General features: G+C 51.1%; 51 protein-coding genes (1 of these 51 running past the window's edge). 44 read left to right on the forward strand and 7 right to left on the reverse strand.

What is annotated here, in order from left to right:
* Positions 1–157 precede the first annotated feature (157 nt).
* Positions 158–1,438 carry a carboxylesterase family protein gene (locus HF984_RS01160; RefSeq protein ID WP_168613856.1) on the forward strand — a complete coding sequence of 427 codons (1,281 nt, stop codon included), beginning with the start codon at positions 158–160 and terminating at the stop codon, positions 1,436–1,438.
* Positions 1,439–1,466: 28 nt separating this feature from the next.
* On the opposite strand, the gene HF984_RS01165 is transcribed toward HF984_RS01160, so the two are convergent.
* Together HF984_RS01165 and HF984_RS01170 are read right to left on the reverse strand one after the other, a co-directional pair.
* A complete protein-coding gene (locus tag HF984_RS01165) occupies positions 1,467–2,492 on the reverse strand; it encodes a nitronate monooxygenase (protein ID WP_168613857.1) in 1,026 nt (341 codons plus the stop codon).
* Positions 2,480–3,001: an FBP domain-containing protein gene (locus tag HF984_RS01170; RefSeq protein WP_168613858.1), complete on the reverse strand. Its 522-nt coding sequence runs from the start codon at positions 2,999–3,001 to the stop codon at positions 2,480–2,482. Before HF984_RS01170 ends, HF984_RS01165 begins: the two co-directional genes overlap by 13 nt.
* Positions 3,002–3,144: 143 nt before the next feature.
* Between HF984_RS01170 and HF984_RS01175 the strand changes: the two genes are divergently transcribed.
* The 3 genes from HF984_RS01175 (at position 3,145) to HF984_RS01185 (ending at position 5,429) form a co-directional block, all read left to right on the forward strand.
* On the forward strand, positions 3,145–4,230 hold the full coding sequence (locus HF984_RS01175; RefSeq protein WP_168613859.1) for an NADH:flavin oxidoreductase/NADH oxidase: 1,086 nt from the start codon (positions 3,145–3,147) through the stop codon (positions 4,228–4,230).
* A gap of 140 nt (positions 4,231–4,370) precedes the next feature.
* Positions 4,371–4,826, forward strand: coding sequence for a 23S rRNA (pseudouridine(1915)-N(3))-methyltransferase RlmH (locus tag HF984_RS01180; protein WP_343947481.1), 456 nt, complete (start codon positions 4,371–4,373; stop codon positions 4,824–4,826).
* A gap of 48 nt (positions 4,827–4,874) precedes the next feature.
* On the forward strand, positions 4,875–5,429 hold the full coding sequence (locus HF984_RS01185) for an HIT family protein (protein ID WP_168613860.1): 555 nt from the start codon (positions 4,875–4,877) through the stop codon (positions 5,427–5,429).
* Between the two features lie 143 nt (positions 5,430–5,572).
* Here the strand turns inward: HF984_RS01185 and HF984_RS01190 are convergent, their stop codons facing one another.
* Positions 5,573–6,580 carry a hypothetical protein gene (locus tag HF984_RS01190; protein WP_168613861.1) on the reverse strand — a complete coding sequence of 336 codons (1,008 nt, stop codon included), beginning with the start codon at positions 6,578–6,580 and terminating at the stop codon, positions 5,573–5,575.
* 130 nt (positions 6,581–6,710) lie between these two features.
* Between HF984_RS01190 and HF984_RS01195 the strand changes: the two genes are divergently transcribed.
* The 9 genes from HF984_RS01195 to HF984_RS01235 all read left to right on the forward strand — a co-directional run bounded on the left by HF984_RS01195 (position 6,711) and on the right by HF984_RS01235 (position 17,550).
* Complete coding sequence (locus tag HF984_RS01195; RefSeq protein ID WP_168613862.1) at positions 6,711–7,988, forward strand: Mur ligase family protein; 1,278 nt, start codon at positions 6,711–6,713, stop codon at positions 7,986–7,988.
* Complete coding sequence (locus HF984_RS01200) at positions 7,988–8,719, forward strand: type 1 glutamine amidotransferase (protein WP_168613863.1); 732 nt, start codon at positions 7,988–7,990, stop codon at positions 8,717–8,719. Before HF984_RS01195 ends, HF984_RS01200 begins: the two co-directional genes overlap by 1 nt.
* 111 nt (positions 8,720–8,830) lie before the next feature.
* Complete coding sequence (locus HF984_RS01205) at positions 8,831–9,592, forward strand: YebC/PmpR family DNA-binding transcriptional regulator (RefSeq protein WP_168613864.1); 762 nt, start codon at positions 8,831–8,833, stop codon at positions 9,590–9,592.
* 28 nt (positions 9,593–9,620) lie between these two features.
* Positions 9,621–10,301: a crossover junction endodeoxyribonuclease RuvC gene (gene ruvC, locus HF984_RS01210; protein ID WP_168613865.1), complete on the forward strand. Its 681-nt coding sequence runs from the start codon at positions 9,621–9,623 to the stop codon at positions 10,299–10,301.
* Between the two features lie 57 nt (positions 10,302–10,358).
* The gene (gene ruvA, locus HF984_RS01215) at positions 10,359–10,985 is read left to right on the forward strand and encodes a Holliday junction branch migration protein RuvA (RefSeq protein WP_168613866.1); all 627 of its coding nucleotides are present in this window, start codon (positions 10,359–10,361) and stop codon (positions 10,983–10,985) included.
* Positions 10,986–11,029: 44 nt separating this feature from the next.
* Positions 11,030–12,061, forward strand: a complete 1,032-nt coding sequence (gene ruvB / locus HF984_RS01220; protein WP_168613867.1) for a Holliday junction branch migration DNA helicase RuvB — start codon at positions 11,030–11,032, stop codon at positions 12,059–12,061.
* A gap of 203 nt (positions 12,062–12,264) precedes the next feature.
* Positions 12,265–13,950, forward strand: coding sequence for a protein translocase subunit SecD (gene secD, locus HF984_RS01225; protein WP_168613868.1), 1,686 nt, complete (start codon positions 12,265–12,267; stop codon positions 13,948–13,950).
* A complete protein-coding gene (secF, locus tag HF984_RS01230) occupies positions 13,943–15,004 on the forward strand; it encodes a protein translocase subunit SecF (protein WP_168613869.1) in 1,062 nt (353 codons plus the stop codon). Before secD ends, secF begins: the two co-directional genes overlap by 8 nt.
* A gap of 173 nt (positions 15,005–15,177) precedes the next feature.
* Entirely contained in the window at positions 15,178–17,550 is a 2,373-nt protein-coding gene (locus HF984_RS01235) for a RelA/SpoT family protein (protein WP_168613870.1), read from the forward strand.
* Positions 17,551–17,616: 66 nt separating this feature from the next.
* Here the strand turns inward: HF984_RS01235 and HF984_RS01240 are convergent, their stop codons facing one another.
* Positions 17,617–18,180: a hypothetical protein gene (locus HF984_RS01240; RefSeq protein ID WP_168613871.1), complete on the reverse strand. Its 564-nt coding sequence runs from the start codon at positions 18,178–18,180 to the stop codon at positions 17,617–17,619.
* Between the two features lie 279 nt (positions 18,181–18,459).
* The gene (locus HF984_RS01245; RefSeq protein WP_343947482.1) at positions 18,460–19,749 is read right to left on the reverse strand and encodes a DUF349 domain-containing protein; all 1,290 of its coding nucleotides are present in this window, start codon (positions 19,747–19,749) and stop codon (positions 18,460–18,462) included.
* 339 nt (positions 19,750–20,088) lie between these two features.
* Here HF984_RS01245 and hisS point away from each other — a divergent pair, with 339 nt between their 5' ends.
* The 30 genes from hisS (at position 20,089) to HF984_RS01395 (ending at position 53,430) form a co-directional block, all read left to right on the forward strand.
* Entirely contained in the window at positions 20,089–21,432 is a 1,344-nt protein-coding gene (gene hisS / locus HF984_RS01250; RefSeq protein WP_168613873.1) for a histidine--tRNA ligase, read from the forward strand.
* Between the two features lie 105 nt (positions 21,433–21,537).
* Positions 21,538–23,316 carry an aspartate--tRNA ligase gene (gene aspS, locus HF984_RS01255; RefSeq protein ID WP_168613874.1) on the forward strand — a complete coding sequence of 593 codons (1,779 nt, stop codon included), beginning with the start codon at positions 21,538–21,540 and terminating at the stop codon, positions 23,314–23,316.
* Between the two features lie 213 nt (positions 23,317–23,529).
* Positions 23,530–23,967, forward strand: a complete 438-nt coding sequence (gene dtd / locus HF984_RS01260; protein ID WP_168613875.1) for a D-aminoacyl-tRNA deacylase — start codon at positions 23,530–23,532, stop codon at positions 23,965–23,967.
* The gene (locus tag HF984_RS01265; protein WP_168613876.1) at positions 23,967–25,337 is read left to right on the forward strand and encodes a replication-associated recombination protein A; all 1,371 of its coding nucleotides are present in this window, start codon (positions 23,967–23,969) and stop codon (positions 25,335–25,337) included. Before dtd ends, HF984_RS01265 begins: the two co-directional genes overlap by 1 nt.
* Positions 25,338–25,642: 305 nt before the next feature.
* Positions 25,643–26,431 (forward strand): hypothetical protein, encoded by a 789-nt coding sequence (locus HF984_RS01270; RefSeq protein ID WP_168613877.1) that lies wholly within the window; start codon positions 25,643–25,645, stop codon positions 26,429–26,431.
* A gap of 411 nt (positions 26,432–26,842) precedes the next feature.
* Positions 26,843–27,475 (forward strand): 30S ribosomal protein S4, encoded by a 633-nt coding sequence (gene rpsD, locus HF984_RS01275; protein ID WP_168613878.1) that lies wholly within the window; start codon positions 26,843–26,845, stop codon positions 27,473–27,475.
* Positions 27,476–27,651: 176 nt separating this feature from the next.
* The gene (locus tag HF984_RS01280) at positions 27,652–28,047 is read left to right on the forward strand and encodes a DUF948 domain-containing protein (protein ID WP_168613879.1); all 396 of its coding nucleotides are present in this window, start codon (positions 27,652–27,654) and stop codon (positions 28,045–28,047) included.
* 152 nt (positions 28,048–28,199) lie between these two features.
* Positions 28,200–28,532: a hypothetical protein gene (locus tag HF984_RS01285; RefSeq protein WP_168613880.1), complete on the forward strand. Its 333-nt coding sequence runs from the start codon at positions 28,200–28,202 to the stop codon at positions 28,530–28,532.
* Positions 28,533–28,582: 50 nt separating this feature from the next.
* Complete coding sequence (alaS, locus tag HF984_RS01290) at positions 28,583–31,261, forward strand: alanine--tRNA ligase (protein ID WP_168613881.1); 2,679 nt, start codon at positions 28,583–28,585, stop codon at positions 31,259–31,261.
* 27 nt (positions 31,262–31,288) lie between these two features.
* Entirely contained in the window at positions 31,289–31,810 is a 522-nt protein-coding gene (gene ruvX / locus HF984_RS01295) for a Holliday junction resolvase RuvX (protein WP_168614057.1), read from the forward strand.
* Positions 31,803–33,008, forward strand: coding sequence for an endolytic transglycosylase MltG (mltG, locus tag HF984_RS01300; RefSeq protein ID WP_343947483.1), 1,206 nt, complete (start codon positions 31,803–31,805; stop codon positions 33,006–33,008). The genes ruvX and mltG overlap by 8 nt, the downstream gene beginning before the upstream one ends.
* 9 nt (positions 33,009–33,017) lie before the next feature.
* Positions 33,018–33,938, forward strand: coding sequence for a shikimate dehydrogenase family protein (locus HF984_RS01305; RefSeq protein WP_168613882.1), 921 nt, complete (start codon positions 33,018–33,020; stop codon positions 33,936–33,938).
* 118 nt (positions 33,939–34,056) lie between these two features.
* Positions 34,057–35,271: a chorismate synthase gene (gene aroC, locus HF984_RS01310; protein ID WP_168613883.1), complete on the forward strand. Its 1,215-nt coding sequence runs from the start codon at positions 34,057–34,059 to the stop codon at positions 35,269–35,271.
* Positions 35,272–35,274: 3 nt separating this feature from the next.
* Positions 35,275–35,910 (forward strand): shikimate kinase, encoded by a 636-nt coding sequence (locus HF984_RS01315; protein WP_168613884.1) that lies wholly within the window; start codon positions 35,275–35,277, stop codon positions 35,908–35,910.
* Entirely contained in the window at positions 35,910–37,007 is a 1,098-nt protein-coding gene (gene aroB / locus HF984_RS01320) for a 3-dehydroquinate synthase (RefSeq protein WP_168613885.1), read from the forward strand. Before HF984_RS01315 ends, aroB begins: the two co-directional genes overlap by 1 nt.
* A 156-nt stretch (positions 37,008–37,163) precedes the next feature.
* A complete protein-coding gene (gene efp, locus HF984_RS01325) occupies positions 37,164–37,727 on the forward strand; it encodes an elongation factor P (RefSeq protein ID WP_168613886.1) in 564 nt (187 codons plus the stop codon).
* Between the two features lie 8 nt (positions 37,728–37,735).
* Positions 37,736–38,146, forward strand: a complete 411-nt coding sequence (gene nusB / locus HF984_RS01330; RefSeq protein ID WP_168613887.1) for a transcription antitermination factor NusB — start codon at positions 37,736–37,738, stop codon at positions 38,144–38,146.
* Between the two features lie 186 nt (positions 38,147–38,332).
* On the forward strand, positions 38,333–38,908 hold the full coding sequence (pyrR, locus tag HF984_RS01335) for a bifunctional pyr operon transcriptional regulator/uracil phosphoribosyltransferase PyrR (RefSeq protein WP_168613888.1): 576 nt from the start codon (positions 38,333–38,335) through the stop codon (positions 38,906–38,908).
* A 5-nt stretch (positions 38,909–38,913) separates the two neighbouring features.
* Positions 38,914–39,894, forward strand: coding sequence for an aspartate carbamoyltransferase catalytic subunit (locus HF984_RS01340; protein ID WP_168613889.1), 981 nt, complete (start codon positions 38,914–38,916; stop codon positions 39,892–39,894).
* A 35-nt stretch (positions 39,895–39,929) separates the two neighbouring features.
* Positions 39,930–41,240: a dihydroorotase gene (locus tag HF984_RS01345; protein ID WP_168613890.1), complete on the forward strand. Its 1,311-nt coding sequence runs from the start codon at positions 39,930–39,932 to the stop codon at positions 41,238–41,240.
* A 13-nt stretch (positions 41,241–41,253) separates the two neighbouring features.
* Positions 41,254–41,778 (forward strand): PH-like domain-containing protein, encoded by a 525-nt coding sequence (locus tag HF984_RS01350; protein ID WP_168613891.1) that lies wholly within the window; start codon positions 41,254–41,256, stop codon positions 41,776–41,778.
* A 39-nt stretch (positions 41,779–41,817) separates the two neighbouring features.
* The gene (carA, locus tag HF984_RS01355) at positions 41,818–42,975 is read left to right on the forward strand and encodes a glutamine-hydrolyzing carbamoyl-phosphate synthase small subunit (protein ID WP_168613892.1); all 1,158 of its coding nucleotides are present in this window, start codon (positions 41,818–41,820) and stop codon (positions 42,973–42,975) included.
* A 17-nt stretch (positions 42,976–42,992) separates the two neighbouring features.
* Positions 42,993–46,298 carry a carbamoyl-phosphate synthase large subunit gene (gene carB, locus HF984_RS01360; RefSeq protein ID WP_168613893.1) on the forward strand — a complete coding sequence of 1,102 codons (3,306 nt, stop codon included), beginning with the start codon at positions 42,993–42,995 and terminating at the stop codon, positions 46,296–46,298.
* The gene (gene pyrF / locus HF984_RS01365) at positions 46,295–47,134 is read left to right on the forward strand and encodes an orotidine-5'-phosphate decarboxylase (RefSeq protein ID WP_168613894.1); all 840 of its coding nucleotides are present in this window, start codon (positions 46,295–46,297) and stop codon (positions 47,132–47,134) included. The genes carB and pyrF overlap by 4 nt, the downstream gene beginning before the upstream one ends.
* A 186-nt stretch (positions 47,135–47,320) precedes the next feature.
* Positions 47,321–47,635 carry an integration host factor, actinobacterial type gene (gene mihF / locus HF984_RS01370; RefSeq protein ID WP_168613895.1) on the forward strand — a complete coding sequence of 105 codons (315 nt, stop codon included), beginning with the start codon at positions 47,321–47,323 and terminating at the stop codon, positions 47,633–47,635.
* Between the two features lie 17 nt (positions 47,636–47,652).
* Positions 47,653–48,222 (forward strand): guanylate kinase, encoded by a 570-nt coding sequence (gene gmk, locus HF984_RS01375; protein ID WP_168613896.1) that lies wholly within the window; start codon positions 47,653–47,655, stop codon positions 48,220–48,222.
* A 172-nt stretch (positions 48,223–48,394) separates the two neighbouring features.
* Positions 48,395–48,784 (forward strand): DNA-directed RNA polymerase subunit omega, encoded by a 390-nt coding sequence (gene rpoZ / locus HF984_RS01380; RefSeq protein ID WP_168613897.1) that lies wholly within the window; start codon positions 48,395–48,397, stop codon positions 48,782–48,784.
* A 17-nt stretch (positions 48,785–48,801) separates the two neighbouring features.
* Complete coding sequence (gene coaBC, locus HF984_RS01385; protein ID WP_168613898.1) at positions 48,802–50,052, forward strand: bifunctional phosphopantothenoylcysteine decarboxylase/phosphopantothenate--cysteine ligase CoaBC; 1,251 nt, start codon at positions 48,802–48,804, stop codon at positions 50,050–50,052.
* Positions 50,053–50,092: 40 nt separating this feature from the next.
* Entirely contained in the window at positions 50,093–51,298 is a 1,206-nt protein-coding gene (metK, locus tag HF984_RS01390; protein WP_168613899.1) for a methionine adenosyltransferase, read from the forward strand.
* An 8-nt stretch (positions 51,299–51,306) separates the two neighbouring features.
* Positions 51,307–53,430 carry a primosomal protein N' gene (locus tag HF984_RS01395; protein WP_168613900.1) on the forward strand — a complete coding sequence of 708 codons (2,124 nt, stop codon included), beginning with the start codon at positions 51,307–51,309 and terminating at the stop codon, positions 53,428–53,430.
* 9 nt (positions 53,431–53,439) lie between these two features.
* On the opposite strand, the gene HF984_RS01400 is transcribed toward HF984_RS01395, so the two are convergent.
* On the reverse strand, positions 53,440–54,537 hold the full coding sequence (locus HF984_RS01400; protein ID WP_168613901.1) for a glycosyltransferase family 4 protein: 1,098 nt from the start codon (positions 54,535–54,537) through the stop codon (positions 53,440–53,442).
* Between the two features lie 4 nt (positions 54,538–54,541).
* Positions 54,542–55,426, reverse strand: coding sequence for an alpha/beta fold hydrolase (locus HF984_RS01405; protein WP_228008020.1), 885 nt, complete (start codon positions 55,424–55,426; stop codon positions 54,542–54,544).
* A gap of 158 nt (positions 55,427–55,584) precedes the next feature.
* Between HF984_RS01405 and leuS the strand changes: the two genes are divergently transcribed.
* Positions 55,585–57,671: the 5' portion of a leucine--tRNA ligase gene (leuS, locus tag HF984_RS01410; RefSeq protein WP_168613902.1), read on the forward strand. It continues 469 nt past the right edge of the window; only the first 2,087 of its 2,556 coding nucleotides appear in the window; it begins with the start codon at positions 55,585–55,587; its stop codon lies beyond the right edge, outside the window.

The raw sequence follows: 57,671 nt of genomic DNA on the forward strand, positions 1-57,671 counted from the left end.
CAGTGGTGGAGCGGGTCATCGCTCACATTAAGACCTGGCGGGTTCTGCACATGGGTTTCAGACGGCCGTTGAGCTCGTATCAGCGGGTGTTCTCGGTAGTTCGCGGGTTGGTGTTTTTGGCGGCTGGTGGGACTTTTGAATAAGCCTCAATATCCCTATGCGCAGTGCCAATATTCTGCTCCACCAGTGCGGCAGCGTCCTCGAAGTCCTCGGTATTCCCTACGCTACTTCTGACCGCTTTGCCTACCCTGAGTCGTTTGCTCTGGAAGATTTGCCCGCTGACTTTGACCCGTCACAACCCGCGCCAGCTGCCCCGCAGTTTATTCGCGGAGGAGGACAGCCCGACATCCGCCAATCCGTGCTCATGAGTGAGGACTGTCAGAACCTGTCGGTCATTATGCCCGCTGATATTCAAGAGGATGAGAAACTGCCAGTCATGGTCTACTTCCACGGCGGGTCCTACGTTGTGGGTAGCGGCGACGGCGCCCGTTACAACCCGGACAACCTGCTGGCTGAGCACCGCGTCATCATAGTGCGCGTCACCTATCGCCTGGGTATTCTCGGCTTTCTCGGCGGAACTGAAGGACGGCCTGCCAACCTCGGTCTGCTCGATGCACGAGAAGCTCTGCGCTGGGTGAAAAAGTACATCCCCCGCTTCGGGGGAGACCCCAACAGCATCACTGCCTTTGGTCAGTCAGCCGGTGGTGACCTCATCTCACGTCTCATGATTTCTGAAGGTGTTATTGAGGAAGAGCTCATCCACAAAGCCATTATTCAAAGCGCCCCGCTGGATCTCATCCACGGCAAAGAAAAAATGGCTGAGTTCATGCTCAACGAGGTCATCGAAAAACTACCCGTGGACGCGCCTTACGAGCAATACGGCGAGCTCGCCTACAAAATGCAGATGCAGAACCCAATCAAATTCGGTTTCGAACGTTCCACCATGGCGTTTGGAACCCAGCTCGGGCACTATCCGCTACCAGTTGCCAAAGACGTAGACGCTTCTTATGCAAAAGTAGCTCAGCACATCAAGGTTCTCATCGGCTCAAATAAACGCGAAACAGCGTACTTTATCTCGCACAAGCTGCCTTACCGCGTCATGAGAACGATTGAGCCAATCACCCGCTATTTCTCGCAAAAAATGTATGCAAAAACAGCCGATCATTTTGCAGAACGCCATCGTAAAGCTGGGGGAGAAGCCACGCGTTACTTGTTGCAAACCGGTTTTCCCACTCATCGTATGGCATCCGCGCACTGCACAGAGCTCGGACTACTTTTCGATAATCCATCGTGGAAAGGCTCAGACCTTTTCGGCGGTCTCTACGCCCATGAACGAGAAGAACAATCCCAAGCAGTCCGCGATATTTGGGCGACCTTTGCAAAAACAGGAGAAATTCGTCGAGAGCTAGCCAACAAAGCACGTATCGAATTCAGCTAAATTGGGCTAGCGGAAGCGGAGATTAGCCCTAATAACTTGGGAACAATTCCGCAATAACCTCAGCTGCCGGTTTGCTCTGCGCATTCTCAAAGCCGGTACCCGCCCATGCGTTCACGTGCTGCCAAGTACCAGCATCCTTGGCTTTAGCGCGTAAAGGTGCCGTCAAATAATGCATGTGAGGATAAACTGCGGGTGCTTTTGCGTCGAGTTCAGCCACAAATTCATTGACAACTGCACGGGCAGGACGTCCGGTAAAGGCTCGTGTAATGCGTGTTTCGCGAATGCCCGAACGTAATGCATTGCGGTGCGGCTGGCTGGTGCCTGCCTCGTCAGTGAGCAACAACAGAGAGCCAATCTGAACTGTATGAACACCAAGGCCCAGTAAGGCGTCAACATCTTGAGCTGATCCCACACCACCACCGGCACTCAACGGTAGGCCTACCGCATTCTGAATATCACGTACAAGCTGGGGAAGAGCTATCGTATTTGCATCCTCAAACACCCCGAATGTCGACTGGTGACCACCGGCATCCGGCCCCTGAACGCAGAGGAAATCAGCCCCGAACTCGTGAGCTGAAAGAGCGTCAGCAACACTTGTCACCGTAATACCGACAGCTGTACCAACTGCCTGAAGGCGTTTGATGACGCCAACGGACGGTAAGCCGAAAGTAAAGGTCACAACCGGCAGGGGATTGAATTCGAGCCAGCCGATAAGAGCATCAAAATGCTCTGGAATGGTGATTTCAACCGACTGCATATCTAAACCGTACTGATCACCAAAGTGTTGCAATTCAGTTCGATAAGTATCCAAAGAGGCGAGCACGGAATCTTGCATCGGCTCCTGAGGAACAAAGAGGTTGACGCCGAAGGGTGCCTTTGTTAAAGTACGCGTTTGCGCCACCGCGTCCGCCAGTTGCTTCTCATCAAAATAACCGGCAGCTAGCATTCCTAAACCGCCTGCGTTAGAAACTGCAGCAACGAGTTCAGGTGTCGTTGGACCGCCAGCCATCGGCGCCCCAATCAGCGGGACTTCCAAATCTTTCAGCTCGAACACGATGTACCCCTTAGTTTTTGAGACTCGTCCTTGAGTCGTGCGATAAAGCCCAGCGCATTGCTCTTGGTGCGCTCAATCTTTTCTTCGAGAGTCAGTGTTTCTTCCATTTGTCGAATGCCCACTGGCTTTTTCTTGCCCAGCACGTAATCGGTGCAGGCTAGGTTAGCGCAAAGGTAGGTGCCGATGGTATTACCGCGTCGACCTGACTCGCCCGGGCGAGCAGCCGTGTACATCGAGATACCCGAGCCGGGGTGCAGGGTCATGCAGAACTGACACATCTGCGCTGCCTTGCTCTGTGCCTTAGCTTTCTGCAACAAAACTGCCTGAACCTCACCCTCATGTTCAACCACTAGGCAACCCTTGAGCGGGCTTTTGTGGTCAAGCCATGAAAGGAAAATCTGATCCTCCCATTTCACCTCGCGCAATGTAGGCAAGTTGAGACGCTTAGCCTCGCCCTTGGAACAGTTGACAAAGCTCTTGCGGATGGTCGTTTCTGAAAGTTCATGCATGACTGCAAGTTTACTTTTCACGACCCCCATTCGCACGTCTGATTTTTACTTATCTCACTGAGCGAATTGACTCAGACAGGAATTTTCATTCGTTCCATGTGGTTAAAGCTCGTGCACACTGAATCCATACCGAAAGGGAAAACATGGCCTCCCCGCTTTTTGACACATTCACTGTTCGCTCTATGACTACCCGCAACCGAATCTGGATTCCGCCTATGTGCCAGTATTCGGTTGAAAAGCGGGATGGTGTTCCGACCAGTTACCACGAGCACCACTACAATGCGCTGGCACGCGGTGGCGCGGGCGCCGTCATCGTTGAGATGACCAACGTCCTACCCGAGGGACGCATTAGCCCTCTTTGCCTAGGAATCTGGAGCGACGAGCACACTCAGGCGCACCGTCGCGTCGTCCAGGCAATCCACGATGGCGGAGCTAAGGCAGGCGTCCAGATTGCTCATGCAGGACGAAAGGCATCTAGCGTGTCAGAACGTGAAAAGCGGGACGGCGGTTCGCTGTCCATTGAAGAAGGTGGTTGGGAGACTTTCGCACCTTCAGCTATTGCCTACCCGGGGCTGAAAGAGACGACTGAACTGACCGAAGACCGCATTGACGAGATCGTTGAGGCATTTGGTGTAGCCGCAGCCCGTGCGGTTGAAGCAGGTTATGATTTCCTCGAAATTCACGGTGCGCACGGTTACTTGCTGACTCAGTTCCTTTCACCGCTTTCTAATAAACGCGAAGATTCCTACGGCGGTTCGCTGGAAAACCGTGCTCGCATGATTCGTCGTGTTGCCCGTGCAATGCGTGCCAACATGCCTGAGGATATGCCTCTGCTCGTCCGTTTGTCAGCAACTGAATTCGTAGACGGCGGCATCACTGTTGAAGAAACAGCCCAGGTTGCGGCGTGGCTCAAGGAAGATGGTGTTGATATGGCAGATATTTCAACCAGCGGTAACTACCCGGCACCTATCAAGGTCTACGCGGGGTACCAGACCCCTATGGCAGCGCAGGTTAAGCGCGAGGCAGCTATTCCGGTAGCTGCGGTTGGCATGATTAACTCACCTCGATTGGCTGAGTACATTGTGGGGTCAGAACAGGCTGACGTAGTGTTGGTAGGACGCGAGGCCCTGCGCAACGCGTCCTTTGCCTTGAACTGGGCTAAGGAACTCAATGCTGACATTGATTATGTTCCCTCTCAGTACCTGCGTGCATGGAACACACGTCGCTAACGAGCTAACTCTTTCACCAACCCCTAGCGTTCCGCTCATCTGCTTAGACTTTAACACCTGCGTTTGAGCGCAACGCTAGGGGTTTAGCATTGGGTACGATTGAACCTAGCCTCGCAAAACGCAAAGACTAGGGGAGTACCGTGACCATTAAAATTATCGCCATCGGTAAAAAGCACGAGAAGTGGGTTAAAGACGGTATTGACCGTTACGAAACCCGCCTGCGCAAGCCATGGGACGTCACTTGGAACTACCTTGCACATTCATCTCTTGCCGAGGAACAGGCACGTACTGAAGAATCCAAGCGCATCCTCAGCAAAGTAAGCGCTGACGATTACCTTATTCTCCTGGACGAGCGTGGCAAGAACCTCAGCTCACCCGAACTTTCACAGCTCCTCAATCAGAATCTGGGGCACAAACCCGTCACTATTGTCATTGGCGGTGCCTACGGAGTGGACGATTCGGTGCGTCAGCGCGCCAACACGGTGTGGTCTCTATCCAAGCTGGTCTTCCCGCATCAGCTGGTGCGCCTGATTCTTACCGAACAGATCTATCGCGCCGGAGAGATCGCCAATAACCGTCCCTACCATCACGTCTAAAAATCCACTCAACACGCCCTGACTTGCATCAACGGTTAGACTGAAAACATGCACGAAGACACCACTTACGAAACAGATGACTTTCAACTTCCCGGCGTTCCCGACGCTTTTCAGCGGTTGTGGACGCCGCATCGTCGTGCGTACGTCAAGACAGGGCAACAGGACTACACCAAAAATACGTGCCCGTTCTGTGCGGCACCGGAACGCGATGATGAAGAATCGCTCATTGTGCACCGCGGTGAAAACGCTTATGTGGTGCTCAATCTCTATCCGTATAATCCCGGTCATCTGCTGGTGTGCCCGTATCGTCATATTCCTAACTATGATGACGCCACGCTTGAAGAAGCTACTGAGATTGCTCAGTTAACCCAAAAGGCTATGCGGGTAATGCGCGTGGTGAGCAAAGCAGATGGTTTCAACATCGGTATGAATCAGGGCAAGGTCGGCGGAGCAGGGGTAGCTGCGCACCTGCATCAGCATATTCTGCCGCGTTGGTCGGGCGACACCAATTTTTTGCCGATTATTGCCGGCACTAAAACCATGACGCAAACACTGGACGATATTCGTACTTTGCTGTCTGAAGGGTGGAAAAACGTCGAGTGAATCAGCTCGCGGGTCTTCATTATAAGTGGTGGATGCTCGCGGCAAACTTAGCGTGTCTGTACCTAGAGTCTTTGACCGCGCACTTCTCTTACTTGATGTCCCGTATCAATCGATAGGGAGACGAAAACAACGTGTGTGTGTGTTTAAAACAGAGAACCCTGTGTGGTTGGTTCTTCTGTCACCGTATCGGTGACAATGAACGCCCGGTTTGCTACTTCGGCAAGATTGACCAGAAAGACGGCCTCTGAGTTGCCAAAGTGCGCCACCAGAAATTTTCCGGTTGCGCCGTTGATATAGAACCCGCGAGGGCTATTGAGTAGCGGTTCAAAGGTGTGCAAAGATCCATCATTACCTTCAGCAATTGAAGAATACGCACTCTTCATGGCTGGAGATGGTTGCCACTTTTCAGCAATGATTTGGTCTTCTTCGATGTAGTCCTCGAAAAGCGCTGCTTCTTGTAAGGACCAGGTTGCAAGCGCGACGGCCTTCTCATGGGCTTCCTTAATCTCTGATGCAGGCAGCGGTGACGTCCATGCTTTGTATTTTGCTCGTACTTGTTTTGCCTGGACTAGACCCGCTTCGCGAGTTACTAAATCTTCCCAGATGCGTACCTGCCGGCCGTCATTGGCGTGAGCTACGTAGGTTGCGCAGGCGACGGCTTGCTCATCGAGGCGGCGCGGCTTTGAATGGGCGGACGCGGTGCCCACCTTGGATGTGCCGTCGGGGAAGGTCGCGATGTAGAGCCAGTGCTCGAGCTCGGCGTAGTCTTCAGCCGCTGAGGTTAAGCGAGCGCCGCGGTGAATCCCGTGCATCGCTGAAAATTCGTCCAGTGCCAAGCATTGGGGGCACTGTTTGCCTTGAGTTATGGTTGCGGAATGGGGGCAGGCCACTGTGTAGAAACCAGTGTGCTCTTCGCTGGCTTTGGCATAACCGGCGCAAAACCGTTGGTCGGAAATCCCACGGCTCGCCAGGGCGGCCGAAGAAAAATCGACCCCAATAAACGCATTCGGGGTGATAGAGATCCGTTCTAATTCACCGCTTGAAGTGCCGTCTATAAGCGGTTCAACAACCATGGTAGGTGAACGGTCAATCCATTTAAGATCGCGGAAAATGAGAGTATCTGACTGAGCTTGTGAGAGAAGATTTTGCACGCCGAACAGTTTAGGCGCACTGACCGGCATCATCAAGACTCACGAAAACCACCTGCAATCTCTTTCACACTGCCTGAGATCCTCGTCGCGCACCGGGCATAAAAAACCTAAGCACGCTAAACTTGTGGGTATGTCTAGACCAGTAACTCGCCTCATTGGGCAGGGTGTTCGCTACGCAACCAAGCTTCGCGGTGGCGGCTCAGCATTTCCCGGCCTTGTGATGGAAAAACTTCACCCCGATTTTGTTTCTGAAGAGCTCGCTAAGCTTCCTCGCGGAGTCGTTGTTGTCTCAGGTACCAACGGCAAGACTACCACTACCAAGATGGTGGTGCAGTTGCTGGAATCTCAGGGTCTGAAAGTTTTCACCAACCGCACCGGCTCCAACTTTGTGCGCGGCGTTGCCGCTGCGCTATTGGGTGAGATGAATCTGCGCGGCAAGCTCGATGCCGATATTGCTGTGCTTGAGCTCGATGAGGCTCACGCGGTTCATTTTGTAAAGCGCGTGAAACCCAATTACGCCTTGTTGCTCAACGTATTGCGCGACCAGCTAGATCGCTTTGGTGAAATCGACACCACGCGTCGTATGCTCTCAACCGTTGCTGCCGCAACCACCGGCACCGTCATCCTCAACCGCGAGGACCCCCGCATCCGTCGGATTGCCAATGATGTAGCTGCTGACACCACCATCGAGTATTTCGGTCTGAGCGAGAAGTTGCGCGCCATGTTCCCCTCAGACGATGAAATGCGTTCAGGTGTAACTGCCTCAACCGAGCAGCTGCCCGATGCAAAAGTCGCACTGACAGGATTCACTGGCACTCGTTCAACCTTCCTCATCGACGGCGAAGAAGTTACCGGAGACGTCAACCTCTACGGCGTATATAACATTTTCAACGCGGCTGCAGCAATGGCCCTGACCCTAGAGGTTATGGGTCAGGACGCCGATCGTCCGGCATTGATCGCAGAGCTCGCTAAGATTGCCCCGGCTTTTGGTCGCGGTGAAACCCTGAATGTCGACGGCCAGACCCTGCAGCTTTTGTTGGTGAAGAACCCCTCTGGTTTCCGACTGTCGCTATCATCGGCATCCGCTGAAGACTACGCAACCATGATTGCTATCAACGACCAATACGCCGACGGACGCGATGTCTCATGGCTGTGGGATGTTGACTTCCACTCCCTTGAGGATGGCGGAGTTGACATGGTCTCAGGTGTTCGTGCGTACGATATGGCGTTGCGCCTTGAACACGATGACGTAGCCGTTGCTCATGTTGAAGAGGATCTTGAAACTGCACTCAAGCGCTTCATCAAGCACTCCGAAGGCAAGTCGATGCGTATTTTCTGCACCTACACCGCGATGTTGGCGTTGCGTAAAGAGCTGGCAAAGATTACCGATGTTGAGGAGATCTCATAATGACTGCACAGGATAAAAAGTCCCTCACCATTGTTCAGCTGTACCCCAAAGATATGAATATCTATGGCGACTGGGGCAATACGCTGTCGCTCTCGCGTCGTGCACAGGCACACGGGTTCGACACCGAGATTATTGACTACAACCCCGGTGACGAATTTCTTGAGCATGCAGATATTATCGTAGGTGGTGGCGGCCAAGATTCCGGTCAGACCATCATTCAGGACGACTTACTCGCTATTGGTGACCGTCTCAAAGCGATGGCTAAAGGCGGCACACCCATGCTGGTGATCTGTGGTCTGTATCAGCTCTTTGGTAAAGAGTTCCGCACTATTGGCGGCGAGAATCTGACCGGCATTGGCATCTTTGACCTCATTACTGAAGGCGGCGAAGAACGCCTCATCGGTAACATCGTCGAAGAATCCGATGAATTTGGCACCATCGTGGGCTACGAAAACCACTCTGGTCTTACCCACCTCGGAGACGGCGTCACGGCGCTTGCCACCGTCACCAAGGGCGAAGGCAACAACCGCGACGACAAGAAGGAGGGGGCCCGCGTCCACAACGTCATCGGCTCATACCTACACGGCCCACTTCTGCCAAAGAACCCCAAGATTTCAGATTTTTTGATTTCAAAAGCAGCAGAAAAGAAGTACGGCGAGTTCACTCCAGCAACCATCGATGACTCGCTCGTAGAAAAGGCTCGCGCAGCCGCTATCGAGCGTCCTCGCTAAAAATTCATATACCGGTACAATAGAACCCGGTTTACTACGCAATAAAGCTTGATTTTTACCGCACTTTTGGCGCTAAAACACCAAGCAGACACTACGTACAAGGAGAATTCCATGTCGGGTCACTCCAAATGGGCGACTACCAAGCACAAGAAAGCTGCAATCGACGCTAAGCGCGCAAAGGCTTTCGCGAAGTACATTAAGGCAATTGAAGTTGCAGCACGTATGGGCGGCGCTGACACCTCAGCTAACCCCGCTCTTGACCTCGCTGTGTCAAAGGCGAAGAAGAACTCTGTTCCCAACGACAACATTGATCGCGCAGTTAAGCGTGGCGCTGGTCTGACCGGTGAAACCATTGACTACACCGAAATCATGTACGAGGTACGCGGCCCTCAGGGAACTGCGCTCTACGTTGAATGTTTGACCGATAACCGCAACCGTGCAGCTGCTGAAGTTCGCACTGCTGTTACCCGAAATGGCGGTACCTTGGCTGACTCAGGTTCAGTTGCGTTCATGTTCGAGCGCAAGGGCGTTGCAGAAGTTACCAAGACTGATGGTCTGACTGAGGACGATGTTTTGATGGCTGTTTTGGATGCAGGCGCTGAAGAGGTTATTGACGAGGGCGAGGTTTTCACCGTTGTTTCCGGTGCTTCAGACCTTCCAGAGCTGCGTAAGGCTCTCGAAGAAGCTGAGCTCGACTACAACAACGATGAGCCTGCTTTCCGCCCCACCATGCAGGTAGCTCTCGATAAGGACGGCGCAAAGAAGTTCCTCAAACTGGCTGACGCTCTTGAAGAACTTGACGACGTTCAGAACGTGTACTCAAACGCTGATATCTCAGAAGATGTTATGGCTGAGCTTGAGGCAGACGACTAAGTCTTGAGGAGAAAGGTGAGGGCAGGGTTTGCCTACTTCACTGAACTTTAGGCGCCCGGAAGGCGAGCGTGAAGCTCGTGTTCCGGGCGCTGCCCGTATTTTGGGTGTTGACCCGGGCTTGACGCGTTGCGGTTTTGGCATGGTTGATATGACTGCTAACCGTAAGGCGCATTTTGTTGATGTTGGTGTTGCTGGAACTCCAGCGACCCAGTCTTTGGATCATCGCGTGCACACAATTTTCGAGGCTGCGGGACAGTGGCTTGATGCGTATCAGCCCGACACTCTGGCGATTGAGCGTATCTTTGCCCAGGAGCAGGTGAACACTGTTATCGGTACCGCTCATGCCTCGGGTGTGGTGATTGCAGCTGCCGCTTCTCGCGGTGTTCCTGTTTTCTTTCACACCCCATCTGAGGTGAAAGCCGCTGTGACGGGTTCTGGTCGAGCTGATAAAGCGTCGGTGCAGCGAATGGTTGCACGTATCTTGGGTCTTGATGCTCTTCCTAAGCCTGCGGACGCGGCGGATGCGTTGGCTTTGGCCATCTGCCACGGTTGGCGCGGTGGAGGTATTGGCTCCGGTATTAACATGTCCGAGCGCACCCAGACTCACCAGGGCTCAAGGTCTACCCATGCTCGCGTGCGTCGTAAGCAAAACCTCACCCCGGCTCAACGTGCTTGGATGGATGCTGAGGCGAAAGCTAGAAGGTCGTAACTAGCCGCACGCCCATAGGGTAGATATTCGAACATATTTTCTAATAGAATTGTTTTTATGATTAGTTCTTTGACCGGCCGCGTACAGCACGTAGGTCTTGATTCCGCAGTGATTGATGTCAATGGTTTTGGCATGTTGGTGAACGCGCCAGCGCGTGTTTTGGCATCCTTGCATGTGGGGGAGACAGCCACCGTACTCACCACCATGATTGTGCGCGAAGATTCCATGACTCTTTACGGTTTTGCAGAGCCGGCAGAACGCGCTGTTTTCGATCTTCTCCTGTCCGTTTCGGGCGTTGGTCCGCGCATTGCATTGGCTGCCTTGGGCATTCATACCGCCTCTGATATTGAACGGGCCGTGGCGACCGGTGATGATAAAGCCTTTACCAAGGTGCCGGGTATTGGCCCTAAGGGGGCGCGTCGCATCGTCTTGGAGCTTGCCGGAAAGCTCATTCTTTCGGGTGAAGAAAATTCAGCTGATCAGTTGCCTTTGAATACCGGGATTGCATGGAAGCCTCAGGTAGTTGATGCTCTGATGGGGCTGGGGTGGAGCGAAAAGGACGCTACCGCATCAGTGGATGCGTTCATTCAGCACGACGCCAAGGCGGAAACACTGTCGGTTGCTCAGGCGCTCAAGTCGGTACTGGCAACGCTGGGGTCTCAGCATTCTTTGGGCCGCCATTAAGCACCGTCAACCGCGCACTAAGTTTGAAGTAGAGGTTTAGGTCTATGAGTATCGCAGGCGGAGTTGACATTCCCGGTCAGCGCCTAGTTGCAACAGAGGAAGAACCCGAAGAAAAGATGATTGAGGCGGCACTTCGCCCCAAGAGTCTCGACGATTTTGTAGGGCAGAAGCGCGTCCGCAAGCAGCTCTCTTTGGTTCTTGAAGCATCCAAGATGCGCGGTCGTAGCGCCGATCACGTCTTGCTGTCTGGTCCTCCCGGCTTGGGCAAAACCACGCTGGCCATGATTATTGCTGCAGAGATGGAAGCACCCTTGCGCATCACCTCCGGCCCCGCAATTCAGCATTCCGGTGATTTGGCGGCTATTCTTTCATCGTTGACTCCGGGTGAGGTTCTCTTCCTCGATGAAATCCACCGCATGTCACGTCCTGCAGAAGAAATGCTCTACATGGCGATGGAAGATTTCCGCGTTGACATTGTGGTCGGTAAGGGAGCAGGCGCAACCTCAATCCCGCTGGATCTGCCGCCATTTACTTTGGTGGGTGCAACCACACGAGCCGGTTTACTTCCTGGCCCATTGCGAGACCGTTTTGGTTTTACCGGACATCTTGAGTTCTATTCTGTTGAAGAACTTGAACTGGTGCTTCGCCGTAGCGCTGGTTTGATGGATATGCGAATTTCAACCGAAGGTTTTGGCGAGATTGCTGGTCGTTCACGCGGCACTCCGCGTATTGCTAACCGCTTGCTTCGTCGCGTCCGCGACTGGGCTCTGGTGAATGGGGTAGACGATATCAACGCCCACGACGCGGCATCAGCCCTTGATATGTATGAGGTTGACTCGCGTGGTCTTGACCGTCTCGACAGAGATGTTCTCGAAACTCTGATTCATAAATTTGGCGGCGGACCAGTTGGTCTCTCAACTCTTGCCATTGCGGTCGGCGAAGAAACTGAGACAGTTGAAAGTGTGGCTGAGCCCTATCTGGTGCGTGAAGGTATGGTGGGTAGAACCCCTCGGGGACGCGTTGCCTTACCCGCTGCGTGGGAACACTTAGGGCTAGAACCACCGGAAATGGCGTAACCAATTTTTGTGGTTAAACCAACGCAAGACGGTTTACGTGGCACTTAATTTTCTAACTGTGTCTCAAAATCGGATAAGAATACAGCGTTCCACCAGCTACAGCGTTCATAATTAAATATCAAAAGCACAATGCACGTAAGCGAATATTTTTGATGCTTACGTGCATTTGCGTTGTGAATTTAACTCAATATAAGGGGCAGTATATGGCTAGTAGCCGTAAGCTCGCTAAAGCTAGGAACGCCATCATTGGTATGTTCGTGGTGATAGCCGCTGTGATAGGCGGTATTTTTGCATTCGCATCGACCGGTGGAACCTGGTCACCTAAGCTCGCTTTGGACCTATCCGGTGGTACACAGTTGATTCTTGCGCCAAAGGTTTCTGGTGATAACTCTGGAGAGGTGAACGAGGAACAGCTGGCTCAGGCTGTCGATATCATTCGTCAGCGCGTTGATGGTTCTGGTGTTGCCGAGGCAGAGGTGACAACTCAGTCCGGTAAGAATGTGGTTGTTTCTGTTCCGGGTACACTTGATAGTCAGACTCGTGATTTGATTCAGGCTTCCGCTGAAATGTCTTTCCGTTCAGTGTTGGTCGCTGGTAATGGTGCTCCTGTCGCAGAAGATCAGCGAACTGCTGAGGATAAGCTTCCTCAGCCAACGGGGGAGCCTCAAGACGGTTCCGATATGAACTGGGTGACCGCTGACATCTTCCGGGAATATGAAGCGAAGGATTGTGCGGCTGTCGCAAATGAAGATACCGAAGCGCAGGATCCTAGCAAACCGGTTGTAGCGTGTTCTACTGATGGTGCAGAGAAGTACATTCTCGGCCCGGTTGAAATGAACGGTACTGACATTAAGGATGCTAGTTACTCGCAGGTTCAATCGTCTCAGGGTGTTTCAACAGGCCAGTGGGGCGTGAATCTGGAACTGACCGATACCGCACGCCAGAAGTTCCAGGATGTGACTTCTCGTCTTGTGGGTATTGGTGCGCAGAATCCTCAGGATGCACGTTCACGTTTTGCGATTATGCTGGACGGTAAAGTGCTATCGGCACCTACATCTCAGGCTGTGATTACCGATGGTAAGTCTCAGATTACCGGTAATTTCACCGAGGAAACCGCTAAATCTTTGAGTGAACAGCTCAAGTACGGTGCGCTTCCGATTAGCTTCGACATTCAGTCTGAGCAGCAGATTTCTGCAACTTTGGGTCAGGATCAGCTCAAGTGGGGTCTGATTGCTGGTGCGATCGGTTTGACTTTGGTCTTCATTTACTCGCTGTTCCAGTATCGCTTAGTGGGTCTGATTAACATCATCTCGATTATGGTTGCTGCATCGTTCTCACTGACGCTCATTATTCTGCTGGGCAATATGATGAACTACCGCCTGTCGCTGGCGGGTGTCGCTGGTCTAATCGTGTCTATCGGTTTGATGGCTGACTCCTTCATCGTCTACTTCGAACGTATCCGTGATGAGATTCGTAACGGCCGTACCATCGCAGCTGCAATTGATCATGGTTGGGATCGCGCGCAGCGCACAATCTTGGCCTCGAAGGCAGTGAATCTTCTCGCTGCTGTGGTTCTGTACTTAGCATCTGTTGGTAACGTACGCGGCTTCGCATTCACACTTGGTTTGACTGCGATTTCTGACCTGATTGTTACGTACCTGTTGATTCACCCCATGATGGTTCTGTTCGGCCACACCAAATACTTTGCAAATGGTGGTCGATTCTCGGGCATGGACCCTGAGGCTCTGGGGGCTGCACCGTTGTACAGAGGAGCAGGACGCGTCCGCACACCTGAAGAGAATGATGGTATGGGAGCGGCGGAACGTCGTCGTGCGTTGCGCCTAGCCCAAGAGGAAGAAGAAAAGGCAGCGGAGGTCAATAATGGCTAATAAACTTGCCCAGTTTGGTAACGACCTGCATTCGGGCAAAAAGTCTTTTGGCTTTGTTGCTCACCGTAAGCGTTGGGTTGCCTTGGCATTTGCAATTGTTGTGATTGCAGCTTTGATTCCCGTACTTAAGGGCGGTTTCAACCTTGGTATTGATTTCCGCGGCGGTTCAGAATTCACGGTGTCATCTGTTTCTAACACCGATATTACAGTGGGGCAGGACGCGGTCTCTCAGGCTGCACCGGAGGCAACCGATGTACGCGTGACGAATATTGCTCCCGGTACGGTTCGCGCGCAGATGAGCGAACTCAGCGATGAGCAGACGTTAGCTGTAGCCTCATCTCTCAAGGACGCTTATGGCGTACAGGACTCAGATGTCACCTCATCATTCGTTGGTCCTACTTGGGGTGCTGATGTCACTCGACAGGCGATGTGGGGTTTGGTCTGGTTTGTTCTGCTGGTGATGCTGGGTATGGCGCTTTACTTCCGTACGTGGAAGATGGCGGTTTCTGCTATCGCCGGTTTGATTTTTACCGTCAGCACTACGGTCGGGCTTTATGCTCTCATTGGCCTAGAGATCACTCCGAGCGCGATCATCGGCTTCTTGACCATTTTGAGTTACTCTCTGTATGACACGGTGGTTGTCTTCGATAAGATTCGTGAAAACACAGCTGATGTTTTTGAACGCAAGGATCGTACTTTTGGCGAGCAGATTAACTTGGCCGTCAACCAGACGCTGGTGCGTTCGATTAATACCTCGATTGTGGGTCTCTTGCCGGTCGGTTCGATTTTGTTTATTGGCGCGATGTTGCTTGGTGCCGGTACCTTGAAAGATCTATCGTTGGCTTTGTTCATCGGCATTATTGTGGGTACGTTGGGAACCTTGTTCGTTGCAGCTCCGCTGTATGCGTTGCTGCGTTTAGGCGAGAAACGTGTGAGCGAACATGGTGAGCTCGTTGCAAAGTATCGCTCTGGCGAATTGAAAGATGAACCGGTTGCGGCGCGCGTTGCCACAGCACCTGCTCAGAACATCGAAATCAATAGCGTTTCGTTCTAAGTATGGGTTCATCACCCCTCTATAGCGAAGGCGGTCACCTGCACAGGTGGCCGCCTTTGTTGTGCCTATGTTAGCCGGGGTATCGGTGAAGCAAGGTTACGCACGTCAACGTGCAGAAATATGTGCTTGGGCATACAATAAACCTACACACGGAATGGAACAGGGGGAGCGTCATGGCAGATGTTCACAATGCTGGTTCGGCTCAGGGCGGCAAAAACCCTAAACCCACGCGAGGTTCTCACCGCGTCATGTCTGCTGGCGAACGCGTCCCCACCCGTCTAGTTTTTCCTCGTTATGCACCTGATGTCTCACCGTCTGGTCATTTTTCTCCGGTGCTGGCACCCGTCATTAGAACCGTCAAGAAGTATCATCCTGATGAGGATCTCGATGTTCTACAGCGTGCTTTTGAGGTAGCTGATAAGTACCACCGCGGGCAGAAACGTAAAAGCGGTGATCCTTACATCACGCATCCGGTTGCTGTTACCACTATTTTGGCTGAAATCGGGGCTACAGGTCCTGTACTGGTTGCTGGTCTTCTTCATGACACCGTCGAAGACACCGAATATACCTATGATCAGCTCACTGCTGATTTTGGTGAAGAGGTTGCCTATCTCGTTGATGGCGTGACTAAGCTCGATAAGGTTAAATACGGCGAGCACGCACCCATTGAAACAATTCGCAAGCTCGTGCTTTCCATGAGTAAAGATATTCGCGTACTGCTCATTAAACTTGCAGACCGTCTTCATAATGCTCGAACCTGGCGTTTTGTCTCAGCAGGATCAGCCGCAAAGAAGGCAGAAGAGACGCTTAAAATTTATGCTCCGCTAGCTCATCGACTCGGTCTGAACACCATCAAATGGGAACTCGAAGACCTTTCGTTTGCGGCCATGTCTCCAGATATTTACGCTGAAATTGTGCGTATGGTTGGGGAGCGAACCCCCAAAATGGAAAAGTACCTTGCAGAAGGACGAACCACCATTTTGGAGCATCTTAACGCGGTGGGTATTGATGCGCAGATTACGGGCCGTCCCAAGCATTTTTATTCCATTCACCAAAAGATGAAGTCTAAGAATAAAAGCTTTGACGACATCAATGACATTCTCGCCGTGCGTATTTTGGTGGATGACGAGGCCACTTGCTATACCGTGTTGGGTCATGTGATGGGGCTGTGGCCTATCGTTCCCGGTCGTTTTAAGGACTACATTAAAGCTCCTAAGAATAACCACTACCAATCCTTGCACATTACCTTGGTTGGCCCTGGTGGCTTTCCCTTCGAAGTCCAAATTCGTACCTACAAGATGCACGAAGAAGCTGAGTATGGTGTAGCAGCACACTGGCGTTACAAAGCGGCTTCGCGCGGTGAGAAAGACGCCGCATCCACAAACGGTAAAAGCCACGAGCATCAGCCTCATTCTCAAAATCTCAACATTGGTGTTTTGCAGAGCATCGCTGAAATCTCGAGTTCAAACCCTGAGTCCGAGAAATTCTACGAGATGCTGGCTGAAAATCTCGATACTGATGAGATTGTAGTGCTAACCCCGCAGGGTAAACCTATTCCGCTACCCAGTAACTCGACCCCTGTCGATTTTGCATACGCAATTCACACTGAAGTTGGAGAGAAAACTGTCGGGGCTCGTGTTGATGGCAAGCTGGTTCCGCTTCACACTGTCTTAGATTCAGGTAATACCGTTGAAATCTTGACCAGCAACGCTCAAAATGCTGAGCCGAGTGAAGACTGGTTGAAATTTGTCGCGTCCTCACGTGCTCGCACTAAAATCCGCCAGCACTTTGCTAAAGGACGCCGTCTAGAGGCTATTGATAAAGGCCGCGACAATCTCACCAAGTCTATGCGTCATCACGAGCTGCCTTTGCAGAAAATGATGACGCCCGCCTTAATGACTCAGGCTGCGCAGATTCTCCACAAGAACGATGTAGCTTCGCTCTACCATGCTGTGGGCGATGGTCAGATTAGCGCACAGGATGTCATTGACACTCTGGTAACGCTTTACAATGGCGATCAGACCGGGCCTGAGCCCGAAGTTAATGACTTTGACGAGCTAATGTTCACCGAACGTCGTCAGCCGGTGAGCGATAACGGCATTGTGGTTCCCGGCGCTGAAGGTGTGATGACAAGAATAGCTCGATGCTGCAATCCTGTACCCCCGGATGACATTGTTGGTATTGTTACCAAGCTGCAGGGTATTTCGGTGCATCGAAAAGACTGCCCTAATATGCGTCGTGCTGAAGAAGAACCTCGACTTACCGAGGTTGAATGGGCTCCGACCGGTACGGCTGTATTCCGCACGCAGATTCAGGTGGAAGGTATAGACCGCAAGGCCCTACTATCTGACGTAGTTCGTACCATCTCTGAGCAACACGTCAACATTGTGGACGCGAGGGTTCATACGAGCGAAGACCGTTTTGCGGTATCTCGTTACACCTTGGAACTCGGGGATAGGTTTATGTTGGAACATCTCATCAATGTTATTCAGAACGTTGATGGCGTCTACCGCGCCTACCGCCTGACGGGATCACGTTCTTCCTAAAACGCTATTCAGTATAAAGTGCGCTGTGAACCAAAAGTCACGGCGCACTTTTTTACATTGAGATAACTATCGGATTCTGCTGAGTGCCTCTACAACTTTAACGATATCTACGGCCCTATCTTTATTGCGAACGTAGGGGGTTTCTTGAATATAACTGATGATGCTCTCAGGCGTGCATCCGTATGGCGCATCAGACAGCGTGGTGGGCAGATAATCTAGAGCCAGGTTTTCATGATGAACAATCAAGTCAACAACGGTTTTCAGGGGTGTAGTGCACGTCGTCTCGTGATATTGGGCGCCTTCAAGTGGATGCAAATGTACCTGGTGCACAGTTAGTCCGTGTCTTTTGAGAATCTCTTGATTGGGCCTTTTGAGCCTGTCGAAATCCATGTGCAGTTCTTCCGGTAATGGATTGAAGCCCCATGCCCAACCTGCAGTGGTGCGCGAGAACCGCCCAGCTTGTCTGGCAACTTCAGGAACCGATGCACCAAGCGCTATGAATCGATGGCGTGGTGTAACGCTCACAGTATTTTGAACAAAAAATGTCCCCACCAGATGCTTCAAGTTCAGGTCTGCAACTAGGGCTGAAGTCTCTTCGGGTTGTAAATCAAGAGAGCCGATATCAATCATTTCTTCCAGACACTGGTGATTGAGAGACCTGTTGACCTCATTTTCTCGGATATACGGTTCAGGTTTTCGGACGGGTACAATTCTACGGCTCAACTGCGCTATCTGTTCAGCCTCAGATTGCTCGGAAGCATTAAGCAACGGGTATGGAAGCATCGTGAGAATTGAATGTGTGTCATGGCTCATGAGATTTAGGGTACATGAAAGCGAGCGATAAAAAATCGCGGATTCCGGAGGCTGTGGATAACTCCGAAATCCGCGAAATTTTACGTCATAAACTATTTAGTTATTGAGCTCAGAAGATGAAGCCTTCAAGGTCTCAAGCCACTGACGACGCGCATCCAGTGCCTCTTGCGCTTTCTTAATCTTGTTCGAGTTTCCACCAGCTTGCGCCTTCTCAAGGTCAGCTTCAAGTCCCGCAATGGAATCTTCAAGCTGAGTCAGCATTGAGTTGGCGCGTGCCTTCTTTTCAGGATCGCTCTTTGACCACTTAGCGCTCTCAGCGTTGTGGATTTCATCCTGGATTTTCTTGAGTTCGCCTTCGATGCGACGCACAGCTTTGCGGGGAACTCGACCGGCAGCATCCCATCGGTCAAGAATGGGTTCAAGTGCGGCCTTAGCTGCCTTTATATCCTTGACGGGCAGGATTGCGCGAGCTTCTTGGAGTAGCTGTTCCTTGACTGCAAGGTTGGCTTCATATTCTTTATCCAGCTCAGCGTTTGCTGCAGTGCGAGCGTCAAAGAACTTATCCTGCGCGGCGCGGAACTTAGCCCAGAGGGCGTCATCTTCACGGCGTGATGCGCGGGGAGCTGCCTTCCAACGATCCATCAGAGCTCGGTATTTAGCGGTGGTTTCAGCCCAATCGGTTGAGGATGAAAGAGCTTCTGCCTCTTCAATCAGACCCTGCTTAACTTTCTTAGCCTTAGCGTTTGCTGCATCGAGCTGCGAGAAATGAGCGCGGCGTGCTTTATCGAATGAGGTGCGTGCTGCGCGGAAACGCTTCCAGAGCTCGTCTTCAATTGCCTTGGGCAAGAAGAGCTCACGCTGAACTTTCTTCCATTCTTCGAAAAGCTCATTCATGCGGTTGGATGAGTTCTTCCAGTGAATCTTGTCTTTATCCTGAGCCGCAATTTTTTCAGCTTCAGAAACAATTGCTTCACGAGCCTCAAGTGCCTGAGCACGCTTAGCTTCAGATTCCTTGGTTTCTTCTTCTGCGCGTTCAGCAATTTTGCTAGTGAGAGCGGCCAATCGCTCAGTAAGTTTGGTGTAGTCACCCACCATGTCACGCTTAGCAAGCTGGCTAGCAAGCTGTTCTACAGCCTTCTGTGTATCAGCGGCTGGCGCCTTGTTTTCAACTCGTGATTCAAGCAGGGCAACCTGTGATTCTACGTTCTGGAATTTGCGAGCGAAATAAGCGAGAGCTTCGTCAGCGGTCTTTGCCTCAGGCACCTGACCAACTACAAAATCTTCGCCTTCTACGATGACAAAAACGTGATTGTCTTCTGATACTCGGCCAAATTTGCGGGCCTCTTCGAGGTTGACGGTGGTGTTGTCGTCGGATTTGTTAGTCACCGCTAAAACTTCTCTTTCGTTTGGTGCATTAAAGCACATATGTACAACGTGACGTCGTGAGTATACCTAACTCAGTGGGCATGGGCGCACGACGTCCTCCTAGTCTACTGTCGTCTGGTCTTGTTGCGCATCATTCACAGTGAATTTTGTAGGGGAAATGCAGGTCGTTTCCCGAGATACTGGTGTGACCAATCGTAACAGCTCATCAGCTTGTGAATCCGTGCGTTAGTTGGGGGAGTAGTGGTTTTTCAAGTAATCTTTAAAGTAACTGTGTTTTCCCGTTATCTGACGGGGATTACAGATTGGTAGTATCATCGTCCGTTTTCAGGAGTTTGAATAATGGCCCGTAAGGCTTCACTTTCTGGTTTCCCAGAGCACTTGCCTCAAGAGCGTCTGGTTGAGAATTTTGTACTGGATACTTTGCGTGAAACCTTTGAGCTCCACGGCTTTTCTCCTATCGAAACTCGTAGCGTTGAAACTATCGATCAGTTGCTGCGCAAGGGTGATATCGATAAAGAGGTTTACGCAATTTCTCGCCTACAAGAAGACGATTCTCGCGGTAAGAAAGAAAAGCTGGCTCTGCACTTTGACCTCACTGTGCCGTTTGCGCGTTATGTCGTTGAAAATGCGGGATATCTAAACTTCCCCTTTATGCGTTACCAGATTCAAAAGGTTTGGCGTGGTGAACGCCCCCAAGAGGGACGCGCACGTGAGTTTACACAGGCGGACGTTGATGTTGTGGGGGATGGCGAGTTGCCCTTCCGCTACGATGTGGAGCTCGCTCTAGTCATGGTGGATGCTCTCTCCAAGCTTCCGATTCCTGCTTTTAAGTTGCGCATCAACAACCGTAAACTTTCCGAAGGTTTCTATAAGGGCATTGGTCTCGAAGACACTGCCGGCGTGTTGCGTTCTATCGATAAAATTGACAAGATTGGCCCGGACGCTGTGACTCAGCTTCTCAAGGACGAACTCGGTGCTAACGATGAGCAGGCAGAAGCCGCAATTAAACTGGCTCAAATCAAAACCGATGACACTTCCTTTGTAGAACAGGTTCGAGCTCTTGGTGTTGAGCATGAGCTGCTTGAAGAGGGCATTGCAGAACTTGAAGAAGTCATTGCAGAAACTTCAAAGCGAGCACCCGGTCGCGTCCTTGCTGATCTTTCTATTGCACGCGGCCTTGACTACTACACCGGCACCGTTTACGAAACTGTGCTGGTAGGCCACGAACAGCTGGGTTCCATTTGCTCTGGCGGACGCTACGAGTCTCTCGCATCCAACGGTAAGAAGACTTACCCCGGTGTTGGTCTGTCGATTGGTGTCACCCGTGTGGTCGCACGCATCCTGTCACAGAACTTTGCTCGAGCCTCACGCTCAGTTCCCTCAGCAGTATTTATTGCATTGACCAATGATGAGATGTGGTCATCAGCTCAGGACGTTGCAGATAATCTTCGCTCACGCGGCATTGCGTGTGAAGTTTCTGCCAATGCGGCTAAGTTCGGTAAGCAGATTAAATACGCTGAAAAACGTGGGATTCCCTTTGTCTGGTTCTTGAACGAAAAGGACGGTGTTATCGACCACCAGGTCAAGGACATCCGATGTGGAGAACAGGTCGAGGCAGACCCGACCTCCTGGAACCCTCCGGCTGAGGATCTGAAGGTTTCAGTGACAGCGGTTGGCGAATAAGCTTCACTGAACCGATAAACTTTTATTAATTCACCGTGCCTACTCAACGGCACGCCCAGAACATAGTGAGCCAGTTAGAAGCTGGCGCCTACGAAAGGATTATGAGTGCTACGCACACATACCCTCGGCGAATTGACCGCCGAAAACATTGGTGAAACCGTTACTCTTGCAGGTTGGGTTGGACGCCGTCGCGATCACGGTGGCGTCGCATTCGTTGACTTGCGTGACCGTGAAGGTGTAACCCAGGTCGTCTTCCACAACGAAGCTGATTTTGAGCACCTGCGTAACGAGTACGTCCTGAAGGTCACCGGTGAGGTCTCCAAGCGTCCTGAGGGCAACGAAAACCCTAACCTAGTGACCGGTGAAATTGAGGTCATGGTTAAGGAGGTTGAGGTTCTCAATACTGCAGCGCCTCTGCCTTTCCAGATTGATGAGCATGTTGAGGTGGGCGAAGAGGCTCGCCTGAAGTACCGCTACCTTGATTTGCGCCGTCCCGAACCTGCTCGTTTGATGCGTCTGCGTTCAGAAGCAAACCGTGCAGCCCGTGAAGTTTTGGCTTCGGATAACTTCACCGAGGTTGAGACCCCGACCTTGACCCGTTCAACTCCTGAGGGCGCACGTGACTTCTTGGTGCCTGCTCGCTTGGCGCCCGGATCATGGTACGCGTTGCCTCAGTCACCGCAGCTGTTCAAGCAGCTTCTGCAGGTTGGTGGCATTGAAAAGTACTACCAGATTGCTCGTTGCTACCGTGACGAAGACTTCCGTGCGGATCGCCAGCCTGAATTTACTCAGCTCGATATTGAAGCATCATTCGTTGATCAGGAAGACATTATTGATCTCGGTGAGCGCATTGTGGAAGCAGTCTGGAACCTTATCGATGTGAAGGTTCCTCGTCCTATTGAGCGCATCACGTACAAAGATGCAATGGAGAAGTACGGTTCAGATAAGCCCGACCTTCGTTTTGGTCTTGAACTTACTGAACTTACTGATTACTTCAAGGACACGACTTTCCGCGTCTTTAAGGCACCCTACGTTGGCGCGGTAGTTATGCCAGGCGGCGCTTCGCAGGCACGCCGTACCCTGGATGCTTGGCAGGAATGGGCTAAGCAGCGCGGCGCAAAGGGTCTTGCGTACGTTCTCATTCAGGAAGACGGCGAACTCACCGGTCCCGTAGCCAAGAACATCACTGATGCAGAACGTGAAGGTCTGGCTGCTGCAACCGGTGCTAAGCCCGGCGACTGCATCTTCTTCGCTGCGGGTGACGCTAAGGCATCACGTGCACTGCTCGGTTCAGCACGTGTTGAAATCGGTCACCGCACCGGCCTCATCAAGGATGGCGACTGGTCATTCGTATGGGTTGTAGATGCTCCCATGTTTGAACCCGCTGCAGATGCAACCGCATCCGGCGATGTGGCTCTTGGTAACTCAGCTTGGACAGCAGTGCACCACGCATTCACTTCGCCTAAGCCCGAGTTCCTCGATTCTTTCGACCAGAACCCCGGTGATGCCCTGGCTTACGCCTACGACATCGTATGTAACGGTAACGAAATTGGCGGCGGTTCAATTCGTATTCACCGTAAAGACGTTCAGGAACGCGTCTTCAACGTTATGGGCATTGGCGAAGAAGAAGCTCGCGAGAAGTTCGGCTTCTTGCTGGACGCGTTCTCCTTCGGCGCTCCTCCCATGGGTGGCATCGCATTCGGTTGGGATCGCGTTCTACAGCTGATTGGCGGTACCGACTCAATTCGCGACGTCATCGCTTTCCCGAAGACCGGTGGCGGTTACGATCCTTTGACTGCCGCACCTGCGCCCATCACCGCTCAGCAGCGTAAGGAAGCTGGCGTGGATTTCAAGCATAAGAAGGATGAGAAAAAGGACGCGTAAGACGCCTGTTTCACTGGTTATTACCAGTGATATATTCCTTTAGCTGATGGGGCTACTTCGGTTGAATCCAGACCCACTTTTAAGTTGGGTCTGTGAGCTTCGGGGTAGCCCCTTTTTTGTCTTCGCCGTCTGTGAAAGACAAAGAGGGCCAACGACACTATTGGCTGTAAAGGGTAGATTTAAGACATTCAGTGTACGAAGAAAGGTTTGACGGTGCGAGTAGTAGTACAACGCGTAAAAAATGCAACGGTGAAAGTCGATGGCAACGTGGTAGGTGCAGTTGACGGGCCTGCTCTAGTCGCACTGGTTGGTATCACTCACGAAGATGGTAATGCCGAAGTCAACAAACTTGCTGAGAAAACAGTGAACCAGCGAATTTTTGATGGCGAAAAATCTGCTACTGATATTGGCGCACCTGTACTTGCTATCAGCCAATTCACTCTTTACGCCGACATGAAAAAAGGCCGTCGTCCTTCGTGGTCAAAGGCGGCACCGGGTGAAATTTCTGAACCTCTGTATGAGCAGTATGTTGCCAAGTTACGCGAACTAGGTGTGTCGGTAGAGACGGGTGTATTTGGTGCTGATATGCAGGTATCGCTTACTAACGATGGTCCCGTGACGCTTATTCTTGACTCGAAAGATCTTCTGTAATGGCAGATTTATTTGACACTATGAGTTCTGAAGATGATGCGGCAGAGCCAGAGATACGTCGCGCCAAGGCGCCGTTGGCGGTGCGGATGCGTCCACGCGTCCTCGATGAGATTGTAGGTCAAAAGCATCTTCTGCGACCGGGCTCGCCACTGCGTGTTTTAGCGGGGGAGTCTGGCTCAACGACTGCGCCGCAGTCCGTGATTTTGTGGGGGCCACCCGGGACAGGAAAAACCACTCTTGCGAATGTCATTGCTCGAGCGGGTGGTCGCAAATTCGTTGAACTCTCAGCTATCACTGCGGGCGTAAAAGATGTGCGTGCCGTCATGGATCAGGCCTTGCAAGACAGAGACTTTCACGGGATTTCAACGGTCCTGTTTTTAGATGAGATTCATCGTTTTACAAAAGCTCAGCAGGACGCTTTACTTCCTGGCGTTGAGAACGGTTGGGTCGTTCTGATCGCGGCGACTACTGAGAACCCCTCATTTTCAGTGATTTCTCCCTTGTTGTCGCGATCAGTTTTACTGACTTTGACTTCGCTTGAGGACACCGATATTGAGGGGCTCATCAATCGTGCTGTTTCAGATTCCCGCGGTTTGGCAGGCGCTGTTGTTCTGAGCGATGAAGCCATGGAACATATAGTACGGGTTTCATCGGGGGATGCACGGAAAGCGCTAACCTCTCTTGAGGCGGCAGCTTCTGTGACTTTAGGTGAAGCTGATGCATCAGATAAACAACCAGGAATCAGTATTGAGCACGCTTTGCAGGCACTAAACCAAGCGGCAGTTCGATACGACCGTAATGGTGACCAGCACTATGATGTGGTGAGCGCGTTTATCAAATCTATCCGTGGTTCTGATGTAGATGCGGCACTTCATTATCTTGCCCGTATGTTTGAGGCAGGGGAGGACGCGAGATTCATCGCGCGTCGTTTGGTAGTTCATGCCAGTGAAGACATCGGAATGGCTGACCCCACAGCATTGACAGCTGCGATCAACGCAGCCCAAGCAGTGCAGTTCATTGGGATGCCGGAGGCTCGACTAAATTTGGCCCAAGCGACCATTCACTTGGCAACTGCTCCTAAGTCGAACGCTGTATGTGCGGCTATTGATGCGGCGCAGGCCGATGTCAAGGCCGGCGGTTCTGGTGCAGTTCCCATGCATCTTCGTGACGGACACTATCAGGGGGCATCAGCTTTAGGGCACGGTAAGGGATATATCTATCCGCATAATGTTCCACATGCGATAGCTGCTCAACAGTATCTACCCGAGAACCTCACCGGGACTGAATACTACAAACCAACGCAATATGGTGCTGAGCGGACCTTGTTTGATCGCCTATCAAAGATTAAGAATTTGCTCAGAAATAAATAAGCTTGTTGATTATAAATAGTTTGCAATCGGCTGGGGAGTAATTGCTAGGCGCTGATTGGTTACCAGGTAGTTAAGGAATAAGTTCAGCTGGTTTAAAGCTGCAACTACCGGGTAGGTCAATCACTCTTGACGAGCGTGCGACTTCGCCGAATTTGTGGGGTGTTAAGAGGTTTAGACGCACTGTCACTTTTGGTTAATATTTATTTTAAAATAAAAAGTGTAATCATATATTGGGAAATATTATTCCTATCAATGACTCATGCTTACTATGAAGTATAAGTATCGACAGCGACGGTAAGGGAAGCATGTCTTCAAAATTTTCACGACGTTCCTTGGCTCAAGGCGCTATGTGGGCAGTGCCTACAATCGCTGCCACTTCGGCAATTCCGGCGTATGCGGCATCAATCTGTTCACCTACGAGTAAGCAAAAAATTGATGAAGCATTCAACAAAGCGCGTGCCCTTCATCAATGCAACGGGCAACCAGCCCAGCTGGAACTCAATATCTATCAGGCTCTTGCGGCCTCTGATGGATTCGTTTCGAACGTAGCAGTCAATGTCAAGAATCTATCTAGTTGCACCCTTAACTTTACTGCCGCAAATCCGCTCCATCTGACTGTGGCTATCCGAAATAACGTTTCACTCAATGACAGCGGCCGAAGTCTCTCTAACCCTTCTACATCACAGGGATCAATTTCCTACCAGAATTATCCTATTCAGAACCAACCTGTCGGAACTGCCCAGAGAATAGTCAATTGGACCTTCGTGGGCAGTATTTCTCCCAACCAAGAAAAGGATCTGGCTCTAGGATTCTTGGACGGTAACTCTCCTGCCGGGCGTTGGAAGAATTACATCACTATTACACCTGAACTTGCTTCTGGTGCTCCGACCTACGAGTCCATTGGGCTAAGTAGCAACGAATGTCGTGACTATTACAATCAGCAGTTGGCATTGTGGAAGCTTACGGTTAATTGGGTTACACGCGGACCAAAAAATGGAACGCAGGCGCTACCCAGCGGATCCGCTGCTGATTCAAGAGTAATTGGAAATTACTCATCTGTAACTGGTTCAGCAAGCACAAACGGTATCTGGTAGTCCCGATACTTGGGCTTGGACTGCTTGATTGGCAGGATAAATCAGCGCGAGTAGAACCGTTTGCAGCGCCCGCTTGTGCCTATGAAGGGTACTTAGACTCTACTAAATACTCTTTATATAAAGAATGAGCACTCAGGTATGAGTAACCAAAACCACGCACCACGGTTTCTGAAAAATAGCTGACATTGATTAGCTAAAGCCGTAGTATGGGTGATTGGCTGGCAAGCCCGTTAAAACGCAATGAAAGGGTTTACCTGATTTGATCACCAACGGGTTGTAGTGAACAGTGCGGCTGCTGTGAACTCTCCACCGCACGAATACGTGTGCGGATATTACCGGAGGCCAGACCACTACAGAATAAATGATGTTGCATGCACCGTTTGTGCAATATCAACCGCTTGAAAGGCAAATATGGCTAAGCAGAATCGCACTCGCCGTACCGTACGTCACTCACGTGCACTCGGCATTGCTCTGACCCCTAAGGCAGAAAAGTACTTCGAACGTCGCCCTTACGGCCCCGGCCAGCACGGTCGTGCACGCAAGAAGGCTGACTCAAACTACGCAGTACAGCTGAAGGAAAAGCAGCGCCTGCGCGCTCAGTACAACATCCGCGAAGCACAGATGCGTCGCGCATACGCTGAAGCAAAGCGCATCGAAGGTCAGACCGGTAAGAACCTGGTTGAGATCCTCGAAAGCCGTCTCGACGCACTTGTTTTACGTTCAGGCTTTGCACGCACCATTGCACAGGCTCGTCAGCTCGTTGTTCACCGTCATATCATGGTTGACGGCGTTCGTGTTGACCGCCCGTCATTCCGCGTAAAGCCCGGTCAGCTGATCCACGTTCACCCCAAGTCAGAGAAGATGGCTCCGTTCCAGGTTGCAGCAACCGGTGCACACCAGGACGTTCTGCCTGACACTCCTGCTTACTTGAACGTTGAAATCGAGAAGCTGCACGCTAAGCTCGAGCGTTCACCCAAGCGTGAAGAAATCCCCGTAATCTGCGAAGAGCAGCTCGTGGTTGAATACTACTCACGCCTTGCATAATAGCTTGTTGGGTTAGGCGGTTTGCATTCCACACCGGAATGCAAACCGCTTTTCTTTTACTCAAAATGTGTTTTTCGCCCGTTCTCGTAGCGGCGTTTGCTTAACCGCTGAAATCATGCCCTGTGTACAGTAGACTGTTATCTGTTCGTTATCTTAAATCGTAGAAAGTAGGAGCCGTGAGCGGAGCCGATATTGCCGGATTAATTTCAGCAGGTGTATTTGCCGTTTTGGTTGCTCTGTTGGCTATGCCAATCATCAAACTCGGCAAAGTGTTTGATGAGCTGACTCTTACTATTAGATCGTTGAACGATAACACCACCCCCTTGATTGATGAAGTAACTCGTACTGTTGCCTCAACCAACTCCCAGTTGGAGAAGGTAGATGGCATTACCAGTAACGTTTCTGATGCGTCAGCGAATGTCTCTGCTTTATCTTCTCTTGTTGCTTCGACGGTTGGACAGCCTCTGATTAAGGTGGCGTCTTTCTCTTACGGTTTGAAAAAAGCTGTGAAGGGGGAGCGCGAAACTCCCGGTGCATCTGCAGCGTCAGAACGAGCTGAGGGTGGAATCTAGTGGGTATGTTTCGCGCTCTTGCGCTGATCGCAGGTGGGGCAGTCGCCGGCTATATAACATCTCAAGCTCAGAAAACTCGTCCGCAGAGTTCGACAGATCTTGTCTCGCGAGCAACCTCTGGACGTGAGGTCATGTCAACTATGGAGGGTACTATGGCCAAGTTTTTCGACTCTACGGTTGGCAAAAAATTGCAGCCTTACGCGCTGAAAACTGTTGAATTTGCTGCAAACGTGAAAAAAGGCATGAATGAGCGCGAAGCTGAGCTAAAGCAACGGTTTGAGACTCAAAAGAAAGATCTTCGTCCCGGTTCTTTAGATACCTGGGATCGTCCACTTGATAATAAGTTGCACTCAACAGAATTTTCACCGGCGCAACAATCCTCAGCGCCGACTGTTGATGCCCACGTCATTGAGTCCGTTGAGATTTCGGGAACTCAAACCCGTATTGAACGAGATGCCAAATTAGGCGACAAATTTTTTGAGTAATAGTCTTATACATATAGTTTTGATGAATCGACGTTAAGGAAAATCCCTTCATGCTTTCACAGGAAATTTCAAAGCGGTGGATTGAGTTCTTCGAGGCTCGCGGTCACACCGTTGTTCCTTCAGCTTCACTGGTTTCAAACGAGCCCGGCGCAATGTTCACCATTGCTGGTATGGTTCCGTTCATCCCCTATTTCTTGGGACGCGAAACCCCTCCCTACTCACGCGCAACTTCGGTTCAGAAGTGCATTCGTACCTTGGACATCGAAGAAGTTGGTAAGACTGCTCGTCACGGCACCTTCTTCCAGATGGCAGGTAACTTCTCATTTGGCGATTACTTCAAGAAAGAAGTTATCCCGTGGGCTTATGAACTGCTGACTAGCTCTGTTGATAAGGGCGGTTTTGGTCTTGATGCTGATCGTTTGTGGGTCACTGTTTATGAGGGTGATGATGAAGCTTACGATATTTGGACCCGCATTGTTGGTTTCCCTGCTGAGCGCATTCAGCGTATGAACATGAAGGAAAACTACTGGTCAACTGGTCAGCCTGGTCCTGCCGGCCCTGACTCAGAGATTTTCTATGACCGTGGCCCCGAATACGGTAAAGAGGGCGGCCCCGCGGTTGACGATGATCGTTACATCGAAATCTGGAACCTCGTCTTCATGCAGTACCAGCGCGGTGAAGGCATCGGCAAGGATGACTTCGAGATTTTGGGTGAATTGCCCAAGAAGAACATCGATACCGGCCTCGGTGTTGAGCGTCTAGCTATGCTTTTGCAGGGTGTTGAGAACTTCTACGAGACCGATCAGGTTCGTCCCGTGCTGGACGTTGCATCCAAGCTCTCCGGTAAGAAGTACCAGGGCTCCGAGTCAGCTGAAGACGCTGGCTACGAAGATGACGTACGCATGCGCGTTGTTGCGGATCATATCCGTTCGTCATTAATGCTGATTGCAGACGGCGTCTCACCTTCGAATGAGGGACGCGGTTACATTCTGCGTCGCCTGATGCGTCGTGCAATTCGCGCAATGCGTCTTCTCGGTGTTTCTGAACCCTGCCTGCCTGTTCTGTTCCCTGCATCTCGCGATGCTATGGCTGGTGCCTTCCCTTACGTGGCTGACGACTTCGAACGCATCTCGCGTATTGCGTACACTGAGGAGCAGGCGTTCTTGCGCACTATCGAGTCGGGCACTGAGCGCCTTGAGCAGGCTGTTAAGCACGCGAAGACCGGTAATGCTGTCGTTTCTGGTGAAGAAGCATTTGCTCTGCACGATACTTACGGCTTCCCGATTGACTTGACCCTTGAGATGGCTGAAGAAGCTGGCGTTAAGGTTGATGAGAAGCAGTTCCGCGCTTTGATGGCAGAGCAACGTGAACGTGCGCAGGCTGACGCAAAGGCTAAGAAGGGTGCACACGCTGACCTTTCAGCTCTTCGCCAGTTGGCTGATGAGCGCACTTCGGTATTCACCGGTTACGATGAACTGCGCACCGAGACCACTTTGCGTGCGATCTTGGTAGATGGCGCTAACGTACCTGCAGCCAAGGCTGGTGACAAGGTAGAAATCGTTCTAGACGAGACCCCGTTCTACGCTGAAGCAGGTGGTCAGGCAGCTGATACCGGTACCATCCGCGGTAATGGTTTCAGCATTGAAGTCCACGATGTACAGCAGCCGGTTAAGGGCCTGAGCGTCCACCGCGCTACCGTCATCGAAGGCGAAGTAGTTGCAGGTACCCCGGTTATTGCACATGTTGATGAGCAGCGTCGTCGTGACGGCGAAAAGGCTCACTCAGCTACTCACATTATCCACGCTGCTCTGCACCAGGTGCTGGGCAATGAAGCTACTCAACGCGGCTCCTTTAACAAGGAAGGCTACCTGCGCTTTGACTTCGCGTGGAATGAAGGTCTTTCAGCAGCTGCTCAGCAGGAAGTTGAAGAAGTAGCAAATATTGCTATTCGCGATAACCTGCAGACTGTCACCCGTGAAATGCCTTTGGCTGAGGCAAAGGCAATGGGAGCGATGAGCCTCTTTGGTGAGAAGTACGGCGATACTGTGCGTATGGTTGAAATCGGTGGCGATTTCTCTCGCGAACTTTGCGGTGGTACTCACGTTTCAACGTCATCACAGATTGGCTCTTTGAGCCTGCTTACCGAGCAGTCCGTAGGTTCAGGTAACCGTCGTGTTGAGGCTCTAGTCGGTTTGGATTCCTTCAACCACTTAGCAGCTGAGCGTACTCTGGTCAATCAGCTCACGGGCATGCTGAAGGTTCAGTCCTCAACAGACCTTCCTGAAAAGATTACTCAGACCCTCAACAAGCTCAAGGCCGCTGAAAAGGAACTGGAAAAACTCCGCAAGGAGAAACTCCAGGCTGAGGCTGGCAAGCTCGTTGAATCAGCAGAAATGGTAGGCAAGGTCCGCGTCCTTCTGCATAACGCTGGAGAACTATCCGCTAACGATGTTCGTGGTCTTGCCCTCGATCTTCGCTCACGACTTGGCGAGGATGCAGCGACAGTAGCTGTCACCGGCGTCAACAACGGCCGTCCAGTAATTCTGGTAGCAACTAACGAAGCTGCTCGATCAGAAGGCGTCAAGGCTGGCGCGCTGGTTCGCGTAGCAGCCGGCGTACTCGGCGGCGGCGGTGGCGGTAAGGACGACGTCGCACAGGGTGGCGGTCAGGACGCTACCAAGATTGACGAAGCATTCGTCGCTATTAGAAATGCGATTGCAGGAGCATAACGCGTGAACTTTACACGTGGTGTACGTATGGGCGTCGATGTGGGCAATGCCCGCGTCGGCGTCGCAACGTGCGACCCTGACGGCATTTTGGCAACCCCTCTAAAAACTCTTCGACGAGATATGAAGAAGAATTCTGATCGAAGAGTCCTTCGGAAACTCATCGAGGTTCACGAAGTAACAGAGGTGTTTGTAGGGCTACCCAAAACCATGTCTGGCGGAAGTAGTGCTTCGACAGAGATGGCTGAAATTTACGCTCAAGCACTAGCCAATGAACTCAGCACAGATGGGCATCAGATTCCAGTTCATCTCGTTGATGAACGTCTCACAACTGTGAGCGCTCATCGTTCATTGCATGAGGCTGGAGTCTCTTCCCGCGACTTTAGAGCAGTGGTAGACCAAGTAGCTGCCGTCAATATCCTGCAGTTCAGCATTGACACTGTTAAAGCCGGCAAGAATCTGCCTGGCTACACTCTAACTCCCCAGACTGTGTCAGCTGAGGAATCGGTTGACACATTACCTGCAAACGAAACGGAGAACCCGAGTGACTAAGAATCCGAGTTCTAACGGTGCTCACGAAGATCGTGAAAGCCTCTCACATCTATTAGCACCCACCGATGAAGAAGCACGTGCAGGTATTGTCAGCCCACTTATTGAGCAGGCTGAATACAGCGATGAAGAACAACGTCGCAGTCGTGCTCGCAGTCGTAATTTCATGATTACTGCAACCCTCGTTTTTAGTGTTGCAATCATTATGGTTATCTCGTCATTGGCTCCAAAATATGATTGGTTCAAACGCAAAGACTATAATGGCGACGGTAACGGCACTTCAGTCTCTTTTGTAGTGAGCGAAGGCGATACCAACGGTCAGATTGCTGCGAATCTCGAAGAAGCTGGTGTCATTGCAGATGCAGGGCGTTTCTTGGAAACTTACCAGAAGGATGCTGCAGATAAGTTCATTCAGCCTGGCGATTATGACCTGCAAGAACATATGAGTTCTTCAGCAGCGATTTCTCAGCTGGTAGGCGATCAGGACGCTAATTCGATTTATCTTGCGATTCCGCAGAACATGCGTAAGGACGAGGCGTACCAGGCTATTGCAGATGCATTGGGCGTAAATATCACCGAGGTTTCTAAGTACGATAAAGAACTGGATACTTTCGGGATTCCGAAGAAGTTCCCCAACCTTGAGGGCTGGTTGCATCCCGGCGAATACCGTTTTGAACAGGGTACTTCGGCTGAGGACGTCATTCGTACTTTGGTAGATCACACCAAATCAGAGCTCAAAGCAGCAAACATCACCTCCGAGGATGATCAGTTCCATGTATTGACTGTGGCTTCAATCTTGGAGTTTGAGGCTACTGCGCGCGACTACAAGCCTGTTGCTGGTGCGATTGAGAACCGTCTTGATAATCCTGATGGCGAAACCGGTGGTTTCTTGCAGTCCGATGCAACTGTTGCTTACGGTCTTGGCAAGAAGACCTACCACATTTCGAATGAGGAAAAGCAGGACGCGTCTAACAAGTACAACACGTTCTACTACCAGGGTTTGCCTGCAGGTCCGATTGGTTCACCAGCCACCGAAGCTATTAATGCTGCGGCTAACCCCGATAAGAACGATTATTACTTCTGGGTTACCGTAAACCTCGATACTGGCGAAACCAAGTTTGCTAAGACTTTCGAGGAGCATGAGAAGAACGTAGAAGAATACAATCAGTGGTGTTCAGATAACGAAGGCAAATGCGTCTAAACTAAAAATATGAATATTCACTTAGGCCCCAAGGCATTTGTCTTGGGGCATCCTATTACCCATTCAAAGTCGCCGGCGTTGCATTCAGCGGCTAGTGTTGTACTCGGTTCATCGATTGAATATGGTCGCTGGGATGTTACGGAGCGGGATTTGCCGCGTGAGTGGCAGTACCTTACTGAGAATTACGATGTTCGAGGTTTTTCAGTCACGATGCCGCTTAAATCAGCGATTATTGATTACCTGGATGAACTTACACCTTTTGCTCGTGCTGTTGGGGTTGTAAATACAGTGTTTTGGCGCAACGGGAAGGCTGTCGGTCATAATACAGACGTCTCTGGAATTGTGAACGCTTTGACGGATGCTGGAGCCAATCCGAGCGCGGACAGCGAATACGCTATCTGGGGTGGGGGAGGAACCGCCACCGCGGCGTGCGCGGCACTTGCATATATGGGAGCCGAAACTGTCCATGTCTACGCACGGGAGCAGAGCCGAACCCAACGCGTCCAGAATGTGGCAGAAGCTGTTGGCGTGGAATTTGTATTTCACGATATATCAGACGCTGGCGCGGATGCCCATCGATATGCTGTTACTGTGTCTACGCTGCCTGCTGGAGTTGCTGATCTGATTCTAGAACCGTCCTCAGCAGTTGCCCCGAATTCTGTCCTGCTGGATGTTTCGTACGCGGTGTGGCCCTCGCCGGTGGCTAAGGCTTATGAGGCGTTGGGTGGAAAGAGCGTTTCAGGTCTTGAAATGCTGATGCATCAGGCGCTCGACCAAATTAAGTTGTTCAACGGTTATAAGCTTGAAGACCGGCTTCCTCAAGAATTAGAAATCCTAGCTGCAATGTGCCAGTCAGTAGGTCTACCAGCCCGCACTAAACTACCGGTGCAGGTATTTGACCAGATGAAACTCATCAAAACCTCAAATTAATCTGGTTTTTCATATCATGACGCCAGTTTGAAGTACGTCCGGTTTTTTGGAAGTCTTTAACCAAAGTATTGAAATGGCAGGGGCGGTGGCCCTCGGAAACTGAAAAGGGAACACAGCAATGTTGCGTTGGCTGACAGCCGGTGAATCTCACGGCGAAGCTCTTGTAGGAGTAATTGAAGGCGTCCCGGCTGGCGTGGAGCTAACCTCGGAGATGGTTCGTGACGCTTTGGCCCGACGTCGACTGGGCTACGGTCGTGGTGCTCGCATGAAATTTGAACAGGATCAGGTTCGCATTTTGGGCGGTGTCCGACATGGTAAGACCATGGGTGGCCCTGTTGCTATTGAAATTGCTAATACAGAGTGGCCCAAGTGGGAAAAAGTTATGAGCTCAGATCCCGTTGATCCTAGCGAAATTGAAGGCAAAGCCCGGAATGTTGCTCTGACTCGTCCGCGTCCCGGTCACGCTGACTTTACCGGTATGCAAAAGTACGGGTACGACGATGCGCGTCCTGCCTTGGAGAGAGCATCGGCGCGTGAGACTGCTACCCGCGTGGCTTTAAGTGTGGTTGCTGCGCAAATTCTAAAAGCTTTGGGCGTAGGGTTGGTTAGCCACACAACCGCAGTTGGGGGAGTAGAAACACCCTACGATTCCTCCCGTCCTGTTCCTGCTGATGTTCATACGCTAGATGCTGATCCCTTACGTTGCTTTGATGCTGCTACCAGCGAAAAGATGGTGGCTCGTGTAGATGAGGCTCATAAGTCAGGCGAAACTTTGGGCGGTATTGTTGAGGTGCTTGCTTACGGCGTAGCGCCGGGTCTTGGGTCATTTGTTCATTGGGACCGTCGTCTAGATGCTCGCTTGGCTGCCGCCCTGATGGGAATTCAAGCGATCAAGGGCGTTGAGGTCGGTGATGGTTTCCTGACCGCGGCGCGTCCCGGTACCGAAGCTCACGATGAAATTGAAGTAACCGACGCTGGTGTCAAGCGCTTGACCAACCGTGCCGGTGGCATCGAAGGTGGTATGAGCATTGGCGACGTCTTGCGTGTACGCGCTGCTATGAAGCCCATTGCCACGGTTCCTAAGGCTTTGGCGACTATTGATACCTCAACTGGTGAACCTGCACGTGCGCATCACCAGCGTTCCGATGTATGCGCTGTTCCCGCCGCTGGTGTAGTAGCTGAAGCCATGGTAGCTCTTGTACTGGCTGATGCTGCTATGGAAAAGTTCGGTGGGGATTCCATCGCCGAAACCCGTCGCAATCTTGATTCATACCTTGAAAACATTCCCGATTCACTCAACTGGGAATCTAACGTGTCTGGCTGGGATCTGTAATTCATGACATCCCATCACACGGATCTGTCTAAAGCTAGCTCTGCCGGCAATAAACCGGCGGAGCTAGTTGATCCACAACAATTGCGTGAAATTCAAGAAGGTTACTTGGATCGGCAAAGACCCATCGTCATTATTGGACCTATGGCGGCTGGAAAATCATATGTAGGAACGCATTTAGCACGTTTCTACGGGTATGAATTTATCGATTCTGACTACTTGATTGTTGAGCGATACGGTCCGGTTACAGATATTTTTGAAGTTCATGGCGAAGAGTATTTTCGCAAACTTGAAGCAGAGGTAATTTCCGAGGTTCTGAACTCACCTCACCATAGAAACACCGTTTTGTCTCTGGGCGGCGGTGCGCCTATGACGGCAGAGGTGGCAGAAATGCTCAAGAATGAAACCGTAGTCTACATCAAGGTAGATGTTGATACGGTCAAACCCAGAATTGTTGGTAATAGCAAGAGACCACTGCTACAACCTAACCCCATTGAAAAATGGTCACAAATATTTGAATCGCGTAGAGAGCGGTACGAGCAACTTGCAAAATATACGTTGGACGCTCGGGGACACCGCAATATCACTGAGATGACTTCTCAAATTCAGCAATTTGTTGTGGATAGCAGAAAGGCTAACTGATGAGTGAAAACGAAGTTACTAAGATTTCGGTAACGGGCTCTCGCGTGGAGGAAAACTATGATGTTTTGGTTGGTCATAACCTTCTTGGGCAGATTCCCGATATCTTAGGGCAGCGTACTCGTCGCATCCTGGTGATTCACCCTCGTGCTTTGCGTTCCACCGGGGAACTCGTGATGGAAGATTTGCGTAAAGTGGGGTTCGAAACCTTCAGCGCTGAGATTCCGGATGCTGAAGAAGGTAAGCATATACAGGTTGCCGCATTTTGCTGGCAGGTCTTGGGGCAAAATGATTTTACTCGAAGTGACGCTATTATCTCTGTCGGTGGTGGAGCCGTAACAGATGTTGCTGGTTTTGTAGCTGCCACCTGGTTGCGCGGCATCCGCATCATTCATATTCCCACTACTTTGCTAGCAATGGTGGACGCGGCAGTAGGCGGTAAAACCGGCATTAATACCGCTGAGGGTAAGAACCTTGTCGGTAGCTTTCATGCTCCAGCTGCTGTTTTGTGTGAAATTGGGACCTTACGCACCCTGCCGGAATACGAGTTGTTGACAGGCATGGCTGAGGTCATTAAATGCGGATTCATCTCGGACACTAAGATTCTTGATCTTGTCGAAGAGAACCCGGAGAAACTTCGAGACTCGCAGTCTAACGTAATTAGAGAGCTTATTGAACGGGCTATCAAGGTAAAAGCTGACATTGTTTCTGAAGATTTCAAAGAAGCGGGTCGACGCGAATTTTTGAACTACGGTCATACCTTTGGCCATGCCATTGAGTACAACGAACGTTATCAGTGGCGGCATGGTGCAGCGGTTTCTGTGGGTATGGTCTTTGCGGCAGAACTCGCTGCCGCGGCGGGCAATCTTGATGAGTCCGTTGTAGCTCGTACTCGAGCACTATGCGATCTGGTTGGCCTGCCCACTTCATACCGGGGGGACCAGTGGAGTAAGTTGCTCGAAGCAATGCGACGCGACAAAAAATCACGAGGAGCCCTTTTGCGTTTCGTAGTTCTTGACGACATTGCGAAGCCTAGAATTATGGAAGTCCCTGACGACTCAATTCTTTTCGCGACCTATCTTGAAATAGCTGCAAACTAAAGAAGATGCGGTGACCTTACCGATGAAAGTACGGTCACCGCATTCACTATTTGGTAGAAAACACGCCCTGTCACCTACCATTGACATTCAAAACCACGTTAGAATTGCTATCGTTCATTCGTTCATTGAAAAATCCCATATCCTAAGGAGAGTCGGTTGGCTACTACCAGCGACATCAAAAACGGCGTTATCCTCAAGATTGACGGCAACCTCTGGTCCGTCATCGAATTCCAGCACGTAAAGCCCGGTAAGGGTGGCGCATTCGTCCGCACCAAGCTTCGCAACGTGACCTCCGGCAAGGTTGTTGACCGCACCTTCAACGCAGGTGCAAAGGTTGATATTGCAACCGTAGATCGCTCCGATTACCAGTACCTGTACCAGGACGGCGACGACTACGTATTCATGGATTTGAAGACTTACGACCAGATTTACGTCCCCAGCGTAGTAGTTGGCGACGCCGCGAACTACATGCTTGAAGAGCAGAATGCAACTATCGCAATGTACGACGGGTCACCCCTCTACATTGAGTTGCCTGCTTCAGTAGTTCTGGAAATCACCTACACCGAACCCGGCTTGCAGGGTGACCGTTCATCAGCAGGTACCAAGCCTGCGACTGTTGAAACCGGTGCCGAGATTCAGGTTCCGCTCTTCTTGGAGCAGGGCACCAAGGTTAAGGTTGATACCCGCACCGGTGACTACCTCGGTCGCGTCAACAACTAATAGGCGTCATGAATTCACGAACTAAAGCACGTCTCCGAGCACTTGAGGTGCTTTTTGAGGCTGAGCAGCGCAATGATGATGTACTCGATACACTCGTGCGACGCCGTGCACATACTTCTGCACAGATTTCGACATACTCTGAGCAAATTGTGCGTGGGGTTTTCGAACACGACGAAGAAATTCGTGAGTACATCGAAACTTATTCACAAGGTTGGACGCTGGATCGCATGCCCGCTGTAGACCGCACGATTCTGCGACTTGGCGCTTGGGAACTCTTGTTCAATGATGAGGTTCCCGATGCTGTAGCTATCTCTGAGGCTGCAGGTCTTGCGAGAACTCTTTCAACTGATGATTCACCTAAGTTCGTCAACGGTCTGCTGGATCGTTTGCGTCAGGTGAAGCCCACCTTGTTGGCATAATTTACTGAAATTAAAACGGGGTTTCTGACTAGTACATCTAGTCATAAACCCCGTTTTTGTTTCTATAATGAAATTGTTACGACACAGTGAGCGCTCGTAATGACGCGTCCGCGCACTGCGTGATACATTATTGCTTGCAAGCAACCTTTAAGTCCGTCCTGCGAGGCGGGGAAGGAGGCCGGCACTATGACTGAGCACGAAGCAACCTCTTCTAGCGAGGCTCGCGTCATCCTCTCAGATGCCGACATCGATCGAGCTTTGACTCGTATTTCATTTGAGATTCTCGAAGCCAATAAGGGCGTTGAGAACCTTGTTATTTTGGGCATTCCGCGTCGTGGTTTTCCTATTGCGCAACGTCTAGCTGAAAAAATCGCTAAGACAGATTCTGATTTCAGTATCGAGCGTTCGCTGGGTCAGTTGGATATCACCATGTACCGCGATGATTTACGCTCACACCCCTCAAAGACACTTGAACCCACTCGTATTCCTAGCGGCGGTATTCACGGCAAAAACGTCATTCTAGTTGACGATGTGCTGTATTCAGGTCGCACTATTCGTGCAGCACTGGATGCGATTAATGAGTTCGGCCGTCCTTCCCTTGTCCGCTTAGCGGTTCTGGTTGACCGTGGTCACCGACAGCTACCCATCCGCGCTGATCATGTGGGCAAGAATTTGCCGACTGCGTCCGATGAAACCGTTCGAGTACTAATTTCTGAAATCGACGGTGTCAGTGACCGCGTCGAAATTCTGCAGGGGGAGTAAATCCAATGCGTCATCTTCTTGATACTAAAGAGCTCACTTACGAGCAAGCAATCAATATCCTTGATACTGCCGATTACATGGCAGAAGTTGGAACGCGAGAGGTCAAGAAGCTTCCGGCGCTTCGCGGCCGCACTGTGGTCAACCTTTTCTTCGAGGATTCCACCAGAACTCGTCTTTCATTTGAGGCAGCAGAAAAGCGCCTGTCAGCAGACGTTATTAATTTCGCTGCTAAGGGTTCATCAGTGTCAAAGGGAGAGTCACTAAAAGACACTGCACAGACTTTGGCGGCTATCAATGCCGATGCCGTTGTTGTTCGCCACTCAGCATCTGGCGCACCTCAGCGACTAGCTGAAGCTGGCTGGATTGATGTTCCTGTTTTGAACGCTGGCGATGGTACTCACGCGCACCCAACTCAGGCTCTACTGGATGCGATGTCGCTTCGCCAGTTCAAGTCTCAAATCACCGGTAAGCCTACTCGAGGCACCGATTTGAAGGGAATGCGAGTAGCAATTGTAGGCGATGTACTTCATTCCCGTGTTGCTCGATCTAACCTGTGGTTGCTCAATACTTTGGGTGCGGAGGTTATCTTCGTAGCTCCTCCCACTCTTCTTCCTGTGGGTATTGAGGACTGGCCCTGCGAAGTCTACTACAACTTTGACGAGGCACTGGAGACTCATTTGGACGCTGTGATGTTGCTTCGCATTCAGCAGGAGCGTATGCACGCTGCATTCTTCCCCAGCGCAGAGGAATATTCTCGTCTGTGGGGCCTGACCCCGGAGCGTTTTGCTCTTCTTGATCAGATGGATTATGAGACCGCTGTTCTTCACCCCGGTCCGATGAACCGTGGTCTAGAAATCAGTGCTGTAGCAGCTGATTCAGATCGTTCGTGGGTACTTCGTCAGGTTTCTAACGGAGTTTCAGTGCGCATGGCAGTGCTGTACCTGCTGATGACCGGCGGTAGTGCCGAAGACTTTTACGGTAACTAGAAGTAGCTCTAAGACTGAAGAAAAGAGAATTGACTGTGACTGAACAGAATACCTATCTCATCAAGGGCGCTTCGCTACTGGGTGAGCGCACTGCAGATATCTTGATTGAAGATGGCAAGATTGCTGAAATTGGCGATTCACTAGAGAGCAAGGACGCCCAGGTCGTAGAGGCAGACGGTCTGATTGCGCTTCCTGGCCTGGTTGATATCCATACTCACCTTCGTCAGCCCGGCCAAGAGGATGCCGAAACTGTCGAGACCGGTTCAAAGGCAGCAGCACTTGGCGGTTATACCTCGGTGTTCGCGATGGCTAACTCAAACCCTGTAGCAGATACTGCCGGTGTTGTGGAGCAGGTGCTTTCACTGGGTGAATCTGCTGGTTGGGTCGACGTACGTCCGGTAGGCGCTGTCACCGTTGGCTTGAAGGGTGAGCGTCTTTCTGAAATTGGCGCTATGGCTAACTCACGCGCAAAAGTACGCGTGTTCTCCGACGATGGAATGTGTGTTTGGGATCCTGCCTTGATGCGCCGTGCCCTAGAATACGTCAAGACTTTTGATGGCGTAGTCGCTCAGCACGCTCAGGAGCCGCGTCTGACCGAGAAAGCTCAGATGCACGAAGGCACTGTTTCTGCAGAGCTGGGTTTGGCAGGGTGGCCGGCAGTTGCTGAAGAGGCAATTATTGCACGCGATGTTTTGCTAGCTGAACATGTAAACTCACGCGTTCATATCTGCCACCTTTCGACCAAGGGCAGTGTTGAGATTGTCCGTTGGGCAAAAGAACGCGGTATCAATGTAACTGCTGAGGTTACCCCGCATCACCTGATTCTGACAGACGAAAAGGTTCGTTCATACGATCCGGTGTTCAAGGTGAACCCGCCCCTGCGTGCACAAGAAGACGTCGAGGCATTGCGCGAAGCTGTTGCCGACGGAACCATCGATGTGATCGGTACCGATCACGCGCCGCATCCTACCGAAGCCAAAGAGGTTGAATGGGCTAACGCTGCAAATGGTATGACCGGACTTGAGCAGGCTCTTTCGATTATCCAGATGACTTTGGTCGATACTGGAAAAATTACCTGGGCTGATGTTGCTCGTATCATGAGCCAGAAGCCTGCCGAGATTGGTCGTGCAACTGATCAGGGACGCCCACTCGAGGTAGGGGAGCCCGCAAATATCGTGCTGGTTGATCCTGAGGCAAAGCGCACCATCAACCCTGAGGCGCAGGCAACTAAAGGCAAGAACAACCCCTATCGCGCCATGGAAGTTCCCGGCGAAGTCCGTGCCACTTTCCTTCGTGGTCATGCAACCGTATTAGACGGTCGTCTGGCTACTCCCATCAATCAGTAAAAGGATCAACACATTGGATTCACGGGTAATTCCTACCTTAATTTGTCTGCTTATTGTTGTAGCAATCATCGGATTGATTGCTCTTGGATGGAACAACCGTAAGAAGCGTCAGTCAGATATTGCGCCGCTTGCTGAGGTTCCACCGAAGTATGATGATGCTCCAGCTGAGGTAGGAATTCCCGGCACCTATGTAGTGACCACTCGAATGGGTGATTGGCTAGACCGCATTGCGGTGCACACTCTAGGAGCCAAGTCCCCTGCTCAAGCTCTTATTTTCGATGATGCGCTGATTATCGCTCGAGATGGTGCGCAAGACATCTATATCCCCTCATCAGAGATCAGCGTCGTCCGCTTAGACTCTGGGATGAGTGGAAAGTTCGTTGAAAAAGACGGTCTTGTAGTGATTTCATGGCAACATCACGGTGTCGATCTTGACACTGGGTTTCGTACACAGTTTGCAGAAGATAAGCGTATTTTGGTGGAGCGACTTCAGCTGATTGCCCCTCAAGCCCACCATGAACTTCCAGTACAAAGCTAACGCAGTTAGTTACGACAACAACCATTAAGGAAACAGTAGATGAGTCATTCAACGTCATCTCCAGCGGTATTGGTGCTAGAGGACGGAAAAGTTTTCCGTGGCACCAGCTACGGAAAAACTGGTAGCACTCTCGGCGAGGCAGTTTTTTCAACAGGAATGACCGGGTACCAAGAAACCCTGACCGATCCCTCCTACGCAGGACAGATTGTTGTTCAAACCGCGCCGCATATTGGTAATACCGGCGTAAATTCTGAAGACGCTGAATCTCGAAAGATTTGGGTCGCAGGCTATGTGGTACGCGATGCAGCCCGCCGTGCTTCTAACTGGCGTAGCGAACGCACCCTCGATGAAGAATTGATTGATCAAAACATCATTGGAATTCAGGGAATTGATACCCGTGCTTTAACTCGTCATCTACGTTCTGCTGGTTCGATGCGTTCAGGTATTTTCAGTGGTGATGATGCGCGTCGCCCAGAGGCAGAGCTCATTGAAGAGGTTAAAAATTCAGAGCAGATGAAGGGCCGCAAACTCGCCGAATCCGTTTCCGTTGATTCAGCATTTGTGGTGGAGCCGAAAGACTTTGGTTGGGCAGAAGAGCCTAAGGCAACCATTGTAGCCGTTGACTTAGGGATCAAAGCAATGACTCCTCAGCGCTTTGCAGAACGAGGTGTACGTGTTCACGTTGTTCCTGCAGACACTACTCTTGAAGAGATTCAGTCCTACAATCCTGACGGTTTCTTCATGTCAAATGGTCCCGGTGACCCGGCGACAGCTGACGCACAGGTAGATTTGCTTCGTAGCGTTCTCAAGAACAAGACTCCGTTCTTTGGCATTTGCTTTGGTAATCAAATTCTTGGACGCGCCCTGGGATTTGGCACCTACAAACTCCCGTTTGGCCATCGAGGCATTAACCAGCCTGTGCTCGATAAGCTCACTGGCAAGGTTGAGATTACAGCTCAGAATCATGGTTTTGCGGTGGACGCCCCTGTTGAGGGCAAAACCACAGCTCCCATCGCAGAATTTGGTGAGATAGAAGTTTCCCATGTTGGCCTGAATGACCAGGTGGTAGAAGGCATTCGTTGCCTAGATATCCCTGCATTCAGCGTCCAGTACCATCCCGAAGCAGCAGCAGGTCCGCATGACTCTGCCTACCTCTTTGACCGCTTCATCGATCTCATGCTCGAAAACAAGAACTAGAGAAGGAACCTACAACTATGCCACGCAGAAAAGATCTTAACAGCATCCTCGTGATTGGTTCCGGACCAATTGTTATCGGTCAAGCAGCCGAATTTGATTACTCAGGAACACAGGCACTTCGCGTTTTGAAGGAGGAGGGCGTTCGCGTCATCCTCGTGAATTCAAACCCGGCGACCATTATGACTGACCCCGAGTTTGCGGATGCTACGTACATCGAACCGATTACACCTGAAGTCATCGAGAAGATTATCGCCAAAGAAAAGCCCGATGCAATTTTGCCGACCCTCGGTGGTCAGACAGCGTTGAACGCGGCTATTTCACTGGACGAAGCCGGAATCTTAGCTAAATACGATGTTGAACTCATCGGTGCGAATATTGAAGCGATTAACCTCGGTGAAGATCGTGAAGCTTTCAAAGGTGTAGTAGAACGTGCCGGTGGTGAATCTGCTCGATCCATCATCGTTCACTCCATGCCCGAAGCGCTCAAGGCAGCAGAAGAGCTGGGCTATCCTATGGTGGTACGCCCGTCCTTTACGATGGGTGGTTTGGGTTCAGGCCTTGCGTACAACGAAGAAGACCTGTACCGAATCGCGGGTGCTGGTATTCAATACAGCCCCACTAGCGAGGTTCTTCTTGAAGAATCCATCCTGGGCTGGAAAGAATACGAACTTGAGATGATGCGTGACAAGAATGATAACGTCGTTGTTGTCTGCTCCATCGAGAATTTTGATCCCGTAGGTGTTCACACCGGTGACTCAATTACGGTTGCTCCAGCACTCACCCTCACTGACCGCGAGTACCAGCGTTTGCGTGATATCGCGATCAACGTCATTCGCGAGGTTGGTGTGGATACCGGTGGCTGTAACATCCAGTTTGCGATTGAACCTGATACCGGCCGCGTAGTCGTTATTGAGATGAATCCTCGTGTATCACGTTCATCAGCTCTTGCGTCAAAGGCAACGGGCTTCCCGATTGCGAAGATCGCAACCAAGTTGTCACTGGGCTACACTCTCGATGAAATCCCTAACGACATCACTCAGAAGACCCCCGCGTCCTTTGAACCGACTCTTGATTATGTGGTTGTCAAAGTTCCGCGCTTTGCTTTCGAAAAGTTCCCGGCTGCTGATCCCACGCTGACCACTACTATGAAATCCGTGGGCGAAGCTATGGCGCTTGGCAGAAACTTCACTGAAGCACTGCAAAAAGCAATGCGTTCATTGGAGCAGAAGGGATCTGCCTTCTCATTCATTAAGCCTGAACTGTCAGAGTCAGAACTGAATGAGTTAATCGAGAAGACCAAGGTGCCCACCACCGAACGCATCCATCAGGTGCAGCAGGCACTACTTGCAGGCGCAACCATCGAGCAGATGTATGATGCTACCGGCATCGACCCTTGGTTCCTAGATCAGTTAGTTCTGCTCAATGAAGTAGCCGAAGAGGTCGCTGACAAGGGAACTCTTGATGAAGATATCCTGCGTTACGCAAAGCGTCACGGTTTCTCTGACGAGCAGCTCGCTGAAATTGTTGGTATGAACGAGGACATTGTACGCGGCGTCCGCCATGCGCTGGGTGTTCGTCCTGTCTTCAAGACGGTTGATACCTGTGCTGCCGAGTTTGAGGCATTTACTCCGTACCACTACTCCTCATATGACACAGAGGATGAAGTAGCTCAGCACGACAAGCCCTCTATCATGATTTTGGGCTCTGGCCCGAACCGTATTGGCCAGGGCATCGAATTCGACTACTCCTGTGTTCATGCATCGATGGTTCTACGTGAAGCCGGTTACGAAACTGTCATGGTGAACTGTAACCCGGAAACTGTTTCAACCGACTACGATGTATCAACCCGCCTCTACTTCGAGCCTCTGACTCTTGAGGATGTACTTGAAGTTATCGAATCCGAGCGTCGTACCGGCGGGCTCATGGGCGTATTTGTGCAGCTGGGCGGTCAGACCCCATTGAAGCTTGCTCAGCAGCTCAAGAGCGCTGGTGTGCCGATTTTGGGAACTTCACCTGAGGCAATTGACTTGGCTGAAGATCGCGGTGAATTTGCACAGGTTCTTGAGAATGCCGGTCTGCTCTCACCCAAGAACGGCACTGCATACACTTTCGACTCTGCTAAGAAAATTGCTGACGAGATTGGTTACCCTGTTCTGGTTCGCCCTTCATACGTTCTGGGCGGACGAGGTATGGAAATCGTGTATGACGAAGAAAACCTGGCGCGCTACCTGGAAAATGCGACCGAGGTTTCACCTTCACAGCCTGCACTGATTGATAAGTTCCTCGAAGACGCTGTCGAAATTGACGTGGATGCTCTCTACGACGGTACTGAAATGTATCTGGGTGGCGTGATGGAGCATATTGAGGAAGCTGGTATTCACTCCGGCGACTCCGCATGCACCTTGCCACCTATCACGTTGGGCACTGACATTATTCAGCGCGTGAAGGAAGCTACCTACGAAATTGCTAAGGGCGTAGGCGTACGAGGTCTCATCAACATTCAGTTCGCTGTCGCCTCGGATATTCTTTACGTCATTGAAGCTAACCCTCGTGCATCGCGAACGGTTCCGTTTGTTTCTAAGGCAACCGGCGTACAGATGGCGAAAGCAGCAGCTTTGATTGGCACCGGCAAGTCGATTGCCGAGCTCAAGCAGGAAGGCTACCTGCCACAGCATATGGATGGCGCTTCGCTGCCTTCAGATACAGCGATTGCTGTCAAGGAAGTTGTCTTGCCGTTCAGTCGTTTCCGCACCCCCGGGGGCGTCGTTGTTGACTCATTGCTTGGCCCGGAGATGCGTTCAACCGGTGAGGTTATGGGTCTTGATCGATACCTGGACACAGCTTTTGCTAAAGCCCAGACTGCAGTAGGGTCTACCCTTCCCACCGAAGGTAAGGTCTTCGTTTCTGTGGCTAACCGCGATAAGCGAAACACCATTATCTACGTGAAGATGCTGCAACAACTTGGATTCGAGATTGTTTCGACCGGTGGCACCGCGGACGTTTTGCGTCGTAACGGTGTTGACTCCCAGGTGGTCGCTAAAATGCGTGAAACTGCTGAAGATGAGAAGTCCATCGTGGATATGATCAATGATGGTGAAATCAACATCATCTTCAATACTCCTTCAGGTGGCGGAGAGGCACGAGGCGATGGTTACCAGATTCGTGCTGCAGCTACCAGTGTGGGTTGCCCGGTGATGACGACCGTGTCTGAGTTTGGCTCAGCAGTTCAGGCTATCAACGCACTTCGGGAATACAGCTGGAGCGTTATGAGCCTGCAGGAACATGAGCAAAATCTTGCTAAAGCACAAGAGGTGAATGCATGAGCTCTTTAGGCTTTGGTGATCGCCTAGCCGATGCTATTGAGGCTAAAGGTCCGCTGTGTATAGGTATTGACCCCCATGTTCAATTACTTGAGCAGTGGGGCTTGCCGTTGAACGCTGATGGTGTAAGAGCTTTTGCAGAGGCTGTACTTGAAGGATGCGGTGATCATGCAGCAGCACTGAAACCGCAGGTCGCTTTTTTTGAGCAATACGGTTCAGCTGGCATGGCCGTCCTTGAAGAGGTTATTGCTGAGGCGAAGCGCCGCAATATTATTATTGTGGCGGATGCTAAACGCGGTGATATTGGCTCAACAATGAAAGCGTATTCAGATGCGTGGTTGGGGGAATCTCCGTTAGCTACCGACTCGGTAACTTTGAGTCCTTATCTCGGATTTGAATCATTGCGTCCGGCCTTTGATGCAGCGCATTCAAAGGGGCGTGGCACCTTTGTGTTGGCGCTAACTTCAAATCCCGAAGGTAAAAGTGTTCAGCATATCGGGGGAGCTCAATCAGTGGCTGCAAATATTGTGGATGCTGCGCGTGAGGAAAATGCGCGTCAGGAATGGTCCGCTATGGGCTCTTGTGGTCTGGTGGTTGGCGCAACTGTAGCTGATGCTCTTGAGAAGCTAAAGATTGACCTCAGTAGCTTCAACGGACCGATTCTTGCTCCAGGCTATGGTGCGCAAGGCGCGACCGCAGCTGACCTGTATCGTGTTTTCGCCGGAATCGAGAATCAGGTTCTGGTGAACTCCAGCAGGGGAGTGCTTTCCCACGGTCCCAACCTTCAGAAGTTGGCTGAAGCGTGCGATATGTCCCGCGAGGATCTACTGAACCGCTAGTACGATACAAATCACCGTAAAATAGTGTGCTAATACATATTAAATAAGTATTAGCACACTATTTTTCTTTAAGTTACCGTAGGATAATATTTATAAAACAATCACCGTTAACTTCTCGGCTGTGGGGAACAGCCTGGTAGGGTGACGGTTTTTGGGGAAAGAAAAAATAAACAAGGGAATAATATAATGGTGCTCAATCCACTGACCGACGAACAGCGCGCTGCAGCTCGCGAAAAGGCTAAGACCGCACGTATCGCTCGTGCTGCAGTCAAAGAAGATTTGAAACAGCGCAAAGTTACTGTCGAAGAAGTACTCAATCGTGCAAAAAATGAAGAAGCACTGAGTAGACTTAAAGTCACTGAACTGCTGACCGCTCTGCCGAGCATCGGCGAAGTTCGGGCAGAAGCTATTTTGAAAGAACTCAACATCGCATCATCACGCCGCTTGCGTGGTCTCGGCGTTCACCAGCGCAGTGCGTTAGTTGAGTACCTCAACAAATAACCAAGGATTGTGTACAGATGACTGAAAAAACCACACCTCGACTAACAGTTTTAGCTGGTCCAACAGCAGTTGGTAAGGGAACAGTTTCCGCCTACATTCGCGAGAACTATCCCACCGTGTGGTTTTCGGTCTCTGCGACCACTCGCGACCCGCGTCCGGGGGAAGAAGACGGCATTCACTATTACTTTGTTTCTGATGAGGAATTCGACTCAATGGTTGAAAACCGCCAGATGCTTGAGTGGGCTACAGTTCATAATTCCTACCGCTATGGAACCATGCGTTCCATGGTTCAACGAGCGTTGGACGCTGGGCGTGATGTCTTCTTGGAAATTGATTTACAGGGTGCTCGTCAGATTCGCAACGCGATGCCGGAGTCGCAACTGATTTTCTTGGCTCCTCCGAGTTGGGATGAGCTCGTTAATCGTTTGGTTGGACGCGGCACTGAAAGCCCTGAGCAACAGGCTATTCGCCTTGAAACCGCTAAGGAAGAATTGGCTGCTGAGCCTGAATTCGACTATACCGTGGTCAATGACAAGGTAGAACGAGCGGCTGAGGAGATTGTGAGCTTGATGGGTCTGACTCGATAGCCAAATCTATCTCGCATGAATGCCCTGCGTATTCACGTAATGTGTTTCGCAGGGCATTCGCGTGCTAAATACTTTTAGAACCGCTATAGTTGATACTTAGTTTTGGCTTCTCTGATGAGGAGTTCTACCGAAATTATCCGGTACATTTTATTCGACAATTTTTGGAGTATTCGTGGCTAACGTTCACAACGAAGAAGGAATCATCAACCCCAGTGCTGACGCGCTGATTGAAAAGGCTGAGTCCAAGTACGGTCTGGTGATTTTCGGTGCTCGTCGTGCACGCCAGATCAATGCTTACTACTCACAGTTGCACGATAACCTTTACGATCATGTTGGTCCTTTGGTTGACAGCGAACCCAACGAGAAGGCTTTGTCTGTTGCGATGCGCGAAATCAACGAAGGTCTGATTGAGGCTCATCACGTTGAAGATTCTAAGTTCGATGAGAACGGTCAAATCATCCACGAAGTAACCGGTTCTGACTTCTTCCCCGGTGAGGTGTACGGTGAAGAGTTTGTTGATGCTCCCGTAGTTGAATACGTGGATGCTGAAGACTCAGAATAAGGGTTTCATCTAACGGTATGCGTATTATCGTAGGTTTCGGAGGGGGCATTGCCGCTTATAAGGCGACAATGCTCCTTCGTCTTTTTTCTAAAGCTGGTCATGAGGTAGTTGCTATGCCAACTGCTTCAGCCCTGGAATTTGTTGGCAAACCGACGTTTGAGGCACTCAGCGGCAATCCTGTTTCGACTTCTGTTTTTGAGCGGGTACCTGAAGTTAACCATGTGCGTCAGGCAGAGCAGGCCGATGCCATTGTGGTAGCACCTGCCACTGCTGATCTCATGGCGCGTTTAGCGTCCGGTCATGCAGATGATTTGCTGAGTGCTACCATTTTGACAACGCACGCTCCGGTGATTCTTGCCCCCGCGATGCATACGCAAATGTGGGAGCATCCGGCGACGGAACGAAACGTAGAGACTCTTAAAGGGTTTGGCTATCACGTAATTGAGCCTGCTGTGGGGCGGTTAACTGGCCCTGATTCTGGTGTTGGGCGGATGCCCGAACCCGAGGAAATTTTTGAAGAAGCTCATCGCATTTTGGCATCTTTAGAAGCCGGTGTTGCGCCCAAATCTTCAGCTTCAAATGAATTGCAGGGCAAGAAGGTCGTGGTGACAGCAGGTGGAACCCGTGAACCGCTAGATCCCGTTCGATATTTGGGTAATCGTTCGTCGGGCAAGCAGGGCGTGGCTATTGCGCGAGCAGCTCAGGTAGCTGGCGCCGATGTCACTTTGGTTGCTGGGCATATGGAAGTTGATCCTCCTGCAGGAGTTGAAATTAGGTCCATATCAACCGCTCAAGAACTTCAAAAAGCTGTTTTTGAAGAAGTTATCGACGCGGATGTTCTCATTATGGCGGCGGCCGTAGCTGATTTTCGACCCGCTCAGTACGAAGACTTCAAAATCAAAAAGACGGACGACGATCCCCAAGCTCCGGTTATTGAGCTAGTGAAAAATCCGGATATTTTGAAGAGTATAGTCGAGGCCCGTGAGCAGAAAACTATTTCTGCACTTGATCTCATCGTGGGTTTTGCAGCCGAAACCGGCGATGGTCATACTTCTCCTTTAGAATTCGGACAGGCGAAGCTCAAGCGCAAGGGATGCGATTTGCTAGTGGTGAACGAAGTCGGTTCAACTAAAGGATTCGGCACCGACACCAATGAAGTCTCGATTCTTTCGTCAATGACATCGAATATCGTTCATGCGCAGGGCAGTAAAGATGACGTAGCTCAGTCACTCATTCGACTTATTGCGCAACAACTCAAACAAAATTAATGATTGCCCTCATGGGCCCGAAAGACAGTACAGTAGATACGTGACTAATAATCAGCATTTACGCCTTTTCACCAGTGAGTCAGTCACTGAGGGGCATCCAGATAAAATTTGTGATCAGATTTCAGATGCAATCCTGGACGGTCTGCTTGAGCAGGATCCAGCGTCCAACGTTGCTGTCGAAACCATGGTGACTACCGGCCAGGTAATGGTAGCCGGTGAAGTTACCACTAATGGTTATGTGGATATTCCTTCGATTGTCCGCAAAACAATCCTTGATATTGGGTACAACTCTTCAACCCACGGTTTCGATGGCGAATTCTGTGGAGTTTCGGTATCCATTGGTGAGCAGTCTCCTGACATCAATGCGGGTGTTTATGAGTCTCTTGAGACCCGTAAGGGTGAAGCCAAGGACGCCTTGGACGCTCAGGGCGCAGGCGACCAGGGCATCATGTTCGGCTACGCATCCAATGAGACCGAGGTCTTGATGCCTGCCCCCATCTGGGTAGCTCACCGTCTTTCGGAGCAGCTGACCAATGTTCGCAAGCAGGGCATTCTCGAAGACTTGCGTCCTGACGGTAAAACCCAGGTTACTTTGGGCTATGACGGTGCGAAGCCCGTCTCTATCGATACCGTTGTAGTTTCAACCCAGCATGTGCGCGGCTATGATTTGGAGCAGCTCAACGCTGATATCAAAGAGCACGTGATTTCACCGGTTCTTGAATGTCTGCCGTTTGAGACCTCCAACGATACTAAGTTCATTATCAACCCCGCTGGGCAGTTTGTTCAGGGTGGCCCAGTCGGCGATGCTGGTCTGACCGGTCGAAAGATTATCGTTGATACTTACGGCGGCATGGCTCGTCACGGCGGTGGTGCTTTCTCCGGTAAAGATCCTTCGAAGGTTGATCGTTCGGCTGCATATGCGATGCGTTGGGTTGCTAAGAATGTTGTAGCAGCTGGTCTAGCTGATAAAGCAGAGGTTCAGGTAGCTTACGCAATTGGCCAAGCAGCTCCCGTGGGTCTGTATGTTGAGACTTTTGGAACCGAAAAAATCGATCCTGCAAAAATTGAAAAAGCCATTCGTGAAGTCTTCGACCTGCGTCCGCTAGCTATTATCAATGACCTAGATTTGCGCCGCCCGATTTATGCAAAGACAGCTGCGCACGGTCATTTTGGTCGCAATGAACCCGAGTTCACCTGGGAGCGTACCGACCGAGTAGATGCATTGAAAGATGTAATTGGAGCATAATAGAACCTATGGGTTCTAACGATTTTAAGGAATCCCTGCAAACAGATTTGTTGCAGGGATTTCCTGCTTTTGAGCAAGGTGCGGTAGGCAGTTCTATTGAGCTGCCGGTTGCCCGTGTACTCGTTGAAACCCACGTACCTCATCTGGACAGGCTTTTTGACTACCTTGTACCTGAGGATTTGGCTAGCGTGGCGCAGCCAGGTGTGAGGGTTAAGGTTCCATTTGGCTCGCGCACTGTGCAAGGGTTCATCAGAGAACGCACAGCTGAATCTTCTTTGCCCGGTCGCCTGTTGCCTCTCAAACAAGTCATCTCACCGGTCCCGGTGGTGAGTACCGAGGTGTTTGAGATTGCTGATGAAGTAGCGTCGCGTTTTGCCGGAGTTACACAGGATGTATTGCGTTTAGCGGTGCCGGCCCGAATCGCACGAGCTGAAGACAAGTACATCAAGAAGGCACTAACTAGTCGTGAAGAAGAAATCGCGCCAGATAACAAGAGGTTTAGCTTAGAGAAATTCTTTGCGGAAGCTCCTGATATCGAGCCTTGCGAAACGAGCGGTTTTAACCTCTACAATAACGGACCAGAATTTATCGAAGATCTTCCGCATTCAGCCACTCGAGCAGTTATGACGGTGTTGCCTGCTAGCACGCAACAGCACAGCTGGGAGAATCTATTAGCTGCGGCTCTCGTGACAGCAGCGAACGCTGGTAAAGGTTCTATAGCCGTTGTACCTGAACAAAAATCTTTACAACGACTAAGCGATGCTTTGTCACTGTTAGTCCGTGAAGAACATTTTGTTCAGCTCACCGGCAATGATAAGCCTTCACAGAGGTACGAGAACTTTATGAAAGTTCGTACAGGGGAAGTCCGGATAGTTATTGGTACCAGGTCAGCTGCATACGCACCTGTCCGCAATCTGGGTTTTGTGGCTTGTTGGGACGACGGCGATTCTAACCTTATTGAACGACGCGCCCCGTATTCTCATGCGCGTGATGTTTTGTTGTTGCGTGCTCAGCACAGTGATTGCGCGGCACTTTTCATGGGCTACTCCATGAGCAGCGAGAGCGCCCGCCTAGTTAAAACTCGTTGGGCTACCTATCTCGGCGCTGACCGCTCAGTAGTTCGCGACCATTCACCGCGCGTCCTATCTACCGGCGATGAGTACCAACTGGCGCGAGACCCTATGGCAGCTTTCGCGCGCATCCCTCAGGTTGCTTATCAGCTGGCTCAGCAGGCGCTGAAAAATGGACCAGTACTGGTTCAGGTGGCTCGTGCAGGCTATGTTCCATCGCTTGCTTGTCAGCGGTGTCGTATGCCGGCTCGTTGTCAGAATTGCCGTGGACCATTAAAAGTGACCGGACAATCCAGCGTGCCCGAATGCGGCTGGTGTGGTAGGGGAGCCCATCAGTGGAAATGTTCTGAGTGTGGATACGACAGGTGGCGTATGAGCGCCGTTGGAGCTTTACGTACTGCTGAAGAATTGGGTAGGGCTTTTCCTGACGTGCCCGTTATTTCCTCTAGCGGTGAGCATGTTCGAGCGGATATTGGTGCAGAACCAGCTTTAGTTGTCGCTACTCCCGGTGCTGAACCTGTGGCAGATGGCGGGTACAGCGCAACACTACTTCTTGATGCCGACCGCATGTATGCTCGAGATTCTTTGCGAGCCCCAGAAATGGCACTCAGACGCTGGCTAAATGCGGCTGCGCTGACTCGTCCCTTTGCTCAAGGCGGACGAGTGGTGTGTACGGCTCAAGAGTCCGTCGCCCTCCAAGCTTTAGTGCGCTGGGACCCTGTAGGTTTTGCTCTGGAAGAATTAGAGGAACGAGCACAACTCATGCTTCCGCCGGCGGTTCGGACTGCTGCCATTACCGGTGAAGAAGCTGCCGTCAAAGATTTTTTGGGTAAGCTCAATCTTCCTGAGGACGTGCGTGTGGTAGGACCTGCTATCTTAGAGAGCCCCGAAGGATTTTATGAGCAGGAGACTGATCAGGTGCTTTGGCGCGTTATTTTGTTTTTCAGCTACGCCCGGGCACATGACATTACCCCTGCATTGCGAGTGGCGCGGTCAGCTTCTTCTGCTCTAAAAATCCATTCACCGGTACAGATTCGCTGTGATGGCTTGGATATTCTCTAGCTTTCCTGGCTAGAGGTTTTTGAGTACTTCGAGGAGTTTTCGTGCGGATGCGTCCCACGAGTACTGGTTCGCGTCGTGCAGTCCTTCAATGATTTGCTTGTTTTGCAGAACTGGATCTTCGAGATCTCGGACTGCTTGGGCAAATTCGTGTGGATTGCGCGGGCTTGCGAAAAGTGCGTGCGGTGCTATTTCTTTGAAGATAGGTATGTCTGAGATGACGACAGGACAGCCGGATGCTTGTGCCTCCACTACGGGTAGGCCGTAGCCTTCGGCGCGTGTTGCGGTGAGAAGGGCTGAGGCTTGTGAAAGTAGTTCGGTGTAGTGATGTTCTTCGACACCGTTATGAAAGATGACGTTGCTCGGCGCTTGTTGTTTAAGCCTGGCGTGGTCTGCAGGGTTGATGCGTGAGAGCAAGTGCAACCGGTAATCGGGCAGATCTTTCATTGCTTGGATGAGGGTCTCTACGCCCTTATAAGGCATGAAGGACCCCATGTATAGAAGATCTTTCGTGCGATGCGTGGCGACGGTAAGTGCTTCCTGCTCGCTGATGACCGATCCAGGCTGTGGAGCATTCGCTATCACATGGAGCGGACGACGAGTGAGACGGTGTTGCTTAATGAGTCCTGCCGTAGTCCTACTCACTGTTGCTACAGCATCGGCCCTGTTGAGTAAAAATCGCTGCGGTAGGTACGACTTATGGAAGATGCGCCATCCGATTTGTACTGCCCGCGGCAGAAATGATGGGGGAGTAGGGTGCTCATAATAGATGAGGTCGTGCAGGGTCAGAACCACTTTAAATTTTCGCCCGAGAGTACCCATGGTTTGCATGGGTGAAAACACAACATCCGGCGAATATTTGTTCAGTTGTAAGGACGCCAGCGGCTCGAGCGGCCCCGTGGGAGAACAAATTTTGATGTGGGGCACGTTAGATAGCATTTTGAGTTGGGCATCATCGCTGATTGCCATGAGTAATTCGAAGTTCGCGGGAACGGCATCATCATTAGTATGTTGTAACCGTTGTAAAGCTTCAATGAGTGATGCTGTATAACGAGAAATGCCGTCATGCTGGGTGGTTCGGGTGTAACGCGCGTCCACAATAAGTTTCATGGTGCTAGTCCTCGATGAATTCTTTGATGAGTTGAGCTGCATGACGTGGTGTTTCGTAATGCACCAGATGACCAACCTGTTCGATGACGTCCATTCGAACCGTGGCAATTGAATCGCGCATAGCGGTGGCGGTTTTAAGTGTGCCCAAATCGTCATCTTCAGCAACAATCATCTGGGTTGGAGTCTGCAGAGCAGGGGCATAATAAGCTGCGGTTTCGCTAATAGATGTTTCATAAGCATCCAGTAGAGTTTGTCTGGAGCTAAATGCACCGAAGTAGGCGTCGTGCTGGCCATTGATAAAGGCACGTAATTCGGGGCTGGTGGTACGCATCATAAATTCACTACTTGCTCGTGTCACAATTTTTGACGTAAGCCAGAGAAAACCAAGCTTTTCCGGCAATTTTGTGCCCACTGAATAGTAGGCGGATGCCAAGCGAGATACCAGCTTTTGAGAACCTTCTAAAGCAGGCTCAGAAATAGGGTTGATGAGTGAAACCCTCGTGAAATTTTCAGGACGTACAACTGCAGCGTAGGTGCTGACGATAGACCCAAATGAATGCCCAACTAGGACAACGGAATCCTCGATTACTGTTTCTACAAATGCGTTGAGCCAGGCAGCGTAAGTAGAGAGATTATGCTGAGCATCAGATACAGATGAAGTTCGGCCAAACCCCGGCAGGTCAGGAATAATCACACAAAAATCATCGGAAAGGTACTGACCAATCAGAGCAAGTCCATGGTGATCACCCCGAAAACCGTGTACAAGAACCACCAGTGGATTGCATGTATCCCCATAAATCCAATAATGCGTTTGCGTGCCTAAGACCACCGCACTGTGCTCAGCTCCTCGAAGGATAGTATCCGGTACATTTTCAAAGGGGGGAGTCAACGGAACGCCTCTTCTCATCAAAGATTGCCAACAGCCATGAAATAGCTCCATAACAGCTTACAGGTTTGAGCAATACTGATGCCTTTTGGTATGTGAGCTAACGTTGAACCACCTCAGCATTTAGTGCAAAGACACGTTAGACTTGGTACAGAATTATTATGTTTTCCGTCAGATGCTTCTTGTGCATTTGTCAGGATGCGCAGGCACCAATAGACAGGATTTTTCAGTTGTCTCACGAGACAGAAACTAACGAAAAGTCATACGACTTCAAAGAAATTGAAGCGAAATGGCAGCCCTACTGGGAAGAAACTAATGTTTACGCTCCCACCAATGAGCCGGGCAAAGAACGTCGCTACGTACTAGACATGTTCCCGTACCCTTCAGGTGACCTTCACATGGGGCACGCTGAAGCATTTGTTATCGGCGACGTCAACGCGCGTTTTTGGCGTCAGCAGGGCATGGACGTTTTGCACCCCATCGGTTGGGACTCTTTCGGTTTGCCTGCGGAAAACGCGGCAATTAAAAACAATACCCACCCTAAAGAGTGGACCTACAAGAACATTGAAACCCAGGCGAACTCATTCAAGCGGTACGGAATCGCAGTTGATTGGTCCCGCCGCTTACACACCTCAGATCCTGAGTACTACAAGTGGACTCAGTGGTTGTTCCAGCAGTTCTACAAAAAGGGTCTTGCCTACCGCAAGTACTCAAAGGTGAACTGGTGCCCTAAGGATCAGACTGTTCTTGCCAACGAGCAGGTTGTTAACGGTGCCTGCGAGCGCTGCGGAACCACCGTCACTAAGAAGGATCTGAACCAGTGGTACTTCAAGATTACTGACTACGCGCAGGAGCTCCTTGATGACATGAAGCAACTTGAAGGTCACTGGCCTGAACGCGTCCTTGCGATGCAGAAGAACTGGATTGGTCGTTCTGAAGGTGCAGAGGTTAACTTCGTTGTTGCTGCCGGTGGTGGTAAAGATGAGACTTCAATTCCTGTCTTTACAACCCGTCCGGACACTCTGTACGGTGCTACTTTCTTTGTTGTAGCTGCTGATTCTCAGCTCGCAGTTGATTTGGTCGCTGAAGACCAGGTTGAGGCGTTGGAGAATTATCGTGAGCAGATTAAGGCTCTGAGCGACATTGAACGTCAGTCGACTGAGCGTGAGAAGACCGGTGTGTTTACCGGACGCTACGCTGTGAACCCTCTGACCGGCAAGGAGCTGCCGATTTGGGCTTCTGACTACGTGCTGTCTGATTACGGTACCGGCGCTATTATGGCTGTTCCTGCTCACGACCAGCGCGATCTTGATTTCGCTAAGAAGTTTGATATTCCCGTTGTCACCGTGGTGGAGACCGGGGAAGAGGATCCTGCAGAAACAGGTGTTGCCACCGCTGGTGAAGGCACTTTGATCAATTCAGGTGAGCTTACCGGTTTGTCGAAGGCTGAAGGTATCGCTAAAGCTATCGAAATCATTGAGAAAGCCGGCACCGGTGAAGGCAAGACGATCTTCCGTTTGCGTGACTGGTTGCTCTCACGTCAGCGTTTCTGGGGTACCCCTATTCCCGTTATTCATTGTGAGAAGTGCGGTGAAGTGCTTGTTCCCGAGGAGCAGCTTCCCGTAACTTTGCCCGATAACCTTAAGGGCGAGGACTTGGCTCCTAAGGGGCAGTCACCTCTAGCGGCTGCTACCGAGTGGAATACCGTAGAGTGCCCTGAATGTGGCGGTGAAGCAAAGCGTGACTCAGACACCATGGATACTTTCGTGGATTCGTCATGGTACTTCTTGCGTTATGTTTCGCCCCAGTATGACGGCGGCCCCTTCGACCCAGAAGAAATGAAAAAATGGGGTCAGGTGGATATGTATGTCGGCGGTGTAGAGCACGCGATTTTGCACTTGTTGTACGCTCGTTTCTTCACCAAAGTTATTCGTGATCTTGGTTTGATTGAGCACAACGAGCCTTTCAAGGCACTCATGAACCAGGGCCAGGTACTCAACGAAGGCAAAGCCATGTCCAAGTCATTGGGCAACGGTGTTGATCTCGGTGAACAGTTGGACGCTTTTGGCGTGGATGCTGTTCGTACTACTATGGTGTTCGCATCCCCGCCCGAAGATGACGTCGACTGGGCAGATGTATCACCCGGTGGTGCATCAAAGTTCTTGGCACGTGCATGGCGTATTGCTAACGACGTAGAAGCCGAAGCGAACTCAGATATTACCCAGGGCGATGTATCGCTACGTCGTAT

Source organism: Rothia terrae (genome assembly GCF_012396615.1).
GTDB lineage: Bacteria > Actinomycetota > Actinomycetes > Actinomycetales > Micrococcaceae > Rothia > Rothia terrae.

Coding starts and splice junctions, on each gene's coding strand:
- HF984_RS01160 (WP_168613856.1), top strand. CDS start 158: ATGCGCAGTGCCAATATTCTGCTCCACCAGTGCGGCAGCGTCCTCGAA.
- HF984_RS01170 (WP_168613858.1), bottom strand. CDS start 3,001: ATGCATGAACTTTCAGAAACGACCATCCGCAAGAGCTTTGTCAACTGT.
- HF984_RS01175 (WP_168613859.1), top strand. CDS start 3,145: ATGGCCTCCCCGCTTTTTGACACATTCACTGTTCGCTCTATGACTACC.
- HF984_RS01185 (WP_168613860.1), top strand. CDS start 4,875: ATGCACGAAGACACCACTTACGAAACAGATGACTTTCAACTTCCCGGC.
- HF984_RS01195 (WP_168613862.1), top strand. CDS start 6,711: ATGTCTAGACCAGTAACTCGCCTCATTGGGCAGGGTGTTCGCTACGCA.
- HF984_RS01200 (WP_168613863.1), top strand. CDS start 7,988: ATGACTGCACAGGATAAAAAGTCCCTCACCATTGTTCAGCTGTACCCC.
- HF984_RS01205 (WP_168613864.1), top strand. CDS start 8,831: ATGTCGGGTCACTCCAAATGGGCGACTACCAAGCACAAGAAAGCTGCA.
- ruvA (WP_168613866.1), top strand. CDS start 10,359: ATGATTAGTTCTTTGACCGGCCGCGTACAGCACGTAGGTCTTGATTCC.
- ruvB (WP_168613867.1), top strand. CDS start 11,030: ATGAGTATCGCAGGCGGAGTTGACATTCCCGGTCAGCGCCTAGTTGCA.
- secD (WP_168613868.1), top strand. CDS start 12,265: ATGGCTAGTAGCCGTAAGCTCGCTAAAGCTAGGAACGCCATCATTGGT.
- secF (WP_168613869.1), top strand. CDS start 13,943: ATGGCTAATAAACTTGCCCAGTTTGGTAACGACCTGCATTCGGGCAAA.
- HF984_RS01235 (WP_168613870.1), top strand. CDS start 15,178: ATGGCAGATGTTCACAATGCTGGTTCGGCTCAGGGCGGCAAAAACCCT.
- HF984_RS01240 (WP_168613871.1), bottom strand. CDS start 18,180: ATGATTGATATCGGCTCTCTTGATTTACAACCCGAAGAGACTTCAGCC.
- hisS (WP_168613873.1), top strand. CDS start 20,089: ATGGCCCGTAAGGCTTCACTTTCTGGTTTCCCAGAGCACTTGCCTCAA.
- HF984_RS01265 (WP_168613876.1), top strand. CDS start 23,967: ATGGCAGATTTATTTGACACTATGAGTTCTGAAGATGATGCGGCAGAG.
- HF984_RS01270 (WP_168613877.1), top strand. CDS start 25,643: ATGTCTTCAAAATTTTCACGACGTTCCTTGGCTCAAGGCGCTATGTGG.
- rpsD (WP_168613878.1), top strand. CDS start 26,843: ATGGCTAAGCAGAATCGCACTCGCCGTACCGTACGTCACTCACGTGCA.
- HF984_RS01285 (WP_168613880.1), top strand. CDS start 28,200: ATGGCCAAGTTTTTCGACTCTACGGTTGGCAAAAAATTGCAGCCTTAC.
- alaS (WP_168613881.1), top strand. CDS start 28,583: ATGCTTTCACAGGAAATTTCAAAGCGGTGGATTGAGTTCTTCGAGGCT.
- ruvX (WP_168614057.1), top strand. CDS start 31,289: ATGGGCGTCGATGTGGGCAATGCCCGCGTCGGCGTCGCAACGTGCGAC.
- HF984_RS01305 (WP_168613882.1), top strand. CDS start 33,018: ATGAATATTCACTTAGGCCCCAAGGCATTTGTCTTGGGGCATCCTATT.
- aroC (WP_168613883.1), top strand. CDS start 34,057: ATGTTGCGTTGGCTGACAGCCGGTGAATCTCACGGCGAAGCTCTTGTA.
- HF984_RS01315 (WP_168613884.1), top strand. CDS start 35,275: ATGACATCCCATCACACGGATCTGTCTAAAGCTAGCTCTGCCGGCAAT.
- aroB (WP_168613885.1), top strand. CDS start 35,910: ATGAGTGAAAACGAAGTTACTAAGATTTCGGTAACGGGCTCTCGCGTG.
- nusB (WP_168613887.1), top strand. CDS start 37,736: ATGAATTCACGAACTAAAGCACGTCTCCGAGCACTTGAGGTGCTTTTT.
- pyrR (WP_168613888.1), top strand. CDS start 38,333: ATGACTGAGCACGAAGCAACCTCTTCTAGCGAGGCTCGCGTCATCCTC.
- HF984_RS01340 (WP_168613889.1), top strand. CDS start 38,914: ATGCGTCATCTTCTTGATACTAAAGAGCTCACTTACGAGCAAGCAATC.
- carA (WP_168613892.1), top strand. CDS start 41,818: ATGAGTCATTCAACGTCATCTCCAGCGGTATTGGTGCTAGAGGACGGA.
- carB (WP_168613893.1), top strand. CDS start 42,993: ATGCCACGCAGAAAAGATCTTAACAGCATCCTCGTGATTGGTTCCGGA.
- pyrF (WP_168613894.1), top strand. CDS start 46,295: ATGAGCTCTTTAGGCTTTGGTGATCGCCTAGCCGATGCTATTGAGGCT.
- mihF (WP_168613895.1), top strand. CDS start 47,321: ATGGTGCTCAATCCACTGACCGACGAACAGCGCGCTGCAGCTCGCGAA.
- gmk (WP_168613896.1), top strand. CDS start 47,653: ATGACTGAAAAAACCACACCTCGACTAACAGTTTTAGCTGGTCCAACA.
- coaBC (WP_168613898.1), top strand. CDS start 48,802: ATGCGTATTATCGTAGGTTTCGGAGGGGGCATTGCCGCTTATAAGGCG.
- HF984_RS01395 (WP_168613900.1), top strand. CDS start 51,307: ATGGGTTCTAACGATTTTAAGGAATCCCTGCAAACAGATTTGTTGCAG.
- HF984_RS01400 (WP_168613901.1), bottom strand. CDS start 54,537: ATGAAACTTATTGTGGACGCGCGTTACACCCGAACCACCCAGCATGAC.